The organism is Phreatobacter sp. (genome assembly GCF_027532945.1).
In the GTDB taxonomy this organism is placed as follows: Bacteria; Pseudomonadota; Alphaproteobacteria; order Rhizobiales; family Phreatobacteraceae; genus Phreatobacter.
Genome location: NZ_JAPZTZ010000011.1, coordinates 1 through 50,074 on the forward strand (window position 1 = coordinate 1; position 50,074 = coordinate 50,074).

Below are 50,074 nucleotides of genomic sequence, written 5' to 3' on the forward strand. Positions count from 1 at the left end.
TGACGTTGCCCCCAGTTTCTATCCAGCCTTGAGTTCGTCCCGGCGGTTGGTTTGGCCCTGTCGGGCGGGTTGAGCGGCGTGGGCAGACGCGTAGCTATTCACGTTGCGTAGCGTCTGATCCCGCCGCGGGTGGAACGTCGCCGCGAAGTCGATCGGCGTCTGCCATCCGAGCTTCGAGTGCGGCCTCGTGGTGTTGTAGTCGAGCTGCCACCGCAAGAGCGCGGCTCTGGCCTGGGCCAGGCTGGAGAACAGCGTCTCGTTCAACAGCTCATCCCGCAGGCGGCCGTTGAAGCTCTCGATGAAGCCATTCTGCATCGGCTTGCCGGGCGCGATGTAGTGCCACTCGACCCTCGCCGTGTCAGCCCAGGCCAGGATGGCGTTGGAGGTCAGCTCGCTGCCATTGTCGCTCACGATCATCTTCGGCTTGCCGCGCTCTGCCAGCAGCCTGTCGAGTTCGCGAGCAACCCTCACACCCGACAGCGACGTGTCCGCCACCAGTGCCAGGCACTCGCGGGTGCAGTCGTCGACGATCGCCAGGATCCGGAAGCGCCTGCCGTCCGTCATCTGGTCGGCCACGAAGTCGAGCGACCAGCGCTCGTTCGGCCGCAGCGGGATCATCATCGGCGCCCGTGTCCCGATCGCCCGCTTGCGGCCACCCCGGCGGCGGACCGTCAGCCGCTCCTCGCGGTAAAGCCGGAACAGCCGCTTGTGGTTGACCTCGAAGCCTTCGCGCCGGAGCAGCACATGCAGACGCCTGTAGCCGAACCGTCGCCGTTCCCGGGCGATGGCCTTCATGCGCTCGCGCAGCGAGGCGTCATCCCCGCGCGTGGTTTCGTATCTCATGGTCATGCGGCAGAAGCCGGTGGCTTTACACGCCCGCCGTTCGCTCATCCCATGGGTGTCCATGAGGTGGGCGACAGCTCTCCGCTCGGCAGCGGGCGTCACCACTTCTTTCCCAGAAGGTCCTTCAGCGCGACGTTGTCCAGCATCGCGTCGGCCAGCATGCGCTTCAGCTTGGCATTCTCGTCCTCGAGCGCCTTCAACCGCTTGGCCTCGGATACGTCCATCCCGCCGAAGCGGGCCTTCCACTTGTAGATGCTCGCATCGCTGACCCCGTGCTTGCGGCACAGGTCCGAGACCGGGATCCCGGCCTCGTGCTCCTTCAGGATCCCGATGATCTGCTCTTCCGTGAAGCGGCTGCGCCTCATGTTCTGGTCCTCTCGATGGGCCAGAACGAACTTCAAACTGGATTATCCCCGAGGGGCAACGTCAGTCATTGTCGGGTTAGGTGGGTTTGCCTGGGCGGTTTCCGAATGGGCCTCCGCTAACTTCGGGCCATTGGGTTATGCGGTTCTCATCAGGGGTTTGATCATTTCTCTGACGGCGATCGCGGTTGGCGTGCAACTCGCCTTGACTGCATTTCTTGTCACGATCGTAAGCATCGTTACCCGATGAACGGGGCGGTCATGCTGCAACGGCTGGCTGCTTTCGGGGTTGTGGGGGCTGGTGCTACGGCTGCTTATGTGTCCGGAAGCACGGTTCTCGTTTATCTCGGCGTCAAAGCTTGGGTTGCGGGGCCGGTGGTGTATGCCGCCATCGTTCCGCTGGCCTATCTCGGGCAGCGCAATGTCGTGTTTCGGTCCCGCGCTTCGCACGCCGTGGCGTTCTGGCGGTATGTGGTCGTCCAGGTTGGCGGCTTGACCTTATCTTTCGTTATACCGTGGCTCGTTGGCGACCGTGTCCCGCCCGTGGTCTTGTTCCTGTCAGTTGCAACGGTCGTGTCGCTCGCGAGTTTCATCCTGATGTCTCGATGGACGTTCGGTCATCGTAACGGGGTACCATGATCACGCCAAAGGCGTTGTTGAACGCTGCTCACGCCAAGGCCGTCTTCGGTCGGCGTATCCAGATTTTGTCCGGTCACATTGCTCAAATACTCGGCGATGAACCGGGCACAATTCTTGATGTCGGATGTGGAGACGGAACGCTTGCGGTGGCCGTTTCAAAACTGAAGCCCAAACTGTCCTTCACGGGCATCGATGTGTTTCTCCGCCCGAATGTAGCTATACCAGCCGTTGCATATGATGGCTTAACAATCCCGATGCCAGAGAAGTCTGTGGATTGGGTCACTATCGTTGATGTCCTCCATCACACAGACGACCCCCGAGCGGTCTTGGCAGAATGCATTCGGGTCGCGCGGCGAGGTGTCGTCATTAAAGACCACAGCCTCGAAGGGTCGTTTGCCTATACAACTTTGAGATTCATGGATTGGGTTGGGAACCGAGGGCACGACGTTCGGTTGCCCTACAATTACATGAGCCCGTCGGAGTGGACCGACCTCTTTCAAGGCTTAGGTCTGATGCTAAGCGACTATCGGGGGACGTTAGGCATATACCCGCAGCCCTTCTCGTTGGTGTTCGATAGGGGCTTGCATTTTGTTGCGCGCGTTGAGCCAAAGGATGTGAAGTGACGAGGTCCGACGTGAATTCCTCTGCAGAAGGGCGGCCATGATCCTCGAAGCGTTCCAGCTGATCGTCGCTCGCGCCGAGCACCTCGCCGTCCGCGACCCGGTCGCGGCCCTCGCAGCCCTGCGCGAACTGCCGCTCGACGATTTCGGACTTCTGTTCCTCGACATGCCGCGGGCGGATCTGCCGGCCCTGTCGCGGGTGCTGCCCCGGATGGCCGACCCCGCAGGTCCAGCGCAACTGGACCGGGTCCGACGGCGTTACCCTCTTGGGGCAGAGCCTCAGCTTCGTGCGGATTGTCTCGCGGGCCTATACCGAACTGACCGGCAAGACCTTGAACCAGCGGCGCATCCTCGATTTCGGCGTCGGCTGGGGGCGGCTCGTGCGCCTCATGTACCACTATAGCGATCCCGACCTCATCCACGGCTGCGACCCCTGGGACGCCTCGCTCGACATCTGCCGCAAGGACGGGCTGCTGTGCCACCTGGCGCTGTCGGAATATCTGCCGACATCGCTGCCCTTCGCGGGGCGCTTCGACCTCATCTATGCGTTCTCGGTCTTTACCCACTTGTCGCAGCGCGCGACCGGCAGCGCTCTCGCCGTGCTGGAGCGCCATCTTGCCGATGACGGCGTGCTGGTTGTGACGATCCGCCCGGTCGAGTACTGGACCGTCCACCAGCCCCTCGATCCGTCCGAGCGCGACCGGCTTGTGGCACTGCACCGGTCGTCGCGCTTCGCCTATCGCCCGCACAACCGCGAGGCGATCGACGGCGATGTGACCTATGGCGACACGTCCATGACCTTCGACTGGCTTCAGGAGCAGGTTCCGCGTCTCGTGATCCGCCGCGTCGATCACAGCCTCACCGATCCGTTCCAGCTGATCGTTACGCTGACCCGGCGCTGAGGCCGGGCAGCCCTCTTGCCCCGCCGGGCCCTGTCCATCGGCGCGCAAGCTGCAGACCCGGTCGTTCGATCCCGTGAAACGTCGCCAGCGACAAGGGCACGACCAGCGCTAGGGTGACGGCCACGGCCGCGACATAGCCCAGCCCCGGCGTCGCCGGTGCGAAGTCGTAGAGGGCGCGGTAGACGCCGAGCACATGCAGCATCCCGATCAGCAGCGGGTGCCAGAGGTAGAGGCCGAAGCTTGCCCGGCCGAGGGTCGCGGTCCAGGCCAGCCAGGGCTTGCGAAAGCGGGCGAAGCCCATGCCGACGGTCAGCGCTCCCAGGGCCAAGGCCCACAGGACGATCATTCCGGCGCGTGAATGGTCCCAGCCGAGCAGGCGGCCCGAGGTCATCTGAATGGGCAGGGCGAAGGCGATCAGGCCGGCAATTCCGCCGAGGCCTGCCGTGAGCAGGCCCGCCCGCCAGAGCGCGCTACCGCCAAGGGCGCGCCAAGTGAAGAAGGCGAGCATGCCAGCGGCAAAGAATGGCAATTGTGCCGGCAGCGCGAGGCTCGCGAAGGCCTGCAGGTCGGGGGGCGCTGCCTTGAAGCCCTGGGCCCAGAGCCGCGGCAATGCCCGCGGCCCCGATAAAGGCCACGGTGGCGCTCCGCCAGCTCCTCACCACCACGGTGAGCAGGGGGAAGATGGCGTAGAACAGCATTTCCACGCCGATGCTCCACGAGGCCCAGACGAAGCCCTGGTGATGCTGCGGAAACAGGCCAAATGTGAATGTCGCTGACGTGACGAGGTCGGCCATGCCGATGCCCCGTCCGTAGGCCGCGTAGAAGAAGGCCAGCGACACCGCTCCGACGAGATAGAAGAGCGGCGCGATCCGGAAGAGCCGCCGCAGATAGAAACTGCGCACGGCCTCGGCGGTGTCGAGACGGCCGTGATAGCCATGGCAGAGGACAAAGGCGCTCAGGGCGAAGAACAGCGGCACGCCAAAGCCGCCGAAATTGCGGATGACCCAGAAGGACCCCGGCGGCTCGATCCCGGGGAGCAGCAGCGCGTGGTAGAGGATGATGGACAGGGCTGCCCAGAAGCGCAGGGTATCAGCGCCTTCGAGGTCATGGCGCGACAGCCCGGTCAGGGCGGCTGCAGTCGGCACGGCCCGCCAACCGTCGTGCGGCTCCGTCGGATGATTCATGTTCGGCCCGGGACGGCCAGGTAACGGCAGTCGGCGAAGCTTTGGCGTGGCACCAGCCCGTCAACGAGACGCTGCAAGGGCTCCTGCATCGCACCATAGGCAGCCGAGACCTCGCCGCAGACGATGACACCGGCGAGCGGGTGCGGTCCGAAGGCCTTCTGGGGGTCAGCTAGCAGGGCCGAGACGATGGGCTGCCGCGTCCAGTGCGGCAGCACCAGCCCGCGCCGCTCCGCGTGATAGGGGATCGTCGCGGCCCAGTCGCTGTTGATGACGAGGATCGCCTCGTCCGGCCTGGTCGCGTCCCGCGCCAGTTGCGCGATGCGCAACATCTTGTCGTTGGAGAAGTCCTGCACGACGTGGGGCGCGAAGGCGCGGTGGAAGAACGCGAGTTGCGCCGTGGCGAGCACTGCCACCAGCACGACGGCGATCGGCCGCGTCGGTCCCTCAGCGACGGCCCCGATGGCGATGCCGATGGCCGCGACAAGGAAGATGGCGTTAGCGACCTGATAGTAATTGTGGACGATGTGAAGGTTGGTGAAGAGCAGGAACGGCAGCAGGAAGGCGATGGCCGCCATGGCCGTGTAGCCGAGGCGCCGCCAGCTGGTGAGGCAGGCGCCCAGCACCGCAAGACCCGGCAGCACGACGAAGCCGAGGATGTCCGGCAGCGCCCGCAGCCGCACCGTCGCGAGCCAGAGCTGGGCGCTGGTCCGCTGCTGCCAGTTGCCCCAGTTCCAGCCGGCGAGCGAGGCGGAGGTGAGGCCCCGTCCGATGAGGTTCGCTTCCTTGATCCTGTCGGAATAGGCTACCCACCACAGGCCGAGGCCGAGCGGCACCAATGTCGCCGCGAGGACCATGGCAGCGAGCGGGATGAGGCGAAGGAGCGGGGCGCCGCGCCACCAGGCCCGCGCAAGCAATGCGGCGGCGGCGACGCCGCCGACGAAACCAAAGGCTGGAAAGGTCGTGGATTTCGAAAGACAGGCCGCGGTGCCGGCCGCTAGCGCCACCGCGAACCAGCGCCAGTCGTGGCGCACCAGCAGCCGCACGATGGCCGCGAGCCACAGCGCTGCGAAGAACAGCGCCGTGGTCTCGATCATGAAAGTGCGGGCCCAGTAAACGTGGATCGGCGCGCAGAGGAAGAGGATGGCCGTTGCGAGGAACGTCGTTCGCCCCAGCTTCAGGTCGCGCGTGAGCATGGCCAGCGGCCAGAGCGTTGCAAACAGGAAGGCGACGCTGACCAGCCGGCCCGCGGCATTGAGCGGGATGCCCATCTTGGCCACCGCGGCGACGGTCAGCTGGTAGAGGGGAAACTCGAAGGGGATCGCCCAGGGATGGCCGAGCACCGGCGTTTCGTAGGCAAGCCACGGGCCGCCCTGCAGGATCCAGTAGACGGTGATCGCCGTCTGCGACTGCCGGAAATGGTGCTGGTCCAGCAGCGGCTGGTTCAGGCCGAGCCACAGAACCCACAGCATGTGAGCTGCCGCGAGCAAGAGAATCAGCGTGAGGACACCGTCGACCGAAATTGTCGGCTGCCGAACGTCGGTGGCCGGATCCGCCGGTCCCACGGTCACCACGGCATCGCTGCTCACTCGCCCATCTCCTCCACCAGGGCCTCGGCCGTCAGGCCGAACTGCTCCGCGATGGTGGCACGATAGGCACGCTGGCGGGCGCGCAATAGATCATCTGCGCCGAAGAGCCCCGCAAAAAGCGTGTGGACCTTTGCGATCTCGGCCAGATGGGCCTCGGCCCGCGTCGAATGGGTGACGCTTCCGCCATGGCGTCGGTGAATGTTGAGCGAGGCGGCCACGAAGCCGACAGTTCCCGGCCGCGTGCACAGCGCCAGATAGGTCGCCCAGTCGCCGGCGAAGCGATAGCCCGCCAGTTCCTCCATCTGGCCTGACAGGATGTCGAGGAGCGTGCCCCGATCGAACACGACGCCGCTGACGTTCAGCACGCTGTTGGCGACCGGCAGGAAGCGCCTGGCAAAGACGTCGGCCTTCAGGCGCAGCGAGCGATCGAAGCCACCGGTCTCGAACTGGTTGAGATAGGGCCGATAGGAATCACCCAGCGCCGCCCCGTCCTCATCGATCTGCGCAGAATCGGAGAAGCAGAACAATGTGTCCGCCGCCATGCCGGCCGTGACCTCCTCGAGGAAGCGCGGCTGCGCGAGGTCGTCGGCCTCGCAGATCCACAGCCGATCGCCGCGTGCCATCGCGGCGGCCTTCCCCCATTGGCGCATCACCGAGCCGACATTGCGCGCATTGACCTCGACCAGGATGTCCCGGTTCCACTCCTCCGCCACGCGGCGCGCCACCGCGACACTGTCGTCGGGCGACGCGTCATCAAGGACGATCACCTCGAAGACTGGAGCCGTCTGGTCGAAAATGCTGGTGAGCCGCCCGCGCATGTAGCGGTCGTAGTTGTAGCTGGGAACGGCGACGGAGACCTTGCGCCAGGCAGGATTGAGCGCTTCCAGCAAGGCGAAGGCGTAGTCGTCCCAGCGGTAGTCGGTGTCGATCGCCTCACGCCTCGCTGCGGCTGCGTCAGGGCTGTCGCCCCGCAGAACCTCGCTGATCGCGGAGAGCCCGCCCTCGGCCGAGCGGCGCGGGACTATGGCGCCGTGCTGGCGGATGAGCTCCTCCGATCCGACGCAGCCGGCAAAGCCCACCACCGGCTTTCCGGCGGCAAGCGCCTCCAGCACCGTCGAAGGGAAGGGGTCCTCGCGCGACGTCATGTAGAGGAGATCGGCGGCCGCGAGATGGGCGCTGACGTCCGGCAGAAAGTCCAGGAGCCTGAGGTTGGGGGGCAGGTCCTCGCCGAACAGCCAGGTCCCCACCGCCCGCTCGAGCCGCCCGATCCATACGAAGGCGATGTCCGCGCCGCTCGCATGGGCAAGGCGGGCCGTCTCCAGAAATGTGTCGATCCCCTTGCGCAAGTCGGCATAGCCGAGGCCAAGGACGATGGCAGTCTGCGGGTCCAGTCCAAGCTCGCGGCGGATGCGGATACGGGCATCAGCGTGGTGGCCCAGGGCGGCGTAGAGCCCCTGTGGCCGGACCATGACAGTCCCGCTCACGTCGCCGAACCTCTCGACGAAGGCGTTGCGAACCATGTTGGCGGGAAAGACCGTGGCGTCGCTGCCGAGACGGATCGCGTTGGCGCCGCCCCCCACGTCGTGTTCGGCAATGAGCCTTGGCAATTCATGGACCAGCGATACGACCGTGAAGCCCTCGCGCTTCAGGTGGGGCACGACGATGCCGGTGACGACCGTGTTGGTGATCGCATGGGTCAGGCCTTGCCCACGCAGCGCCTGGACGGCGTCGCTCACGGCCTCGCCCGTGCGCTCGCAGACCACGACGTCGCCGATCGCGCGCATCGCCGGCAGCAGGTTGCCGCCGCCGAGCACAAGGAAGGTGACCCTGACCCCGAATTGGCGTGTCATCACCCGTCCGAGGTTGAGCAATGTCATCTGTGCGCCGTGCTCGTGGGCGTCGTGGCCCACCAGCAGGATGTGGGTCTTTTTCCCTGCCACGCGGGCCTCGCGGCCGACAATCGCCCGGGCGGCCGCATTGAGATAGGCGGCCCCGTGGTGGACGTCGGGCTCGAGATAAGCGCCTTCGGCCCATTCGTTCCAGGCGTTGACGAAGACCAGCCGCTCGCCCGCAAAGGGGGCCTCGGCGGCCTGGCCGATCAGCCCGGATAGCCAGCGTTCGAAGAGGGCGGGGCTTGAGGCCGTGATCGTCGTGCCATTGCCCTGCCGGCGGGCGTCGTTGTCCCAGGACGGAAAGCAGGTTCGCAGCAGCGGAAAGGAAGGCCGCGGGAGATCGAGAGAGATCTGCGCCATGGTCCCGTAGTCGAGGACCGCGCCCCTGAATGCCGGATCGAGCACCTGCAGGTCGTCGATCGTCGGCGTCAGCTGCGACAGCTTGTGCGGCGGAAACTCGACGGCACCATCGAAACCATAGGGCGTCGGGTCATGGTCGTCGAAGGTCTGGGCCATGAACAGCCACGGGCTGACGCCGAGACGGCGTGTGAGCTCCTCCCGCCACCGGTCGACACGCTGGCGCATCTTGGGGATGAGGCCCGGTCGATAGACGAAGAAGATCGGCCGGCCGCCAATCCGCAGGTACCGCGGATCGGCGAGATGGCCGGCCACCGTCTCGATGAAGGCGTCCTCATCCCCCTCATCGTAGGTCTGCTGCAGCAGCACCTCCTGCTCCCGTCCGTCCCACCGGCGGGTCCAGTTCTCGTTCGCCCACATGAGGCAAAAGGGAAAGTCGATACTCTTGTCGGCGAGGTAGAGGTCGAGCGGCCTTTCCAGGATCCGCCGGCGGCCAAACATGTAGAAATAGAAGCAGAAGCCCGCGAGTCCGGCCGCTGCCGCCATCTGCACCTGCCGGCGGATCGCCGCCGGATCGCTCAGATCATAATGGCCGAGATCGCGGGGTATGCGGGGCTGGTAGTGGCCGACGAAGCGCGGCGTTCCACGCGCCACGTTGCGCCATTCGGTGAAGCCTGTGCCCCACCAGGCATCGTTCTCCGGTACGGCGTGGAACTGCGGGAGGTAGAAAGCGATCACCTTGGCGCGGCGCTTGGCATCCGCGGCGATGGTCGGGTCAAACGCCTCGAAGGCGGGTCCGGGTTGCACGGACTTGCGGATTTCGTTGGCAATGGACGGCAGATCTTCGGGACGGGGCACATGGCCCCGCGTCCGGCCTTCGAGAATATAGTGGGAGATCGCCTCGGCCCCGGCCGGCAGCCCATAGTGGCGCCGGTACCAGGGTGCATCGAACACCCGGCTGACATTGCGCTCTTCGGCAAAGCCATTGCGCAGGTAGTGAAGGGTGGCCTCGCGCAGGTCACGCGGCAGATCCTGATGGGCCTCCATATAGTGGCGCGGGTCGAAGATCGCGTTGGGCTGCCGGCCCGTCCTGCTGCCGACCTGCACATAGTGCGAGAGCACGCGCCCGCCCCCGGGCTCGACGGCGTTCGACTCGCCATACCAGCGCGGGTCGAGGAGGCGGCAAGGCCAGCGTCCCTCGGCCTCGCCATTGGTCAGGTAGTGGTCGAGCGGGTCGATGCCCGAGGCTGCCACATCAGGGTTCTGTTCAAGATACCAGGACGGTTCGAAAAACGGATTGGGAGCGTGGCCTGAGCGCCAGCCGACGGCGAGGAAGTGAGCAAGGGCGCCGCTCCTGCCGGCCACGCGATGCAGACTGGCGTACCAATCTCCATCAACGAGGTGTTGGCGAACGACGGTGAGGTAGGGGCGTGTCATGACGGGTCGTGGGCTGCCTCGCCGGAAGCGTACAGGTCGTTACGCACGAACGCCGATGGGGGCCGAAGGACCACCCTCTCTTGGATCTCTAGATGACTCGCAACATCGTCGCCAAGCCACGATTGTGCAAAACGAGCCCGTGCTTCTGCAAAGCAGCCCCGGCCGGGGACGATCCCGTCCCAGGCGGCCAACCCCGCAATCTCCCGTCGCTCGCGCGGCGCCTGTCTCAGGCCAATGCGGCGCGGACGCTCTCGATGATCCGATCCTGCAAGGGCGCATCGAGATAGGGATGCATCGGCAGGCTGATGACCTCGCCGGCGAGGCGGTCGGAGACCGGCAGGCCGTTCCCGGCGACGGGGTAGCGGCGATAGGCGGTCTGCTGGTGCAGGGGGCGCGGATAGTAGATGGCAGTCGGCACGCCTTGCGCCTTCAGCGAGGCGGCGAAAGCCGTCCGGTCGCGGCCGCGCAGGCGGATCGTGTACTGCGCCCAGACCGAGACCAGGCCCTCCTCGACCCGCGGCACGTCGACGAGGTCGGCGAGCGCAGAATTGTAGCGCTCGGCGACGACGTTGCGGGCGGCGATCTCGTCCTCGAAGACCTTCAGCTTCTCGATCAGCACCGCTGCCTGGATCGTGTCCAGGCGGCCGGTCATGCCGATGCGCTGGTTGTCGTATTTGTCCTCGTTGTTCTGGCCGTGGATGCGCAGCGAGCGGATGATGTCGGCAAGGCCCGCATCGTCGGTGAAGACCGCGCCGCCGTCGCCGTAGCAGCCGAGCGGCTTGGCGGGGAAGAACGAGGTGGCGGTGGCCATGCCGATGGTGCCGATCTTGCGGCCCTTGTAGGTGCCGCCGAAGGACTGGGCGGCATCGTCCAGCAGCCAGAGGCCATGCTCGGCGCAGAAGGGCTCGATGGCGTCGTAGTCGGCGGCCTGGCCGAAGAGGTCGACGGCGATGACGCCGACCGGCTTCAGACCCGCCGCCTTCGCCGTGGCGAGACCCTGGGCCAGCGAGACCGGGTCGACGTTGAACGTGTCGGCATGGACGTCGACGAAGATCGGGCTGGCACCCAGCCAGGCCACCACCTCGGCCGTGGCGGCGAAGGTGAAGGCCGGGCAGAGCACCGCATCACCGGGCTTCACGCCCTTGGCCATGAGGATCAGCGCGAGGGCATCCGTGCCGGAGGAGCAGGAGATCACCTGGCTCGCGCCGCAGAAGGCCGCGAGGTCCTTCTCCAGCGCAAAAACCTCGGGGCCCATAATGTAGGCGCCGTGGTTCACCACTTTCAGCACCGCCTCGTCGATGGCCGCGCCGAGCCGCCGGCGCTGGGCGCCGAGGTCGATGAAGGGGATGGGGGCGAGCGGGGCGGCGTCGGTCACGGCATTGTACCTGGTTGTCGGGCCCGTCGAATCAGCGGGGGGCCACGGCGTGTCGTCGCGGCGAGCCATAGGTGCTGCATCGCGGCAATCGAAATCACTTTGTCTTCCAATGCGTGACGGCTTGCAAAGCGGGACGGGCCGCCTCAGCGCGTCATGGCCTCCAGCCGGCGTCGCGCTTCGGTCGCCAGCGGATCGGCGGGATGGCGTGCGATGAAGAGTTCGAGCGCCTCGCGCCGGCCAGCGGCGATGGCCGCGTCGAACTCCTCGCGCACGGCGATGTGACCGGGACGGACCCGGGGCGGGTCGAGCTTGTCGGGTGCGATGGGCGGGCGTTCGGTCACGGGCTGGGCTCCGGCAGGAAAAAGGACCGCCGCCAGCACAAGACACGCGCCAAGCAGGTGGGCGACGGGCGATGCGTTCATCGGGCGGCTCATGGCTCCACGTTTTGTGGTCATTCCAGGGTTGTCAAATCGTCATGCCATGGTGTTCCCTTAAGGCAAGACAGGAATGGTGGCGGCTGCTGTGCCGCCCCTTGAGGGGAAGCACTCATGTGCACCATATGTTCGGGTCCGATGCTGCGCGACTGGTTCGGTACGCCGGTTCACAGCGGCTTGGATAGCGGGTTCACGGCAACGCCGGCTGGTTTCACGGGCGGCCCGTCGAACGGGCCCGTCCTGCCGAACACCGCCAGCGGTTCGCTCAGCCAGGGCGCCACGGGCGACCCGAACATCGACGGCATCCTGTCGGGCTACAAGTGGACCACCACCGCGCTCACGTGGCGCATCCCCACGGCCGCGACGGATTATGACACCAACCCGAGTTTGGCCGGAATCCAGTACAGCGACATGGCCCGCGTCAACAGTTTCCTGTCGCCGACCGCGGCGATGGACACGGCGACGACCGAGATCTTCAGCAAGATGTTCGGTGGCGTCAGCGGACTGACCTTCACCAAGACGACGGCGGGCGACGCGACCGCCGACCTCACCATCGGCCGATCAACAGCCGTGACCGGCGACTTCGAGACCGCCTATGCCTATTACCCGTTTGGTCCCGGCACCGGGCTTTCCGGCGATTCCTGGTATAGCGACAATTATGACGGCTTTGGCAGCGGCTACGCCCTGAACAACCCGGTCAAGGGTGGCTATGCCTGGATCACGTTCATCCATGAATACGGCCACAACATGGGCCTCAAGCACGGCCACGAGACGACAGGCGGTGTCGCAGGCGCCATGGCGTCCGACCGCGACGGCATGGAATTCTCGGTGATGACCTACCGCTCCTATGTGGGCGGACCGACGACCGGATATACGAACGAAGCCTGGGGCTTCGCCCAGACCCTGATGATGTATGACATCGCCGCGCTGCAGGTGATGTATGGGGCGAATTTCACCACCAACAACGGCAATTCCGTCTATACGTTCTCGGCCACGACGGGCGAGATGTTCATCAATGGCGTCGGCCAGGGCGCGCCGGGCGGCAACCGCATCTTCCTGACGATCTGGGACGGTGGCGGCACCGACACCTACGACTTCTCCAACTACACCACCAACCAGTCGATCGACCTGACGCCCGGTGGCTGGTCGCTGATGTCAAGCGTCCAGCAGGCCAATCTCGGTGGCACCAACCTTGCGCGTGCCAATGTCTACAACGCGCTGCAGTACAATGGCGATGTCCGCTCGCTGATCGAGAATGCCATTGGTGGCAGCGGCAACGACACGATCACCGGCAACGCGGCGAATAACGTTTTGGAAGGCGGTCCGGGGGCTGACCAGCTTCGGGGTGGGTTAGGAACCGACACGGCAAGCTACGCTAGAGCGGGATCAGCGGTAGTTGTGTCTTTGCTTACCCCTCTGGTCAACACAGGTGTTGCAGCTGGCGACACTTATGATTCGATTGAGAACATTATAGGCAGTGATTTCAATGATACGATTGACGGTGATCACGGCGCGAACGTCATAACGGGTGGCGACGGCTTAGACGTTATTAGGGGCCGGCAGGGCGACGATCAGATTTACGGAAACAATGGCGATGACAATCTCATTGGCGATATGGGGAATGATTCGCTCTACGGAGGAGATTCAAACGATATACTTACAGGAAATGCTGGGGCCGATCTGTTAGATGGTGGGAGCGGTTTTGATACAGCGACATACAACAACGCTCCAACGGGTGTAAATGCCTCTCTTTTATCTTCTGCTTCGAACACGGGTGTTGCTGCTGGTGACGTGTATATCTCTATAGAAAATTTACTGGGATCGATTTTTGGGGATTTCCTTGAGGGGGATCACGCTAGTAATACTATCGATGGCAGCAATGGAGATGACGTTATTCGCGGCCGGCAGGGTAACGACTTAATCTATGGAGGCGAAGGTCGCGACAGCCTTATTGGCGATATGGGCGCCGACTCCCTATACGGTGGAAACGGTGATGACGTTCTAACTGGAAATGCCGACGCCGATCTGCTTGACGGGGGAATGGGCTCTGATTGGGCTACTTACACAAATGCTTCGGCCGGAGTTGTGGCCTCGTTGGCAAATCCTAGCGTCAACACCGGAGTCGCATTTGGTGATCAGTATGTTTCAATCGAGAATATTCGGGGCGGCGCTTTCGCAGACACTCTTTACGGTAATTCGCAAGCCAATATGATAGAGGGTGGAGCCGGCAACGACACTCTAATCGGAGGCGCAGGCGTGGATACTTTTGTTTTCTCGCCAGGTGGTGGCAACGATGTTATCGAAGATTGGCAAAACGGGTTGGACAAGATGGACTTTACCCAGTTGTCCGCCCGCGTTAGGTCTATTACTGACGTCGTGGTGTCTATTAGTGGTTCCGATACCATTCTCACGTACGATGGTCAAACCGTTACACTAAGGAATTTCTCGCAGCCCATCGATTTTTCTAGTTGGATTTTCGTTTAGTATTTATATGCTTTATAGTAATGGGCTATGCTTGTTAGTGAGTGCTTCTTTATGATGTGCTTGATATGGTCGCGTATCGCGTCCTCTGAGATCTGGCTTTTTTCGGATAGTTTTGGCTTGTGAATTATGTTAGCGTCTGTTGGGTGCGTGCCGATTTTTCGGAAAAATGAACTCGGAGACTGAACTATATCTTCATACTTGATTGTGATTGATCGGTTCCCTAGGTTGTGTATGCGAGCGAATATGCTCTCGCAAATCAAGACTTGACGCTCCAGCAACGAGGCTGTGATTTCTGTTCGGTTGTATATGCTTGGCCAGAATTTTTCTGCTGCCGGCATCTTGCCGTGCGACACCGGTATGTCTGGGATCGACTGCCACGAGCGTATTGCGGAAGCTGGATCTCGCAGCACGCATATTATCTTAAGCGTTGTCTTTGCAAACTCAGTAAGGGCGCTCAAATAAAGCCCATTGTGCTTGGATGCGATGATCGTGTTTTTGTCTACGCTTGGAGCGCGCCATTCTACAAGGTCGTACGAAGCGGGACGGTTCTGGTCGTCTCGGGTCCCCGAAAAATAGTTCGTGACCGCTTTTCCATCAGCGGTCCGACGATCAATAACCGTCCCACCTTGTGAAAGTTTAACGCGAAGGTCGCGGAGGTCCAGCGCAACTTGCTCAGCAAAATGGTCGGCTGATCCCGCCCTTGTATGCAAGTCGACGTGGTGGGGTGGCTCTGATAGGCAGAGTGCGTTTTCACTCGCATCGATTAAGGCCGCGACAAGTGTGGTACCTCCTCTCGGAAGGCCCGTCACGATCATCTCTCGGGTTAGGGTTGCCCTGCTACAAGGTTTCATTCATTCACCTCAATCGGTTGCCCATGCAACCGTCCCACGATGACTGTTGGGCGGTTCGTCGCCCTTCACCTAAGATCGAGTCTGGCGCGTGGCAAATTGCGCACACAGCTGCATTGATGCGAGTGGGCTCCGTGGTAGTGAGTGCTTGGGTGGCTGCAAGTTAGGAAGGTTTAGGGCTATAGTCGTCCCGTTAATTTGGTTCGTTGGCTGATTTAAAAGAGGGCTCAAAATCGAGTCTGGCGGGCCCAATTTCGAGGGCAACTGTGTCATGTTCTACCCTAAACATGATTGCATCCTGAATGCGATGTAAGAATTTAGCGCCATCGCCTGTCGTTGTTACGACGCCGACATTGCAGAAGAAAATGCCCGGGGTTAGATTGCATTTGAACTCAAACGAGAACGCGAATTTTTCCCCTTTTGAGACTTGTGTTAGAGTAAAAGGTGTTGTGAGTGTTGTTGCTCCTGCAACACTTGTTCCGTTGGGAAGACGTATGTGCGTGGCGTATGATACACGTCGGGCGTCGTTTTTGAACAAGACTTCAAATGTGATTATGTATGTATCGTTGGCGTGAAGAATGTTGGTTTCATTTCCGGAAGTATTCAAGATTCGAGGATTTATAATTTGCGCGCCATTCTCGGGGTAGTAAACGGTTGACTGTGGAACTAATGATCTGTCAAAGCTGGGGCGGGCGCGATCATCTAGTGAAAATGCCAATGATTGTGATGTTGTCGCATCGTCAGGTTGTTGTGGCGCGGCATCGGTGTTTGATCTGATGGCGGCTATGAGCCCATTGAGTGCGGGTGTTGGGGCATTGATGATCCGCTGATACTTAGTAATAACAGCCTTCGGCGTCCCCTCCATCAGCTTCTCGCCGCCATCCATCAGCACCGCCCGGTCACAGAGCTGGATGATGGTCTGCGCCGCATGGCTGACGAAGAGGATGGTCGCGCCGCGCTCCTTGATCTGCTCGATCCGCGCGAAGCACTTGCGCTGGAAGGCCTCGTCGCCCACCGCCAGGGCCTCGTCCACCACGAGGATGTCGGGATCGACATTCACCGCCGTGGCGAAGGCGAGGCGCACGAACATGCCGCTCGAATAGGTCTTCACGGGCCGGTCGATGAACTCGCCGATATCGGCGAAGGCGATGATGGCGTCGATGCGCTCGTCCATCTCGGCGCGGGTGCGGCCGTGGAGGGCACCGTTGAGATAGACGTTCTCGCGGCCGGTGAAATTGCCGTCGAAGCCGGCCCCGAGCTCGAGCAGCGCGGCGATGCGGCCCTGCGTCGTCACCGTGCCCGCCGTCGGCTGGAGGATGCCGCAGATCACCTGCAACAGCGTCGATTTCCCGCAGCCGTTGCGGCCGACAATGCCGACCGTCTCGCCGCGCCGGATCTCCAGCGACACGTCCTTCAGCGCGGTGAAGGTGCGGTGCCGCTGGATGCGGCCGAAGCTCACGAGCTCCATGAGCCTGTGCTCCGGCCGCTCGTAGAGCCGGAAGCTCTTGGTCAGGCCCTCGACCCGGATGGCGACATCAGAGGACATCGGCGAAGCCTCCGCGCGTGCGACGGAAGAAGGCAAGGCCCAGCGCTGCGACCCCGAGGCCGATGGCGAGCGCGAGGATGAAGGCGCCGGGGTCGGGCCAAAGGCCGAAGACGAGGGCGCCGCGCACCTGCTCGATGGTCATGGCCAGCGGGCTCAGGGCCGCGAGTGGGCGCAGCCAGTCGGGGAGGGCACTGACCGGATAGAAGATCGGGCTGAGAAACATCAGCATGGTCGTCACCGGTCCCACCACCTGCGCCACGTCGCGCAGATAGACCCCGAGCGCCGCGAGGAACCAGGCAAGGCCCAGGGTGAAGGCCACGAGGGGCAGCATCAGCACGGGTGTGAACAAGACGGTGGCGTGCCAGCCGCTGCCGAGCGTGAGCTGGAAGACGAGAAGCAATACCAGCGCAATGGCGGTGTGGAACAGCGCCGCAGCGGTGATCACCACCGGCAGGATGGCGAGGGGAAAGACCACCTTCTTCACCAGGTTCGGCTGGCCGGTGATGAGCGCCGGCGCCTTGTTTGCGACCTCCGCGAAGAGGTTGAAAACGACGAGGCCTGCGAAGGTGACGAGGGCGAAGTCGAGCGTCGAGCCGCCCTGGCCCCAGCGCGCCTGGAACACGACGCCGAAGACGAAAGTGAAGACGGCGAGCATCATCAGCGGGTTGGCGATGGACCAGACGAGGCCGAAGGTCGAGCCGCGGTAGCGGGCTTCGACCTCGCGCCTTGCAAGTTGCCAGACCAGGAGGAGCCTGCGCCGATGGTCCACGGGTCTCGGTCTCCCTGCCGCTCAACTGAACCGGAACTGCGGCCCGATCTCCCTGAGGAGCGGGGCGGTGCGGTCCTTGTCGGAGAGGGTGGCCTCGGTCTCGGCCACCGGCCAGGCGATGGCGATGCCGGGATCGTTCCAGCGCACGCCGGCATCGTGCTCGCGGCTGTAATGGTCGGTGACCTTGTAGATCACCTCCGTGTCGGGGGCGAGGGTGCAGAAGCCATGGAGAAAGCCGGCGGGCACCCAGAGCTGGCGCCAGTTCTCGGACGACAGCTCCACCGCCACATGCCGGCCATAGGTCGGTGATCCTTCGCGGATGTCCACGGCCACGTCGAGGATGGCGCCGCGGGTGACGCGGACGAGCTTGCCCTGGGCGCGCGGCGCCTTCTGGAAATGCAGGCCGCGGATCGTGCCGCGCGCGGCGGAGAGCGAGTGGTTGTCCTGGACGAAGATGACCGGCCCTGCCGCCTCGGCGAAGCGGTCGGCGCGGAAGGTCTCCGAGAAGAAGCCGCGCGCGTCGCCGATGCGGGTCGGCTCGACCAGCAGCAGGCCCCCGATCTCCAGCGCAGTGATCTTCATGCCCTCGCCCTCGCCCTATGCCGCATCAGCCGCGCTCGTCGACGATGCGTCTGAGGTAGCGCCCATAGGGGCTCTTGCCCAGCGCCTCGGCCAGGGCCGCGAGCTGGGCGGCGTCGATATAGCCCTTCTCGAAGGCGACCTCCTCGGGGCAGCAGATCCGCGTGCCCTGCCGCTTCTCCAGCGTGCGGACGAAATTGGAGGCATCCGTGAGCGAATCCGGCGTGCCGGTATCGAGCCAGGCGAAGCCGCGGCCCATGCGCTGCACATGCAGGTCGCCGCGCTCGAGATAGGCGCGGTTGACGTCGGTGATCTCGTATTCCTGCCGCGCCGAGGGCTTCACCGCCTTGGCGATGGAGACGATGTCGGCGTCATAGACATAGAGACCCGTCACCGCCCAGCTCGACTTGGGCCTTGCCGGTTTCTCTTCGATGGAAAGCGCCTGACCCTGGTGGTCGAACTCGACCACGCCGTACCGTTCCGGATCCTCGACGTGATAGGCGAAGACCGTCGCTCCCGTCGGCCGCGCAATGGCTGCCTCCAGCAGGGTGTCGAGGCCGGCGCCGTAGAAGATATTGTCGCCGAGCACCAGTGTCGCCCGGTCGCCGGCAATGAATTCCTCGCCGATGACGAAGGCCTGGGCGAGGCCGTTCGGTACCGGCTGCTCGGCATAGGTGAAGCTGACGCCCCAGGCCTCGCCCGAGCCAAGCAGGCGGCGGAACATCGGCAGGTCATGCGGCGTCGAGATGATGAGGATGTCGCGGATGCCGGCGAGCATCAGCACCGACAGCGGATAATAGATCATCGGCTTGTCGTAGATCGGCACCAGCTGTTTGGAGACGCCGAGGGTGATCGGGTGAAGCCGCGTGCCGCTCCCCCCGGCGAGGATGATGCCCTTCATGCCGCCTGTCCTCCGCCCGTCAGAACGCTGCCGCGCGCCAGATGATCCATGCAGCGTCCGAGCGCCTCGCGCCAGTCCGGCATGATGATGCCATGGGCCTTGGCCAGCCTGCCGCAGTCGAGGCGGGAATTGGCCGGGCGTGCCGCCGGGGTCGGATAGTCCGCCGTGGCGATCGCGCGGACCCGCGCGTGAGGCCCGCCCAGGGCCGCCGACCGGCTGAAAATCTCCGCGGCGAAGCCGGCCCAGGTCGTCTCGCCGGCGCCGCTCAAGTGGAAGATGCCACGCAGCGTCGGATCGCTTGGGCGGGCGATGAGGTTCCGTGCCACGCCGATCACAGCTTCGGCGATGTCCGGGGCATAGGTGGGCGCGCCGTGCTGGTCGGCGACGACGCCGATCTCGTCGCGGCCTTGCGCGAGGCGCAGCATGGTGCGGACGAAGTTCTTGCCCTCGGCGGCATAGACCCAGGCGGTTCGCAGGATGGCATGATCGGGCTGGGCGAGGGCGACGGCCTGTTCGCCGGCAAGTTTCGAGCGCCCGTAGACGCTGACCGGCCCCGTCGGGTCATCCTCGGTGTAGGGCGTGGCCTTGCTGCCGTCGAAGACATAATCGGTCGACAGGTGGACCACCGGGACGCCGAGCGCGGCTGCGGCCGCGGCGACCGCGCCGGCCCCGTCGCGGTTGGTGGCGAAGGCGATGTCCGGTTCGCTCTCGGCCTGGTCCACGGCCGTATGGGCCGCCGCGCTCACCACGACATCCGGGGCATGGCGGCGAAACAGCGCCGTGACATCGCCGGGCGCGGCCAGATCGAGTTCCGGGCGTCCCACAGGGACGACGACCAGGCGGTCCACCAACCTTGCATGCTCGACCAGCGACCGGGCCACCTGGCCGTTCCTGCCCGTCACGATAAGACGCATGTCATGCTCCGGCGGCGGCGAGGAGGCCGAGCCGCTCGCCGGCATAGACCTTGTCGCGCAGGGGACGCCACCACCATTCATTATCAAGATACCAGCGGACGGTTTTTTCGATGCCGGTATCGAAGGTCTCCATCGCCTGCCAGCCGAGCTCGGTCTCGAGCTTGCTCGCATCGATGGCGTAGCGATGGTCGTGGCCGGGGCGGTCGGTCACGAAGGTGATGAGCTCTTCGTGCGGCACGGCGCGGGGACGAAGACGGTCGAGCAGGCCGCAGATGGTGCGAACCACGTCGATGTTCCGTCGCTCGTTACGCCCGCCGACATTGTATTTCTCGCCGATGCGGCCGCGCGCGGCGATGAGCGCCAGCGCCCGCGCGTGGTCCTCGACATAGAGCCAGTCGCGGACGTTCTCGCCCTTGCCATAGACCGGCAGCGGCTTGCCGTGCAGGGCGTTGAGGATGACCAGCGGGATCAGCTTTTCGGGGAAATGGAAGGGCCCGTAATTGTTGGAGCAGTTCGAGATGAGGCCCGGGAAGCCGTAGGTGCGCGCCCAGGCCGCGACGAGGTGGTCGGCGGCGGCCTTGGAGGCCGAATAGGGCGAGGAGGGGTCATAGGCGGTCTCCTCGGTGAAGAGGCCGTCCTCGCCCAGCGAGCCATAGACCTCGTCGGTGGAGACATGGAGGAAGCGGAAGGCCTCCTGGCGTCCCGCCGGCAGGCACGACCAATGCTGGCGCGCCGCCTCCAGCATCACGAAGGTGCCGACAATGTTCGTGTCGATGAAGGCCCCCGCCGCCCCGATGGACCGGTCGACATGGCTTTCCGCCGCCAGATGGATGACCCGGTCGGGCTGGAAGCTGGCGAAGGCCTCCTCGACGGCGGCCCGATCGCAGATGTCGACCTTCGCGAAGCGATAGCGCGGCGCGCCCTCGACGGCGCGCAGCGAGGCGAGGTTGCCGGCATAGGTGAGCTTGTCGAGGTTCAGGACCTCGTCGCCCGCCGCGACCAGATGGCGGCAGGTGGCGGAACCGATGAAGCCGGCGCCGCCGGTGACGAGAACGCGCACCATGGGTTCGTCTCCCTGCGGTGGTCGGCGCCTACCGCCCTTGCCACGGCCTGTGCGCAACCGGGGGCCGCCAATGGTGACGTCACGGCACGGAATCGTCCGGGCCACGGCATCAACGTCCTGGATCGGTGAAAGCCCTAATTCGGTCTGGCGTCAATGGCTGCCGTTTGCGTCAACCTTGGCTGACACGGCGCCGGCGCCCTCGCGGAGCGCCGCGACTTCCGCCCGGGTCTGGCGCAGGGCCGCCCAGAGCACGGCGACGAGTTGGTCGGGCCGGGTCCACTGGCGGCTGTCCGCATCATCGCGGTCCTCGAGGCCCCAGGCGCCAAAATCGATCCCGGTGGCGTCGAGGGCTGCCTTGAGGTCCTGGGCGAGGAAACCGGCATGGGCGCGGGCCCCGGGCCGGTGGACAGGCACCCCGGTCGCGACGGTCTCGCCGTCGGCGTCGATCTCCGTCTCGTCGGGGGAGGGCTCGATCCGCGTGCCACCGATGCGCCAACGGAAGAGCACCGGGTCGACCGCATCGACCATCGCGGCGGCGAAGGGCAGGGGGCCGATCACCTGCTTGTCGCGGGCATCGGAGGTCTGGATGACGCCGGTGGCGCTCCACACGGCGCTCCAGCGGGCGGAGGCCGTGCCGAGCGTGTAGGCGTTATCGGCGCCGGGCTGGCTGTGGCCGGCTGCTGACACGACAAGGCGCGGCAGCAGCGACTGGCCGGCGCCTTCGGCGATCGTCGACAGTTCGATCTGCGCGCCGCGATTGGTGTCGCTCCAGGCCTCCGTTGCCGTGACCTGCACGGTGGCGCTGTTGCTGCCCCACATGGCTGTCGCGCCATGGCCCCCCGCGCCGAAGCGCATGAGAATGTCGCCCGCGGCCACCGCGGCGGGGGCTGCGAGGCTGCCGCGGGCGCGACGGCCGTTGAAGGCCGGGAAGCTGGTGCCATAGGTGAAGGCCGTGGCCTGGGCCGCCACGCCATCGCCGACGATGGCGAGGCCACCGGCGCCGCTCGCCGCGTTCACCTGGAGGACGTTGCCCGGCATCGCCGTGCCGATGCCGACGCGCCCGGTGGAGGGATCGACAACCAGCGCCTCGCTCCCGGTGGCCCCGTCGGCGCTGACCTTGACATGCAGCTTGTCGTCACCGGTGGTGCCGATCTCGGCGCGGCCGGCATAGCCGGTCTGGAACAGGAGGCTGGCAGTGTCGCCGGCCGCCGCCTTGTTGATCTTGACCCGCACGTCGCTGCCGGCATGGCCGAGCAGGACAGCGGGGCTCGCCACCGCCAGCCTGTTGGTGGCATCCGCCATCGTCCCGATGCCGAGCCGGTCGGCGGAGCGGGGCTTCAGGTCACGCCAGGCGGTGCCGTCGTAGATGACGGAGGCAGCCTCCGCCTCGAGCCAGCAAAGCCAGCCCGGAGCCGGCGCATCGAAGCGCCAGGCGCCGTCCGTGAAGGTGGCCAGCGCCCCGGCATGGCCGGCAAAGGCACCGGTGGCGGCCGGGCCGACGAGATAGGCAGCCCCGTCGGCGGGCGCGACCGGCGGGGCATCGCGCAGGTCGGCCGCGACGAGGTGCACGAGCCGGTCGAGCAGGACGAGCGCCTCGTTGTGGGTGACGTGCTTCTGGGCCTGCGCGGCGGCGAGGAGGGGGAGCGAGAGGCGGGGCGTGGCGTCGGTCATCGGGCGATCTCCAGGCAGCACAGAGTGCCAAGGAGAATCGTCCTTGTCAAGGATATAAATCCTATCTCTCAGGCTGTGGGGTTCGCGGCCTACCCCTCCATCAGCGCCATGATCCGTTCCACCGCCTCCTCCGGCGTGATCGCATCGGTGTGGAGGTGCAGATCGGGGGCCTCCGGCGGCTCATAGGCGGCGCCGACGCCGGTGAAGCGCGGCAGGGTGCCGGCCATGGCCCGGGCATACATGCCCTTGGGGTCGCGGGTCCGGCAGACCTCCAGCGGCGCGTCGACGAAGACCTCGATGAAACGGCCGGCGCCGATGACCTCGCGGGCCTTGGCGCGGTCGGCGCGGAAGGGCGAGATCAGCGACACGACAACGATCAGGCCGGCATCGGCCATGAGGGCGGCGACATGGGCAATGCGGCGGACATTCTCGCTGCGATCGGCGTCGGAGAAGCCGAGATCGGCGGCAAGACCTTGCCGCAGGTTGTCGCCGTCCAGTACCGCGCCGTGGCGGCCGAGGGCGTGGAGCCGTCGGTCGAGGAGGTCGGCGATGGTGCTCTTGCCGGCGCCGGACAGGCCGGTGAGCCAGATGACGCGGGGCGTCTGGCGCAGCGCCCGGGCCCGGTCAGCTGGCGTCACCGCCATGGTCTGCCAGGGCGTGTCGCGGCTCTGGCGCTCCACCGACAGGACGATGCCGGCGGCAACCGTCCGGCGGCTGACCCGGTCGATGAGGATGAACGCGCCGAGACGGCGGTTCTCGGCGAAGGGCAGGGCGGGCAGCGGCGTCGTGAGCTGCAGGCGCGCCACGGCGATGTCGTTGGCGGCAAGGTCCGCGTCGAGCGCAGTGACGGTGAGGGCGTCAAGGTCGAGCCGTCCCTCCAGTCTGGCGATGCCGGCGGCGCCGCGTGCCGTGCCGATCTCGACATCGTAGCCGCGGCGGGTCTCGAGCGGCTCGGACGCTAGCCAGACGAGACGGACGCGCAACTGCGTCGCAGGAGGGACCGGCCGGTCGGCGGCAAGCACCGCGCCGCGGCCGAGGTCGAGTTCGGGCGAGAGTGCCACCGCCACGGCCTCGCCGGTGCCTGCTTCGTCGACGGGCGCGCCGGCCGACCACAGGCCTGTGACGGTTGCCTCGAAGCCGCCGTCGCTGCGCAGCACCTGGCCGCGGGCGATATGGCCGGCCGCCACCTCGCCGAAGGAAACGCGGCCGCCGCCGTCCAGCCGGCCGGTCAGTGCCACGGGGAGGAGGGCACGGGGCTCCTCGGCCGGCGGTTCCGGCACGAAGGCCTCCAGCAGGGCGAGAAGCGGCGGGCCGGCATACCAGGGCATGGCGGGGCTGGAGGTCACGACGTTGTCGCCCTCGCGGGCCGAGACCGGGACGATGCCGCCGATGCGCAGGCCGAGGCCGGTGGCGAGCGCCTTGACCTCGGCGGCGATGGCGGCGAAGGGGGCCTGCGCACGGCCCACCAGGTCCATCTTGTTGACCGCCACGACGATGTCGCGGACGCCGAACAGGGCAGCGATGGCGAGATGCCGGCGGGTCTGCGGCTGGATGCCGTCATTGGCGGAGACCAGCACCACCGCGAGCTGGGTCTGCGATGCGGCGGCGGCCTGGTTGCGGGTGTATTGCTCGTGGCCCGGTGCGTCGGCGATGAGGAAGGCGCGCTTGGCCGTGGCGAAATAGCGATAGGCGACGTCGATGGTGATGCCCTGCTCGCGCTCGGCTTTCAGCCCGTCGACGAGGAAGGACAGGTCGAGTTCGCCGGTGGGCCCGGCACGCAGCGCCTCGGCGAGATGGTCCTCAAAGACGGCACCGGATTCGTAGAGCAGCCGGCCGATCAGCGTGCTCTTGCCGTCATCGACGGCGCCGCAGGTCATGAAGCGCAGGCGCGGCAGGGTCAGCGGAGCCGGCAGGGTTGCGGAAGCGGCCATCAGAAATAGCCCTCGCGCTTCTTGTCCTCCATGGAGGAGCCGACATGGTCGATGATCCGGCCGATGCGCTCGGAACTGCGGGTGGCGAGGAGCTCGGCGATGATGGCGGGGACGTCGGCCGCGTCCGATTCTACCGCCGCGGTGAGCGGGTAGCAGCCGAGGGTGCGGAAGCGGACGGTCGCGGTCTCGGCCGTCTCGCCGGACTGCAGGCGGAAGCGGCCATCATCCAGCGGGATCATCTGGCCGCTGCGGCGCACCACCGGCCGCGGGGCTGCGAAATAGAGCGGAACGACCGGGATCGCCTCGGCGTGGATGTAGCGCCAGATGTCAAGCTCGGTCCAATTGGAGAGCGGAAAGCAGCGCATGGTGGCGCCGGGTTCCAGCAGGGTGTTGTAGAGCCCGAAGAATTCCGGGCGCTGGTTGCGCGGGTCCCAGACATGGCCCGGTTCGCGCAGCGAGAAGATGCGCTCCTTCGCGCGCGAGCGCTCCTCGTCGCGCCGCGCGCCGCCAATGGCGACGTCGAAGCCGTGGCGATCGATGGCCTCGCGCAGCGGCACGGTCTTCATGGCGGCGGTGTAGGTGGAGGCGTCATAGTCGAAGGGGTTCATGCCTGCCGCAATGGCCTGATGGTTGGTGGCGACCAGCAACTCGACGCCTTCGCGGGCCACCAGCGCGTCGCGGAAGGCCACCATCTCCCGGAACTTCCAGGTCGTGTCGATGTGCATGAGCGGCATCGGCAGCCGCGCCGGGGCGAAGGCCTTGCGGGCGAGGTGGTAGAGGACCGAGGAATCCTTGCCGATCGAATAGAGCAGCACCGGTCGCGTGAAGCGGGCCCTCGCCTCCCGCAGGATGGCGATCGCCTCGGATTCAAGGGCTTTGAGATGGGCGTCCATCATGGTCTCGCCTGTCGCTGCCTGGCAGCGGGGCTCGCAGGTTGGCCTCGTGGCATGGCTTACAGGCTCGCTGCGGGGCGACCAAGCCCCTCGCTCGGGGGCAGCAGGATGCCGCCTTCGGTGTCGGCGACGGCATAGCCGCTGGCCGCGGTGGAAATGGCGAACAGCCGCTCCACGGCATGGTGGAGCGTGCCGTCGATCTGCCCAGCCTCCTCCTCGAAGTCGTCGGGCTGAATCGGCAGGGCCGCTATAGCCGCAAGGGCCGTGGGCCGGAACCAGAACATCGACCCGCCGAAGAAGGCGAGGTCCGCGTGGGCCGGCGGCTGGAGCCGTGCAGCCAGCTCCTCGACGCGGCCGCGGTTGGTGTGCCAGTGGCGCGGACGTGTCAGGAACACGCGGCGCCAGCCGACCATACCCACTTTCGGGTCGGCCATGATGGCGAGGATGCGCGTCACCGTCGCCGGATGACCGGCGAGCGCCGTGAACATGGCGCGGCGCAGCAGCCCGCCATGGGACAGGTGGGGGCTGCGCTTGGAATGGATCTTCAGGACGGCGTCGAGCCCGTCCAGCGCGCCAGACCTCAGGATCGCGAGGAAGGGTGCGATATCGCGGCCGCGGTTGGGGACGACGTGAAGATGGACCTCGGGCAGGCCGGCGATTCGCGCCGCCACGGCGTCAGCGATCTCCGCCGGGGCTGTGATATGGCACACGCTGTTCGGGGGCAAATGCGCCCAGCAGGCAATGATCTCGTCAATGAGTTCGGTGTAGTAGATGTGGGCGACCAGGCCGGTCCTTATCGAGGTGTGGGGTATCGCAGTCGGCTCGCCCTGCGCTCGTCTGGTTTCGCGAGCAAGATAGACGAGCAGCGCAAGCCGATTGGCAGCCGACAGCGAGGCCTTGCCGATTCGCAGGATGGCTCGTCCGACCGCCGTGTTCTTCACAATATCGCTCATCACGCCTTGGTCGTGGTCCTCCACCGCGTCCGTCCCTGCATAACGGCTGAGCCGCCGGGCGTGAAGGCATGCTCTTCCCAAAATGCGGAGACTTCCGTCCTGAGCCTAAGGATCGCCGGAGCGAACCCTCACGCCAGCGGGTGCAGGCGCGGCGGAAAGCCGAGCGTCTGATCCTCGCGGGCCAGCGTCAGATTGGGCGAATAGAAGGGATCGTTGAGCAGCTTTTCTCCCCAACGCGCCATCATGGTTGTGGTCTCGCGCTCGAAGCGCGCCCTCTTCTCCGGCGTCGTCTCGGCGCCGCGCGACAGGCTTTCGTGATGCTTCAGGCAGGCGAAGGGAGTCCAGACATTGCGGTATCCGGCCTCCCGCACCTTCAGGCAGAAGTCGACGTCGTTGAAGGCGACGGCGAGGTGCTCGGCGTCGAGGCCACCGACCTCGGCATAGACGGAAGCGCGAACCACGAGGCAGGCCGCCGTCACCGCCGACACGGTGCGACGCAGGCCGAGATGCCAGAAATGGCCTGGCTCGCCGGCAGGCGTATGCTTGAAGGCATGGCCGGCAACACCGCCGATGCCGAGCACCACGCCGCCATGCTGCAGCGACCCGTCGGGGTAGAGCAGTTTCGCGCCGACGCAGCCGATCTCGGGCCTCACCGCCAGCGACACCATCTCGCGCAGCCAGCCAGGCTCGAGGATTTCGACGTCGTCATTGAGCAGGCACAGGAGGTCGCCACGCGCCTTGGCGGCGGCGGCATTGTTCAGCGCGGCGAAATTGAAGGGGCGGTCGTCGCGCAGGACGCGGATGCGCCCGTCGCGGCGCGGCCAGGATTCGAGCAGCGCGAGGGTTTCCCGCGCAGCGGAGCCATTGTCGATGACCACGACCTCGAAGGCCTGATAGTCCGTCCGCGCGACGAGCGAGGTGAGGCACCGGTCGAGGACGGCGCCGCCGTCGCGGGTCGGGATGAGGATCGTGACCAGGGGCAGCGGCTCCGGCACAGGGTGGACGACGCGGTAATAGGGCGCGCCGCCAACGGGCTCGACCCGCGCGCCGGGCAGAGCGGCCGCCACATGGTCCTCCAGTGCCCGCAGGCCGGCGGTGAAGGCATAGGACTTCTCTCCCGTCGCGACGGCGGTCGATCCGGCGGTGGCGCGCCAGTGGTAGAGGATGCGCGGCACGTGGATGACCCGCGCCGCGCCGACCCTCGCAAGGATGCGCAGCGCGAGGTCATAGTCCTGGCTGCCGTCGCGCTCTGGCCGCCAGCCACCTGCGGCAACGACCTCCGCGCGGCGAAACAGCGTGAGGTGGTTCAGGTAGTTCTGGCCGAGGAAGAGCTCGGGCGAGAAATCCGGCTTGAAATAGGGATCGAAGCGACGGCCGGCATCGTCGATCTTGTCCTCGTCGGAATAGAGGATCGCGGCGTCGGGATGCCGGCCGATCGCCTCGGCCATGCAGAACAGCGCATGCGGCCTGAGGACGTCGTCATGGTCGAGCATGGCGACGAAGTCTCCGGTGGCGAGGGCGAGGGCGTCGTTCGAGGCCCGGGCGATGCGGCCGTTCTCCACCCGCCGTGTGACCTTGATGCGTGGATCGGCAGCACTCGCCGCAGCGAGCACGGCGGCGACATGCGACGCGGTCGAGGCGTCATCGCAGATGCACAGTTCCCAGTTGTCATAGGCTTGGGCGCTGACCGAGGCGATGGCCTCCTCGAGCAGCCGTCGGGGCGTCTCGTGGACGGGCATGATCACCGAGATGAGCGGACGGTGCGGCAGGGCAGCGGCGGCGGCGCGCAGGTTAACGAGGTCGACCTCCCCGAGCGTGTCAAAGGCGGCGATCCAGTCGGAATAGCTGCGGCGGCGCTGTTCCAGCAGGATGGCGATGCGCCGGCGGAGGCGACGGGCGAGCGCCACCGGCCCTTCCTCCCGCAGGATGCGCAGCGCCACACGGGTGATGAGGCCGGGACCAAGACCGGCGATCACGGCGTTAAGTCCCGGCCGGCGGGCGACGGAGGCAGCGGGCGATTCATCGCGGCGATTATGGCCGCTTCGCTCCGGCGGGGCCACCCGGCCGGCGGGCGGGCCGGCGCCGCCCGCATGCGGAATCGCGCGGACGACATCGCTTTGGGGATGCGGCCCCGCTGGCGGACGGGCGCATCGTTAAGGCTCCATTGACCATGTCGCGGCACTCTCGGGAGCACGATTACCGGTCGACAGGAGGTCACCGGTCGGCGGGACCAGGGAGCGGATCGCCATGCCGGGGCTGACCCCGCAGGAGACCGAGGCGAATGCGCGCTATCTGAGGGCGACGCTCGCCACGCTGGCGCGGATCGACTGGCGCGACCAGGCGGTGGCGCGGAGCCTCGCCGAGGCCGCCGTGCGGCGTTACCCCGCCGTCGTGGCGCCGCAGGCCGATGACGACCGCAAGCTCGTCCTCGGCCGTGCTTTCCTGGCCGACCTTGTGCCCATCCTGCACCGCCTCGACGAGCCGGGCTTCGACCTCGCTGTCCATCTCGCCGCCGATGGGCCCGCGCCTGCCGCAGCCATCGCCGTTGCTCCGCTGCCCGTGGAGGCCCCGCGGCGTCCCGTAGCCGCGGCGCCGCCGGAACCCGTCAAGCGCGGGGACACAGCATCTGCGCCGTCATTCGGCCGATCGCGCCTCCTCGCCACCGCGGCCGTCCTCGCCCTTGCCGTCATCTCCGGCGCCTGGCTGCTCGGTGGCACCGACAGCCCGCCCGAGCGCACCGGTGCGCTGCCATCCCCCGAGGTCAGGCTCGCCTTTGCCCGGGAGAGCGAGACCGGCCGCTCGCTCGCGCAGGTGCAGCGCGATTTCGCCGCCGTCCTCGCCGCCAACACCATGCGCCCGCCGGTGCTGATGCCGACCGAAGACGGGCTCTTCGCCCACGCGCCCTCCGTGGTGCTGGTGCCGGTCGCCGGCCAGAGCCGCGTGCAGGTCGCCTTCGGCATGCGGACGGGCTCGTGGGACAATGGCAGCCCCACGGACGGGGCCTGTTTCCACATCGAGGCGGAGGGGGCCGGCCGGATCTTTGACCAGTGCCTCGATCCCGGCGCGGTCGCGCCCGACCGCCGCATCCAGATCGGCTTCGCCACCATCCCGCCGGGCACGGCGCAGCTCAAGCTCATCACCTCCTGCAAGGGGCACTGCGCCTCGGACTGGACCTACTGGGGGCGCGTCCGGCTGGAGTGACGGCGCTCAGCGGGCTGCCGCGAGCGGACCGAGGTCCAGCGGCGTGAACGTCACGGTGACGCTGCCGCCATAGGCAAGCCGGCCGAGCCATCCTGACGAGAGCCGGATGGCGGTCGGCCGCGTCCAGCCCGGGCGGTCCATGCGCCCGAGGGCGAGATCGCGAAACTCCTCCGCCGTCGCCACGTGAGGCGCAATCACCATGCCCTCGGAGAGCATGCCGGGGATGGCGCGCCAGGGCGTGCGGCGGCCATCCGCCTCGACCGTGGTCAGCATGACGATGGGTGGGCGGAAGGCGAGGTCCATGACGCGGCCGAGCGGCGTCAGCGGCATGCGGACGGTCATGACGAGGGGGCCGTCCCCGGCGGGAAGCGCCACGTCTGTGTCGAGCCCGGCTTCGATGGTCACAGTGGTGCCCGCGGTAAGCGGAACTGGTGCGGCGCGCCGGCGCATCAGCACCATGCCGCCGACGATGTCCCCTGGTTCGTAGCGCGACAGGATGAGCGGCCAGAGCGCACCTTCGGCTGAGGCGGGATGCCGGCCGTCGATGGAACCGGGCTGCATCAGGAGGTTTGCCGGCCCGTCCGGCCCATCGACATGAGCGCGGTTGCGGGCGATCAGGCCCGGCGCATAGCTTGTATACTCCTGCACGGTCGGGCGCGGGCGGTAGGCGAGGCCGTGGGCGATCAACTGAGCCTGGTTCGAGGGCACGACGTCGATGGTCCCGTCGATTGCCGGCAGCGGGTGGCTCGCCCTGAGGGCTGCGCGGGCGGCGATGAGGCGCGCCCCGGCGTCCCGCTTCCAGGCGGCCGGATCTGCGATGAAACGGAGGAACGTCTCTCCGATGTCCCGGGCGGCCCGGGCGGTCGCCACCGGCTGGGCGGTGTAGTCCGGCAGAAGTGTGCGCTGGACCAGAACCGGGCCCGGCAGCAGGGCGAGGAGCGCGATGGCGAGGGCTGTGGCCGCAGCAGGGCGGTCGCGGCGCGCGGCAGGGCTGGTGCCGACGAGGGCTGCGGCGACGGCGAGGCAGCCCCAGCCGATCAGGGAATGAAGGTCGTGGCGGACGAAGCCGATCTTGAGCGCGAGGAACAGGAAGCCGGCAAGGATGACCACCTCGGCGGCGATGGCGAGGACGCCTTTCTCCCCCCGCTTCCAGTCCGACAGGGCGAGCCGCATCACGACGCCCCCGAGGGTCGCGGTGATAGCGATCCAGGCCGCGAGTTCCAGCGGCCGGCTGGGAAGGCTCATGGCGGCGGAATAGCCGGCGGAGGTCTCCAGGCTGCCGCGCAGCCAGTCGCCGAGGGCCAGGGGATTCTGGCCCGCGAGGCTGAAGGCCAGGGCGATGACGGCTACGGCTGCGAGACTGTGCCAGGGCCATTGCCGCCGCGACAGTGCCAGCAGGTCCGCCAGCAGGCAGGCGAGGACCAGCAGTGGCACCGTCGAGAACTTGGCCAGGGCGAGCACCGCGCCGGCCGCGAGGGCCGCGAGGCGCACCATGGGGCCGGGGCGAGGCTCGCCGGTGACGATGAGGACGAGGAACAGCGCCGGCAAAAGCGCGATCGTGTCGCGCAGGAGGACGCCCGTGCCGAGGATCACGACGAGGGCGAGGGCCGTCGGCCAGCCGCGCTGGGCGATGAAATGTCCTGCGACGATGGTCAGCGCCACGGTGACCAAGAGGCCGAACCCGGCGATGGGCCAGGCCATGGCCGGCTCGAAGAAGCCGGTATAGAGCCCGGAGAGGGGGCCGCCGGTGAAGACGATGTCGCGGCCGAAGGCGGCCCCGCGGGCGGCCGCGTCGGCGAGCGCCGCCATCCAGGAAGGGTCGAGGCCCTCGGAGGTGCCATAGGTTCGCAAGGGGCCGACATGGGCGGCGATGAGCGGCAGCAGCAGGAGCGCGCCGGCGAGCCAGCCGAGGCGGAAGAGCCAGGTGACAGGCCGGGGCGCCGGGTTTTCGCTCATGTCCTGCCGAGGGATCATGGCTTGCCGAAGGAATAGCGCTTGTGGCCGAGATAGCTCGTCAGCACCGGGCTCAGCACGCCGATGACATGGGCGACGGTGTCGGCGTGGAACGTGTAGCCGACAGCCGGGAACAGCCAGCGGGCGAGGCCGACGCTGACCAGCCAGACCTGCACCAGCGCCACGGCATTGACGACGGCGAAGCGCCACAGCTCGCTTCCCGCGGCGCGTCCCGAGGCTTCGAAGACGAAGAGCCGCATCAGCACATAGGCGGTGAGCATCCCAACGAGATAGGCGAGCACCACCGCGATCTCATAGGCCATCACCGGCGAGAACAGGATGCGGGCAAGGACATTGACGCCGGCGGCGATACCGCCCGAGGCGAGGAAGCGCAGGAAGGGAGAGCGGGCGAGATCGCCAACGAGGTCCTTCACGCCACCCGCTCCGCCATCATGCGGCCGAAACGGATGCTCTCGGCAACCCCTCGATCCTCTGGATAATAATAGCAGGTGTCCGCCACCTGCAGACCGCCGATCGGTGTCTCGATGGGAGGCAGCTTGTCGCGAAAGTTCGGCTCGCAGACCGGCTGGGCATGGGTGAGGCGGCCGACCTTGGCGTCGATGAGGTCCTGCGGGCCGATGGCGGGGTTGACGCGGGCGATGGCCGCCATGGCCTCGGCGATGAAGGCCTCGTCGCTCCAGCCCCATTTCGGCTGGGTCACCGGCATGTAGTAGGGCACATAGACGATGGTGTCGCCGGTCGGCCTCAGGTTCGAGAACTCGATGATGCCGGGGATGGGGATGGCATCGTCGACGATGTTCACCCAGAAATGCCGCGTCACCGGCCGCTTGAGTTTGAGGATCAGGCAGACGACGCCGATGTTGCGGATGGCGTCGTAGCGCGCCTTCCAGTCCTCCGGCATGTCCGGCACCAGGCGCGAGACCAGTGGCGTCGGCACGGTGGAGATGACGGCATCGGCGGGGAACAGCCTGCCGCCGGCGGTGACGCCGGTCACGCGGCCCTCCGCCGTCTCGACCCGCGTCGCGGGCGTCGATAGGTGGATGCGGCCGCCCCTGGCGGCGATGGCCTCCACGAGGACGGCGACCAGCGTCTCCGAGCCGCCGTCGACATAGCCGAGCTGTTCCTGGAAGATCGAGCGCCGGGAATTGCCGATCCGCTTGACGCGGGTGGCGATCCACGAGGCCGAGACCTCGTCGGCGAGCTCGTAGAATTTCAGCTCCATCAGCCGCTTCCACAGCCGCTCGTAGACGGTGCGGCCCGAACCGCCCTCGATCCACTGGCGGGCGGTGAGGCTCTCGATGCCGTCCATGGTCGGCCGCTTCGTCGTCCAGAACATCTGCAGGCCGGTGCGGATCTTCGAGACGAGGTCGAGATGGGGGAAGGTGAGGAGCGAGATGGGATCGCCCCAGGGATGGACCTTGCCGCCCATGAAATAGCCCATGGAGGTGGGCACCCAGCGCATCCGGTCGGCAATGCCGAGTTCGTCCATCAGCGCGAAGGTCGGCGCGTCGGTCTTGCAGACGAAATGGTAGAAGCGCTCGATCGAGACGCCGCCGAAGTCGAAATGGGCGGCCATGCCGCCGGCGCGGTCGCCGGCCTCGATGAGATCGACCTCGTGGCCGAGGCTCGCCGCGCGATGGGCGGCGGCAAGGCCCATGGGGCCGGCTCCGATGACGACGATCCGTGACACGCGGGAAGTCCTCTCAGAAGTCCAGAACGATCGACGAATAGGCGGGGTCGCAATAGGTCTCGACGAGGGCCCGGCGCAGCGGCGTCGCCGTCACGCCGAAAATGCGCGGCCAGTCGATGACGGGGAAGGTCTCGGGAATGACGAGCGCCTCCAGCTGGCGCGTCGTGAAGGGTGGATTGCGGTCGACGAGCGCATAGGCCCAGAGCAGCAGCCAGAACAGCCGGTAGGGAATGTGGACGATGCGCGCCCGCGGCCGGACGATTTCGTGGATCATGGCGATCAGATCGCCGTAATCGATCTGTTCGAGCCCCGATATGTCGTGGGTGCCGGTTGCCCTGGTCCTCAGGCAGGCGGTGATGATCGCGGCGAAATCGCCGACATAGAGCGGCTGGCGGATGAAGCGGCCGTCGCCGGGAATCGGGAAGACCGGGGTGCGGTCCATGAAGCGCCGCAGCCAGCCCAGATGCTTGCGGTCGAACCAGCCGAACATCAGCGTCGGCCGCAGCACGACATGGGGGATCTCGACCCTGTCGATGAAGCGCTCCTGCGCCGTCTTCGACCGCGTGTAGAAATCATCGGCGCGCGAGTTCACCACCGAGGACGAGATGTGCACGAAATAGGGCACGCCGTGCCGGCGCATGGCCTCGACGATCCGCTCGGTGGCGGTGACGTTGTTGGCGGTGAACTCCGCCTCGTCGAGGCCGCCGATCTGCGCCTGGTTGAGCAGCACCGCATCGGCGCCGGCGAAGGCCTCGCTCCAGGCGCCGTCGGCGGCCAGGTCCGCCTCGATGACGGTGATCTCCGGGTGGATGCGCCGCAGCAGTGCCGTGTTGGCGGGATGCTTGTCGATGGCGACGATGCTCACGCCCGGCTCGCCCTTGAGCCGCGCGATGACATTCTGGCCGACGAGGCCCGCCGCCCCGGTGACGACGACCCGCATCAGATGTCGAGCCTGTTGAAGATGGGCGCGGGCAGGAAGCGGATGATCAGCATGATGTAGCGCCAGAACCAGGGCGCGTAGACGACCGGCCCGCCCTTGTCGGCGGCGCGCCGCACGACGGCGGCGACATCCTCGGGCTTCGCCCAGGTGAAGCCCTTGCGCTGCATGCCTTCGGTCATCGGCGTGATCGTCGGGCCGGGCTTCACAAGTACGGCGCGCGGCCCCTTGGCGGCGAAGCGGTGGGCGATGCCCTCGACGAGGGCGGCGAGGCCCGCCTTGGCGGCGCCGTAGACGAAGTTCTGGCGGCGGCCGCGATCGCCGGCGACGGAGCCGAGGACGACGAGCGACCCCTGGCCCTGCGCCTCCAGCAGGTTGGCGGCGGCAAGGCACCAGGCACTCGCCGAAGTGAAGTTCACGGCGAGGATGCGCTCGGCGGCAGCGGGATCGCGGGCCGCCTCCGCCTGGTCACCGAGGATGCCATAGGCGACGAGGATGTGGTCGATGCCGCCGAGGGTCCCGGCAAAGCCGGCGAGCGCTACGGCCGCGTCCCCGGGGGCGGCGAGATCGGCAATGGCCACCTCTGCCCGCGCCGCGCCGCGCACCTTCAGGTCGGCGGCAATGGCGGCGAGCCTGTCCTCCTGGCGGCCGACGAGCAGGATCTCGGCGCCCTCGGCGGCGTAGAGCCGTGCGGTGGCCTCGGCGATGCCGGAGGTGCCGCCGAGCACCACGAGGCGGAGACGCCGGCCGGCGGCGGGAGCGATCGTCGTCATGAGCCGACCCTTGTCCAGAAGAGCGATGAGAAGCGCGGATCGACATGGGCGGCGAAGCGCTCCCAGTCGGGATAGCCGGCGCGGAACATGTCGCGGGGCATGCGGCCGTCCTTGGCCGGATAGAGCCTGCCGCCGGCCTCCCGCACGATGGCGTCCAGCCGTGCCAGCAGCGCCATGGTCGAGCCACCGCGATTGGGAAAGTCGAGGGCGAGCGTGGTGCCCAGCCGCGGGAAAGAGAGGAGGCCGGGCGAGGGCCTATCGCCGAAGGTCTTGATCACCGCGAGGAAGGAGCCTTCACCCGCGGCGGCGATGGCGGCCAGCATGGCGGCGGTGGCATCGCGCGCCGCGGCGGGCGGAACCACCGACTGGTACTGGTACATGCCGGGGTGACCGTACATGCGGTTCCACTGACCGATGGCGTCCAGCGGATAGAAGAAGGGCTGGTAGTGCTGCATGGCGCGACCCGCCGTGCGCCGGCCGTTCCAGTCGTAGATCGCGTTGAAGGCGCGGATGCTGAAGCGGTTGAGCGCGATCGAGGGCAGCTCCACCGGAAAGGTCGGGCCGCCGCCCTTGCCGGCCGACAACTCGCCGCCGGTCGCGTGGCGGGCGCGGCTGAAAATGCCCCGTCCGGTCTTGTCGCCGGTGGCAAGGCAGTCGATCCAGGCGACGGTGTAGTCGTGGCTCGCCTCGCTCTCCGCGGAGAGGCGGAAGAAGCCGTCGAGATCATCGAAGGGAATGGTCTCGACATCCATGAGCGCGCCGGAGATCGGCATGAGCTCGATCTCGACCCAGGTGATGATGCCGGTGAGGCCGAGGCCGCCGATGGTGGCGGCGAAGAGCCCGTCCGGGTCACCGGGGGTGAGCTCGTGCTCCACGCCGTCGGATCTCAGCAGGCCGAGACGGCGGATCCACCGACCGATCGTGCCGGCGCCGTGGTGGTTCTTGCCGTGGACGTCGTTGGCCACCGCGCCGCCGAGGGTGACGAAGCGCGTCCCCGGCGAAACCGGTGGAAACAAGCCGCGCGGCACCATGGCCTTCAGCAGCGCGTCGAAGGAGAGGCCCGCATCCGCCTTGAGGATGCGCGTCTCGGGATCGAAGGCGATCATCCGGTCGACGCCGGCCATGTCGACGATGCCGCCGGCCGGATTGAGGATGCTGTCGCCATAGGAGCGGCGCAGTCCCGTGGCGAGCAGCGTCGGCAGGGTGCTCAAGCCCTCGGCCAGCGTCGCCGGCACGTCCTGCCGGAAGACCGGCCGCGCCACGCGATGCTGCAGGCGCAGCGTGCGGCCCCAGGACAGGTGGTCGGCGGTTTCGGTGAATCGCGTCATAGGGCGAGTACGAAGACGAAGGCGACGGCGAAACCAAGGCCGATGCTGACGCGGTCCCGCAAGGCGAAGCTGACGGGGTCGTCCCGCATCTCGCCGCGATGGGCGAGGAGCCAGATGCGGCCGACCCAGATGGCGAGCAGCAGCGGCACGGCGAGGAGCAGCCTGGGATGCGCGTAGGTGCCGCGGTGGAAGAGCTCCTCGACGAGGAACAGCACCATGATCAGCAGCGAGGCGACGCTTGCCGCCGTGCCGAAACCGAGCGTCAGCGGTGCGTCCTCCGGCCGGTAACCGCGGCTCGCGAGGGCATGTTCGCTCGCGCCCGCGGCGCGCACGATTTCCGTGTGGCGCTTGGCGATGGCGAGTGATGTGAAGAAGAAGACCGAGAAGGTCAGCAGCCAGGCGGAGTAGGGATGGGCGAGAAGCGCCATGCCCATGACCAGCCGCGTGGTGAACAGGATGCCGATGACCAGCGTGTCGAGCAGCGGGATGCGCTTCAGCCCGAAGGAATAGGCGAGGGTGAGCAGGAGATAGACGACGAGCGCCAACGCGAAGCCCGGCGCGAGCAGGGCCGCCCCGGCAAGGGCGAGGGTGATGGCCGCCGCGGCCCCGCCGAGGGCGAGGCGGATCGGCAGGCGGCCGGAGGCGATGGCGCGGCGACGCTTCGACCAGTGGCGGCGGTCGGCCTGCAGGTCGGAGACGTCGTTGATGAGATAGGTCGAGGAGGTGACCATCAGCAGGCAGATGAGGCCGGCGATCGCGGCGGCGACCGCCAGTGGGTCGGTGAAGGCATGGGCCAGCACCAGCGGCACCAAGATCAGCCCGTTCTTCGACCAGTGATGCACCCGCACCGCCTTCGCCCATTCGCGGAGCGACAGCGGTACATCCGTGAACTCGGCCTCGACCGGCTTGCCGAGGGCCCGTGCCTCCTCTGCGACCTGTCGGCTCGCCCCGGCGAGGACGACGCCGCCCGCCACCTTCCAGACGGCAAGGTCTGCGGCGGAATCGCCGACATAGACGAAGCCTTCGGGGAAGGTGCGGGCGAGATGGGCAGCCTTGGCGGGGCCCTTTGAGGTTCTCGTCGCCCGAGCCGGTGGCCGAGGCGAAGAAGCCGAGCCGCCGGGCGATGGCCTCGACCACGCTCTGCGTGGCGGCCGAGCACAGATGCACCTGACGGCCCGCCGCGGCCTGGTCGCGCAACCAGACGAGGAGGTCCTCACGGAAGGGCAGGGCGGCCGTGGAGAAATCGACCTCGTCGGCGAGGGCCCGCTTCAGCGCCGCGCGGCCACGGGCCAGTTCAGGCAGGGCGCGGGCGAGATGAAGCGGCCGGCGAAACAGCGCCTCGGCCGCCTGCTCATCCAACGTGTCAGTCAGCAGCAGCGTCCCGTCGAGGTCGACGACGAGGGGGAGCGGGGGATGTTGGGTGGCGGCATGACCCGCGGTCGCATCCAAGGCGCGAAGGATCCCTTGTCCGTGATGGGGCGAGAGCAGAGCCGCGGGCGTTACGGTCCGGCGTCACGCACGACAAGGGACGTTCCGGCGGAAGGGTTTTGGCACAGCGTCGAAGCCCTGTGAACCCCGCGGATCGCTTGCGGATAGGGAAGCGGTCAGCCCGCGGCGGCGCGGAGGGCTCCGATCAGGGAGCGCTCGAGGGTCGCAGCGACCTGCGCCTGCGAGGCCTTCTCGGCGAAGTCATGGATCATTTCAGGCGGAAGGCGCGGGGCGAGCGCCGAGACGAGGTCGACGAGGTCCGACAGAGTCGCCTCGAAATGGCCGCGCAGGGTCGCGTCCGTTGTCGGCGGCAGCTTGCGGTGGATGTCGCGAGCGACCTCGATCGCCGATGCGTCCAGCCGCACGCCAGTGGCGATAACGCCATTGACGCAGAGCCTGATGAAATAGGGGAGGCAACGTTCGACTTCGTCGCTGACCGAGCGCATCGCCTTGGACTTGATTTCCATTCCTTGCCGGGCTCCGATCCGCAGCCCGGCGGAAGTTGTCTCACCGCGGCGGATCGAAGGCAAGGATGGGGATGGTAACGGGGGCTGATGGCCGGGGCGAGCGCACGGCCCCTGGGGATGGCGAGGCGTCGGCTCCGTGCATTCTCTGCGTCATCAACGAGGCCTGGTTCTTCCGCTCGCATTTCCTGCCCTGGGCGCGTGCGGCGCGGGATTCAGGCTTTCGCGTCGCTGTCCTGGCTGCACCGCAGGACGGCGTCGCCTGGGCCGAACCTGGCATTGCGCTGGAGCCTGCCGACGCCCGGCGCGGCGGTCTTGCGCCCCGTGGCCTGTGGACAGCTGCAGGCGAGCTGCGTGACCTCGCCGGTCGCGAAGGCTGCGCGCCGCTCGTCCACGCCTTCGGACTCCACGGCATGGCGATCGCGGCGCTGGCGCGGCTTCGGGGGCTTTCCACGCCGCGGGTGGTCAGCATCACCGGGCTCGGCTTCCTCGCCACCGCCGCCCCGCCGCAGCGGTGGGCGGCACGCCTTGCCGCGGCCGGCCTCGCGCGGCTCTGCGATGGTCCACGGACGGTCTGGCTTGCCGAGAATGGCGCCGACCCGCTCGCCCTCGGCCTGCACCGGGCGCTAGGCGAGGGCCGGGTGGTCACCCTGGCTGGTGCCGGGGTCGATCCGGCCGAGTTCCACGTCCGGCCGCTGCCGGAGGTGCCGCCGCTGCGGCTGATCTTCGTCGCCCGCCTCGTGCGCTCGAAGGGGCTCGATCTCGCCGTCGCCGCGCTGCGACAGGTGCGTGCAGGCGGGCTCGATGCGACGCTCACCGTCGTCGGAGAGGCCGATGCCGCCAATCCTCGCGCCTTGACCCCGGACGACTGTGCCAGCCTTGCCGCCGAACCGGGCGTCACCTGGCTCGGACGGCGTGACGACGTGGCGGCGCTGCTCGCCGATCATCATCTCTTCGTCCTGCCCTCGCGCGGAGGGGAGGGCCTGCCGCGCGCCCTGCTGGAGGCCGCCGCCGCCGGCCGGCCGGCGCTGGTGACGGCCGTTCCCGGCTGCCGCGACTTCGTGGAGGACGGCGTCACCGGCTTCATCGTGCCGCCGGAGGATCCCGGCGCGCTCGCCGCCGCAATCGGCCGTGCCGCCGGCGCCGATCTTGCGGCGATGGGAGCTGCCGCCCGCTTGAGGGTGGAGCGCGAGGCGAGCCTCGGCGAGGTCGCCGGGCGCGTGGTCGAGGTGTATCAGCGCCTTTTCCCGGTCCTGCGGTAAGGTCCCGACTGCACGCCGGCCTTGCATTTTGCCCTCCAGACACGGCATGACCGTTGGGCCGTGCTCCGTTTCCGGGGCACCGTGAGCCGAGACCTTCAGCGAGATGGCCTTCCGCCAAGCGCCACCGACCACGCCGGATCCCATCGCCGAGGCGCTGAGGACATGCCGCGGCGCGCTTGTTGCGGCGGCGGTTTTCTCAGGCGTCCTCAATGTTCTGATGCTCTCCGGCGCCATCTACATGCTGCAGGTCTACGACCGGGTGCTGACCAGCCGGAGCCAGCAGACGCTGATCGGCCTCACCCTGCTGCTCGCTCTGGTGTTCCTGGTCCAGGGCGCGCTCGACATCATCCGCCAGAAAATCCTCACCCGCGTCGGCGCTGCCGTCGACCGGCGGCTGGCGCCCGAGGTTTTCCGGCTCACGGCGACCATGGCGTTGCGGGCCGGGCCTGGCCATGACGCCTTGCAGCCCGGTCGTGACCTCGATGCCGTGCGCGGCTTCGTCTCCAGCCTCGGGCCGACCACGTTTTTCGATATGCCCTGGGTGCCGCTGTTCGTCGTGCTCTGTTTCCTGCTCCATCCGTGGATCGGTGCGGCGGTGCTGGTGGGCTGCCTCGTGCTGTTCGCCATCACGGTGCTGACCGAACGGGCGAGCAAGGCACCGATCACCGAGACGGCGCGCTCGGCTGCGGCACGCTCCGGCATCGCGGAGGCGACCCGACGCAATGCCGAGGCGATCGAGGCGATGGGGATGCGGACCGCGCTTTCCGCCCGCTATGGCGCCGTCAACGACCGTTTCCTTGCCGCCAACGAGCGGGCGACGGATGTCGTCAACACCTATGCGACCGTCTCGCGAATCCTGCGCATGGCCCTGCAGTCAGGCATCCTCGGCCTCGGCGCCTATCTCGTGCTCATGGAGCAGGCGACGCCGGGTGTGATGATCGCCGCTTCCATCCTCATGGGCCGGGCGCTGGCACCGATCGAGGCGGCGGTCGGCTACTGGAAGTCTTTCGTGGCGGCCCGCGAGGCGCGCCGTCGCCTCAGCCACACCATGCATCTGCTGCCTCGTCCAGCCGATCCGATTTCCCTGCCGCCTCCGCGACGGATGCTGACCCTCGAACAGGTCTTCGCTGGTGCACCCGGCCAGACCCAGCCGATCATCCACGGCCTGTCGCTGTCGCTCCTGGCCGGCCAGGCGCTTGGCGTCATCGGTCCTTCCGCTTCGGGAAAATCGACGCTGGCGCGTGTTCTGTCCGGGGTCTGGCATCCGCTGCGCGGCTCCGTGCGGCTGGACGGGTCAGAACTCAGCCAGTGGAACGACGAGGCGCGCGGCGGCTTCATCGGCTACCTGCCGCAGGACATCGCGTTGTTTGACGGAACGGTTGCCGAGAATATTGCGCGGTTCCGTCCCGACGCGACGTCCGAGCAGGTCGTTGCCGCCGCAGTCGCCGCGGGCGCCGACGAGATGATCAGGCGGCTCCATGCGGGTTACGAGACCAGGATCGGCGATGGCGGCGTTACGCTATCGGGTGGCCAGCGGCAGCGCGTGGCGCTCGCGCGGGCGCTGTTCGGCGATCCCTTCCTCGTTGTCCTCGACGAGCCCAACGCCAATCTCGACGCCGAGGGCGAAGCGGCTGTCACCCAGGCGATCCGGCATGTGCGAGAGCGCCAGGGCATTGCCATCGTCATCGCCCATCGTCCGAGCGCGATCGCCGCGGTCGACATGGTGGGTCTCATGAAGGACGGGCGCCTTCAGGCCTTCGGTCCGCGCGACGAGGTGTTGAAGAAGGTGCTCGCCCCGCAACGGAAGCAACCGACATGACGGAGGCGGCGCCACCCATCACGCCCGGCGCCAACGGCGTTGAGGGACTGTACCGGGGGATGCGACGCCTGGTCCTCGTCGGTATGGCGGTGGTGGTTGTCTTCGTGGGCGGGATTGGTGGCTGGGCCGCGACAGTGCCGCTCGCGGGCGCTGTCGTGGCTGGCGGCGTGGTGGTGGTCGATACCAACGTCCGCATGGTCCAGCACCCCACCGGCGGTGTCGTGGGCGAGATCCTGGTGCGCGAGACAGCACGGGTGCAGCAAGGGGATCTGCTGATCCGCCTCGATGCGACGATCACACGCGCCAACCTTCAGGTCATCGTCAAGCAGCTGAACGAGGCTGCGGCACGGCAGGCGCGCCTCGAGGCCGAGCGGGATGGTGCCGCCAACATCGTCCTGCCCGCCTCGCTCGACGGGCGCCTCGGCGATCCGGAGGTGGCGCGGTCCTGGGACAGCGAGGTGACGCTGTTCAACGCCCGCCGGTCGGCGCGGCAGGGCCAACAGCGGCAGCTGCGGGAGAGGATCGACCAGATCCGTGAAGAGATCGTCGGCCTCACCGCCCAGGAACAGGCGCGTCGCCGACAGGTTGAACTGATCGAACGCGAACTCGGCGATATCCGCGACCTCTTCCGCCGCAACCTCGTGCCGCGCCCCCGCGTCGTCGAGCTCGAGCGCGAAGGTGCGCGCCTTGCCGGGGACGTCGGCCAGTTTGTCTCCGAGCGCGCCCGGGCCGAGGGACGCATCACCGAGGCGGAGCTCCAGATCCTGCAGATCGACCAGGATCTGCGGCGCGAGGTGTCGACCGAGCTCCGTGAAATCCAGGCGCGGACGGGCGAGCTCGTCGAGCGCCGCGTGGCAGCCGAGGACGCGCTGAAGCGTATCGACATCCGCTCGCCCGCCTCGGGCTTCGTTCACCAGCTGTCTTACCACACGGTCGGCGGCGTCATTACCGCCGGACAGCCGATCATGATGATCGTGCCCGGTAACGACGTCCTGGTGATCGAGGTCCGGATTGCGCCCCAGGACATCGACAAGGTGGCGATCGGCCAGCAGGCTTTGATCCGGTTTCCGGCGCTTCCGCACAGCACCACGCCGGAGGTGAACGGCACGGTCGTCCGGTTGTCGGCCGACGTGGTGAGGGACCCCCAGACCGGAAGCGCCTTCTTCCTTGCGCGTCTTGCCTTTGCCGATGGCGAACTCGACCGCCTTGGCCGAAACCGCATCGTTCCGGGCATGCCGGCCGAGATCTATGTGAAGACCGGCGAGCGGACGGCGCTGGCCTATCTCACCAGGCCGCTGATGGACCAGGTTAACCGGGCATTCCGCGAACGATGAGCATGACCGAGCAGGGCAGTCCGGGCGAGGCGGCGGGAACGCCCTCGTCCTTCGCGGCGGCGGCGGGCAACGTCAAGCTCGCCTGGTTCCTCGCGGTCAACGACCTGCGCTTCCGCTATTCGCGATCCTTCATCGGCCCGCTGTGGATCGCGCTGCAGATGGCGGTCTTCGTGGCCATGCTGGGCGTGGTCCTGGCCGAGGTCCACGGCGCGCCGATCGGCACCTTCATGCCCTTCTTCGCCGTCAGCCTGATGTTCTGGACCTTCCTCAACACCTCCATCAACGAGAGCATGGAAAGCCTTCACGGCGGTGCCGATCTCATCAAGGATCGCGGCGTGCGGCCCATCGTTCCCGTGCTGCAGGCGGTGCTTCGCAACCTGCTCATCGCCCTCCACTGCCTGCCGGTCCCGGTGGCTGTCATCCTCGTCTTCGGCGCCTCAAGCCCGATGGGGCTTCTGATGGCCTTGCCGGGTATCGTGCTGTTCATCGTCTTCACGGCGCTGGTCTCGATCAGCGTGGCGGGTCTCGGCGTGCGGTTCCGCGACCTCAGGCGCATCGTCGAGACGGCGATGATGCTCGGCTTCCTGGCGACGCCGATCCTCTGGCAGCCGGGCGTCCTGCGCGGCAAGGGCAGCCTCGTCCTGGCCCTCAATCCGTTCGCCCATCTCTTCGCGGTCTGGCGCGACCCGCTGCTCGACGGCCATTGGCCCACGGCGAGCTTTCTCGTCGTCGGCGGCATGATCATCCTTGCCGGGCTCGCCGCCCGCCTCGCGGCCCGCGGCCTCGCCCGCGCCGCGTTCTGGCTGTGAGGGGTCGCGCCATGGTCCATCTCGCCGTTCGCGACCTCGTGGTCGATTTTCCCGCCGTCGAACCGGGCTCCTATTCGCTGAAGATGGCGGCCCTCAGCCTCTTCGGCATCGGCCACGGCCGGGTGCGGCCTCGCACCATCCGGGCGCTCGACCATGTCTCCTTCGACCTGAGGCCCGGCGAGCGGCTGGGCCTCTACGGCCCGAACGGGGCCGGCAAGTCGACGCTGCTGCGCAGCCTTGCCGGGATCTATCCGCCGGCGGGCGGCACGATCGAGCGGCGGGGCAAGGTGTCGACGCTGCTCGGCCTGGCCGCCGGCACGATCTCGGAAATGTCGGCAGAAGCCAATATCCGCCTGCTGCTGCGCATCGACGGCGCGGTGCCCGAGCGCGACCTCGTCGACGAGATCTGGGCCTTTACCGGGATCGACGACGGGTTCCGCCACCTGCCGCTGCGCAGCTTCTCGGCGGGCATGCGCATGCGCCTGCTGTTCTCGGTGGCGACGCGCGTTACCGCCGACATCCTGCTGCTGGACGAATGGCTGTCGGTCGCCGACTCGGCCTTTTCCGACAAGGCCGAGGGCCGCCTTGCCGAATTCGTCGACCAGGCGAAGATCATGGTCTTCGCCTCGCATAACCGGAAGATGCTGGCCGAGCGGGCGACCCGCATCGCCATCCTCGAAGGTGGCAAGATCGTGCGCTACGAGACGCCCGACGACTTCGCGGCGGCGACCGAGGCGGCCCGCAGGGCCAAAGGCTGATCTCCGGGGTGATCAGCCCGCCGCCTCCGGCAGGGCGGCGCCCGGCGGGCGCAGCGGCACGACCTTGGCCGGCACGCGCAGGTCGCTGACGAGTTCGGCGATCGCGGCGCGGACGGCGTCGTCGTCTCCGGCGGCGGCTGACGCCTCGATCCGCGCGAGGATGGGCTGGAGCCGCGCGAGGGGCGGGGCCTGCGCCTCGGCGGCGACGATGCCCTGCACGCCGATATCCACCTGCGGCTCGCGCTCCTCGAAGAGCATTTCGGTGAGGCGCTCGCCGGGCCGGCGGCCGGAATAGACGATGTCGATGCCCTTGCCGGGCTCGAAGCCGGCGAGGCGGATCATCCGGCGGGCGAGGTCATCGATGCGCACGGGCTGGCCCATGTTGAGGACCAGGATCGTCGAGGCAGCAGGCCGCAAATGGTCCGAGACGATCCGGGCGGCGGTCCACAGGAGGTCGGTCGCCTCGCGCTTGGTCATGAAATAGCGGACCATGCCAGGGTCGGTGACGGTCACCGGGCCGCCCGCCTCGATCTGGGCGCGGAAGCGCGGAACCACCGAGCCGGCGGTGCCCAGCACGTTGCCGAAGCGCACTGCGACGAGGCGCGTGCCGGCAGTGGGCGCCGCGCGCACCAGCGAGGCGTCGAGGGCCTGGATGTACATCTCCGCGACCCGCTTGGTGGCGCCGAGGATGGAAACCGGCTGCGTCGCCTTGTCGGTGGAGATCAGCACGAAGGCGCTGGCGCTCGCGGCGACCGCGGCATCGGCGGCATTGACCGTGCCGGCGATATTGGTGCGCGCCGCATCGCACACCTCGCGCTCCAGATGCGGCACGTGCTTGAGGGCGGCGGCGTGGAACACCACGTCGGGCGCGAAGTCGGTCATCAGCCGCTGCAGCCGGGCGCGATCGCGCACGTCACAGAGGCGACCGGTGACGGTGTTGGCGCCCGGCGGGAGTTCGAGGGCGGCGCGGTCGAGGATGGCGTGCAGCACGGCCTCGGAATGATCGAGGACAAGGACCGAGGCGGCGCCGAACTGGGCGCTCCGGATGACGAGTTCCGAGCCGATGGAGCCGCCTCCACCGGTGACGACGACGCGCTTGCCCTGAACGAAGCCGGCGAGGGGCTCGGGATCGACCTCGACCAGCGGGCGGATCAGCAGATCGTCGTCGATGACGGCGTGGAGGCGGGCGGGCCGCATGCCAGCACTGGACTGCGCGGTGACATCGAGGCGGATGGCCGGAATGCCCATGCGGCGGAAGACGCCGATCACCTGTTCCATCAGCGGGGCGGCGTGCAGCGCCTCGGGCGCGATGATGACCCGCTGGATCGTGACGCCGCGCTCGTTGGCGTCGCGGATGACCGCTTCGATCTGGTCCGTGGTGCCCCAGACCGGCACGCCGCGAACCGCCTGGTCGGCCTCATGGGCAAGGGGGGTCACGATGCCATAGACCTTGAGCGGACCACCGAGGCCAGCCTCCACTGCGCGGATGACCGGATCGGCGTCGGAGGCACGGCCGATCACCAGGGCGGCGAGGGGGGCGCGGTTATGGGCGGTCTGGCGTCGCCAGGAGCGATAGGCGCGATAGGCGACGCGCGGGCCACCCAGCATGATGATCTGCACGCACCAGTAGATGACGAGGGTGCGGCCGCCGACGAACTTGATGTCCCCCGTCAGGCGCGGCCCGAGCACATAGTCGAGGGCCAGCAGTGCGAGGGTGAGGATGCAGACGGCCTTGAAGATGCCGAAGAGGTCGAAGAGCGAGGCGAAGCGCCAGCGCGAGGCATAGAGCGAGCAGGCGTGATAGACGCCGAGCGCGAAGACGGAGAAGCCGAGGGCGATCACGACGGGGTCGAGGCCGGCGACGGGGCCCGGCTTGGGCTCGCCGCGCAGGGCGAGCGCCAGCATCAACGCCGCAAAGGTCACGGCGAAGTCGTGCAGCGTCACCCAAACTTTCTTCATGGGGGCGGCGCCCTGCTTGAGGTTCTGCACCGTCCAGTTCCGCCAGTCCAAGGCCGCGTGTCCTCCCGATTCGAGCCCTGCCGGCCCATCCGCGCATCATGCCCGGCGAGCCTCGCCCTTTCACCTCACGATTGGCAACCCTCCGTGTCATTCCGCACGGGGTTGTGGCGCTGATATATCAGGTGTACCAATCATATCAGAGGGGCACGAGATGCTGACGCTGATCGGCGGAGGACGCGACAGGGCAGGGGGACGTGGCCAGACGGCCGCGGCCACGATCCACGCGCTGCTGCGCGAGGAGATCCTGTCGCTGCGCCGCAAGCCCGGCGAGCCGATCACGGAGAAGGACATCGCCGCCGCCCACGGGGTCAGCCGCACGCCGGTGCGCGAGGCGCTCCTCAGGCTCGCCGACGAGGGGCTGGTCGACATCATCGCCAAATCCGGCACCCATGTGTCGCGTATCCCGCTCGCCGACCTGCCGGAGGCCATCACCATCCGCCGGGTGCTCGAGCAGCTTGCGGTGCGGGGGGCCGTCGCCTCCGCGACGCGCAGCCAGATCATCGAGCTGCGCGCCATCCTCGCCCGCACCGCCGAGGCGGCGGAGGCAGGCGACACGGAAGCTTTCCACCGCGCCGACGAGGCTTTCCACGAGGCGGTGGCGACCGCGGGTCGCCATCCCGGCGTCTGGGCGCTCGTCCGTCATGTCAAGCTGCAGGTCGATCGGTTCCGCCGGCTGACCCTGCCGCTGGAGGGGCGGATGACCCGCGTCGTCGCCGAGCACGAGGCGGTTCTCGCCGCCATCGAGGCGCGCGACGCCGATGCTGCCGCGGCCGCCATGGGCGCCCATGTCGACGGGCTGTCGCTCGGGCTCGACGACCTGAAGCGCTTCAACCCCGGCTATTTCCTGGAGGATTCGGCGCGCTCCGACCTGAAACGCGCCTGAGCACATGCCACCGGCGCCCCTGTTGAGGGCACCGGCAAGAAGCGGCGGGATCAACCCGCCCGAAGCACGACAACCACACGGGTAGGGAGGATACCCCCATGACCACCATCTCACGCCGCAACGCGCTCATCGCCGGTGCGGGACTTGCCACCTTCGCCGCCACGCCGCTGCGCGCCCAGCAGACGAAGCTGAAATGGGCCCATGTCTACGAGACGGGCGAGCCCTATCACACCGAGGCGCTCTGGGCCGCGGGCGAGATCGCCAGGCGCACCAACGGCAAGTACCAGATCGACGTCTTCCCGGCCTCGCAGCTCGGCAACGAGAACCAGATCAACGAGGGCCTGTCGCTCGGCACGGTCGACATGATCTATACCGGCGTCGCCTTCGCCGGCTCGATCCACCGGCCGATCTCCATCACCAACGCGCCCTATGTGCTGCGCGACTTCGACCACTGGAAGGCCTATCGCGACTCGCCACTGTTCCGGCAGATCGCCTCCGGCTACGAGGGCCGAACCCGCCACAAGGTCACGGCGCTAACCTATTACGGCGAGCGCCACGTCACCGCCAACAAGGCCATCAACAGACCTGAGGACATGCGCGGCATGAAGCTGCGCGTGCCGCCGGCGCCGCTGTTCCTGATGTTCACCAAGTCGGTCGGCGCCAACGCGACGCCGATCGCCTTCGCCGAGGTCTATCTCGCCCTCCAGCAGGGCACGGTGGACGGCCAGGAGAACCCGCTGCCGACGATCATGGCGAAGAAGTTCTACGAGGTGCAGAGCCACATCATGCTCACCGGCCACATCACGGAATCGCTCCTGTCGATCGTCGGTTCGCATGTCTGGGGCCGCCTCAACGATGCGGAGAAGGCGACCTTCAACGAGGTGCTGCTGGAGGCCGCCTCGCGCGCCTCGAACCAGATCCGCGCCTCCGAACAGACACTGGCAGAGGAGTTCCGCAAGCTCGGCAAGACGGTGATCACGCCGGATCGCGCCGCCTTCCGCGCCGCCGCCATGCCGCTGCACAACGATGCGGCCTCCGGCGCCGGCTGGTCGCGGGCGGAGTACGACGCGCTGCAGGGCCTCGCCCGCTCCAGCTGACGCGAGCCTTCGGGGATGCCGGACCACCGGCGTCCCCATCGCGCCCCTCACATTCCCAAGGCGGCCCCGCGCCGCGAGGACTTCCCATGTCACCGACCCCGCCGCCCGCCGGACCACCGAGCGACGACGTCCATCTCATTGTCGCCACCGACGAGGAGGTGGTGATCGAGAAATATCCCGAGGACTGGATGGCCATCGCCCTGTTCTGGGGCCTCGCCTTCATCGTCTTCCTGCAGTTCTTCACCCGCTACGTGCTGAACAACAGCCTCGCATGGACCGAGGAGATCGCCCGCTACATGCTGATGGTGGTGGTCTTCGTCGGCGGCGCGATGGTGGTCCGGCGCAACACAAACATCGCGGTCGAACTCGTCCAGAATGTCATGCGTGACAGCCTGCCGAAGCGGGCGCTCATCGGCGCGGTCGAGATCATCAAGCTGGCCTTCCTCGCCATGCTCGCCTGGTTCTCGGTGCTCATCACCGAGCGCATGCATAACCTCTACATGACCGTCTTCGACTGGCCGATGTCGCTGGTCTACGGCGGCATCGCCATCGGCTGCTTCATGATGGTCATCCGCCAGGCGCAGATCGTCTGGCGTGGCTTTCGCACCGGCTTCAGCCGACCCGATCCCCTCAGCACTGACACCAAGGCCGGCGGCACGCCATGACCATCGTCATCTTCATCTTCTTCGTGGCGCTGCTCGCGGGCATCCCGGTCTTCATCGCGCTTGCCGGCTCGGCGCTCTACTACACCCATTTCGTTGCCCTGATCCCGGACTTCGTGGTGCTGCACCGCATGGCCGGCGGCCTCGATTCCTTCCCTCTGCTGGCGGTGCCCTTCTTCATCCTCGCCGGCAATCTCATGAACTCCGCCGGCATCACCAACCGGATCTACGATTTCGCGGTGGCGGTGGCGGGCTGGATGCGCGGCGGCCTCGCCCAGGTGAACATCGTGGGATCGGTGATCTTCGCGGGCATGTCGGGCACGGCCATCGCCGATGCGGCGGGCCTCGGCACGATCGAGATCAAGGCGATGAAGGACCACGGCTATTCGACGGAGTTCGCGGTCGGCGTGACCGCGGCGTCGTCGACGCTGGGTCCGATCATCCCGCCCTCGCTGCCCTTCGTGATCTACGGGATGATGGCCAATGTCTCCATTGGCGCGCTGTTCCTCGGCGGCGTCATCCCCGGCCTGTTCATGACCGCCAGCATGATGATCTTCGTCTGGTGGTGCGCGCGGCGCTACAATATGGGCCGCGACCAGGTCTTCCGCTGGAAGGTGCTGGGCCTGACCTTCATCGCCGCGCTGCCGGCGCTGCTGACGCCGATGATCATCATCCTCGGCATGACCCTCGGCTGGTTCACCCCGACCGAGGCGGCGATTGCCGCCTGCACCTGGGCGCTGATCCTCGGCTTCGTGCTCTACCGGTCGCTGACCTGGAAGCAGCTCTACAAGGTGACGCTCGACACGATCGAGACCACCGCAAGCGTGCTGCTCATCGTTGCCGCTGCCTCGCTGTTCGGCTGGGTGCTGACGACGACGCGGCTCACGGAGATGGCAGCGGAGGGGCTGCTGTCGATCACGACGAACCCCTATGTCATCCTCGTTCTGGTCAACATCCTGCTGCTGATCGTCGGCTGCTTCCTCGAGCCGATCGCCTCGATCTCCATCCTGGTGCCGGTGCTCATGCCGATCCTTCTGAAGGTCGGCATCGACCCGATCCATTTCGGGGTGATGATGACGCTGAACTTGATGATCGGCCTTCTGCATCCGCCTCTGGGCATGGTGCTCTTCGTGCTCGCGCGAATATCCGGGATGACGGTCGAGCGAACGACGGTCGCCATCCTGCCCTGGCTGATCCCGCTGCTGTTCTCGCTCGTGGCCATCACCTTTATTCCCGAACTGACGCTCTGGCTGCCGCGCACCATGGGCCTGATCAAATGAGGTGTCGCGGGCCCCCCCCCGGCGGCGGGCCCCCCGCCCCTTACGGCTTTGCCATTCGGCCGGTCTCGCCGAGGCTTGCGGCAATATTTAATACCCCCCCCAGCCGCGGGCCC

At 67.3% G+C, this 50,074-nt stretch carries 42 protein-coding genes and 1 pseudogene; 15 read left to right on the plus strand and 28 right to left on the minus strand.

Translation table 11 applies throughout. The features are described 5' to 3' along the window. Positions 1-18 precede the first annotated feature (18 nt). Positions 19-1,208 (minus strand): IS3 family transposase gene (locus O9344_RS08565; protein WP_298475176.1). Its coding sequence is split into 2 segments (ribosomal slippage): positions 19-959 and positions 959-1,208, totalling 1,191 coding nucleotides; the frame shifts between segments, so codons are not numbered across the junction. A 258-nt stretch (positions 1,209-1,466) separates the two neighbouring features. Here O9344_RS08565 and O9344_RS08570 point away from each other — a divergent pair. The 3 genes from O9344_RS08570 (at position 1,467) to O9344_RS08580 (ending at position 3,366) form a co-directional block, all read left to right on the plus strand. After that, the gene (locus tag O9344_RS08570; RefSeq protein ID WP_298475177.1) at positions 1,467-1,844 is read left to right on the plus strand and encodes a GtrA family protein; all 378 of its coding nucleotides are present in this window, start codon (positions 1,467-1,469) and stop codon (positions 1,842-1,844) included. Then, positions 1,841-2,467 carry a class I SAM-dependent methyltransferase gene (locus tag O9344_RS08575; protein ID WP_298475178.1) on the plus strand — a complete coding sequence of 209 codons (627 nt, stop codon included), beginning with the start codon at positions 1,841-1,843 and terminating at the stop codon, positions 2,465-2,467. The genes O9344_RS08570 and O9344_RS08575 overlap by 4 nt, the downstream gene beginning before the upstream one ends. A 263-nt stretch (positions 2,468-2,730) precedes the next feature. Further along, the gene (locus O9344_RS08580; protein WP_298475179.1) at positions 2,731-3,366 is read left to right on the plus strand and encodes a class I SAM-dependent methyltransferase; all 636 of its coding nucleotides are present in this window, start codon (positions 2,731-2,733) and stop codon (positions 3,364-3,366) included. Here O9344_RS08580 and O9344_RS08585 read toward each other — a convergent pair. From O9344_RS08585 to O9344_RS08610, 6 genes are all read right to left on the minus strand, one after another. Continuing rightward, positions 3,347-3,874 (minus strand): acyltransferase family protein, encoded by a 528-nt coding sequence (locus O9344_RS08585; RefSeq protein ID WP_298475180.1) that lies wholly within the window; start codon positions 3,872-3,874, stop codon positions 3,347-3,349. The two genes, O9344_RS08580 and O9344_RS08585, sit on opposite strands and share 20 nt — an antisense overlap. Further along, positions 3,837-4,511 (minus strand): acyltransferase, encoded by a 675-nt coding sequence (locus O9344_RS08590; protein WP_298475181.1) that lies wholly within the window; start codon positions 4,509-4,511, stop codon positions 3,837-3,839. Before O9344_RS08590 ends, O9344_RS08585 begins: the two co-directional genes overlap by 38 nt. Positions 4,512-4,546: 35 nt before the next feature. Beyond that, positions 4,547-6,019, minus strand: coding sequence for a glycosyltransferase family 39 protein (locus O9344_RS08595; protein ID WP_298475182.1), 1,473 nt, complete (start codon positions 6,017-6,019; stop codon positions 4,547-4,549). A gap of 113 nt (positions 6,020-6,132) precedes the next feature. After that, entirely contained in the window at positions 6,133-9,639 is a 3,507-nt protein-coding gene (locus O9344_RS08600) for a glycoside hydrolase family 99-like domain-containing protein (RefSeq protein ID WP_298475184.1), read from the minus strand. Positions 9,640-10,048: 409 nt separating this feature from the next. Further along, the gene (locus O9344_RS08605; protein ID WP_298475186.1) at positions 10,049-11,197 is read right to left on the minus strand and encodes a DegT/DnrJ/EryC1/StrS family aminotransferase; all 1,149 of its coding nucleotides are present in this window, start codon (positions 11,195-11,197) and stop codon (positions 10,049-10,051) included. A 143-nt stretch (positions 11,198-11,340) separates the two neighbouring features. Then, the gene (locus O9344_RS08610) at positions 11,341-11,538 is read right to left on the minus strand and encodes a hypothetical protein (RefSeq protein ID WP_298475187.1); all 198 of its coding nucleotides are present in this window, start codon (positions 11,536-11,538) and stop codon (positions 11,341-11,343) included. Between the two features lie 231 nt (positions 11,539-11,769). Here O9344_RS08610 and O9344_RS08615 point away from each other — a divergent pair, with 231 nt between their 5' ends. Beyond that, positions 11,770-14,115, plus strand: coding sequence for a M10 family metallopeptidase (locus O9344_RS08615; RefSeq protein WP_298475189.1), 2,346 nt, complete (start codon positions 11,770-11,772; stop codon positions 14,113-14,115). Here the strand turns inward: O9344_RS08615 and O9344_RS20125 are convergent. The 12 genes and pseudogenes from O9344_RS20125 to O9344_RS08670 form a co-directional block, all read right to left on the minus strand. Beyond that, positions 14,112-14,966 (minus strand): sulfotransferase, encoded by an 855-nt coding sequence (locus tag O9344_RS20125; protein WP_363321928.1) that lies wholly within the window; start codon positions 14,964-14,966, stop codon positions 14,112-14,114. The genes O9344_RS08615 and O9344_RS20125 overlap by 4 nt on opposite strands. A gap of 190 nt (positions 14,967-15,156) precedes the next feature. Continuing rightward, positions 15,157-16,509, minus strand: coding sequence for an ABC transporter ATP-binding protein (locus tag O9344_RS08620; RefSeq protein WP_298475191.1), 1,353 nt, complete (start codon positions 16,507-16,509; stop codon positions 15,157-15,159). Next, complete coding sequence (locus tag O9344_RS08625) at positions 16,499-17,278, minus strand: ABC transporter permease (RefSeq protein ID WP_298475193.1); 780 nt, start codon at positions 17,276-17,278, stop codon at positions 16,499-16,501. The genes O9344_RS08620 and O9344_RS08625 overlap by 11 nt, the downstream gene beginning before the upstream one ends. Before the next feature lie 21 nt (positions 17,279-17,299). After that, positions 17,300-17,860 (minus strand): dTDP-4-dehydrorhamnose 3,5-epimerase, encoded by a 561-nt coding sequence (rfbC, locus tag O9344_RS08630; protein WP_298475195.1) that lies wholly within the window; start codon positions 17,858-17,860, stop codon positions 17,300-17,302. A gap of 25 nt (positions 17,861-17,885) precedes the next feature. Continuing rightward, positions 17,886-18,758 carry a glucose-1-phosphate thymidylyltransferase RfbA gene (gene rfbA, locus O9344_RS08635; RefSeq protein WP_298475197.1) on the minus strand — a complete coding sequence of 291 codons (873 nt, stop codon included), beginning with the start codon at positions 18,756-18,758 and terminating at the stop codon, positions 17,886-17,888. After that, entirely contained in the window at positions 18,755-19,672 is a 918-nt protein-coding gene (rfbD, locus tag O9344_RS08640; RefSeq protein WP_298475199.1) for a dTDP-4-dehydrorhamnose reductase, read from the minus strand. Before rfbD ends, rfbA begins: the two co-directional genes overlap by 4 nt. Before the next feature lies 1 nt (position 19,673). After that, positions 19,674-20,732: a dTDP-glucose 4,6-dehydratase gene (rfbB, locus tag O9344_RS08645; protein ID WP_298475278.1), complete on the minus strand. Its 1,059-nt coding sequence runs from the start codon at positions 20,730-20,732 to the stop codon at positions 19,674-19,676. A gap of 153 nt (positions 20,733-20,885) precedes the next feature. After that, positions 20,886-22,406 carry a DUF2793 domain-containing protein gene (locus tag O9344_RS08650; protein WP_298475201.1) on the minus strand — a complete coding sequence of 507 codons (1,521 nt, stop codon included), beginning with the start codon at positions 22,404-22,406 and terminating at the stop codon, positions 20,886-20,888. Positions 22,407-22,495: 89 nt separating this feature from the next. After that, complete coding sequence (cysC, locus tag O9344_RS08655; protein ID WP_298475204.1) at positions 22,496-24,337, minus strand: adenylyl-sulfate kinase; 1,842 nt, start codon at positions 24,335-24,337, stop codon at positions 22,496-22,498. Next, a pseudogene (gene cysD / locus O9344_RS08660) lies at positions 24,337-25,248 on the minus strand (sulfate adenylyltransferase subunit CysD); the annotation flags it as partial. The pseudogene cysD and the gene cysC, both read right to left, overlap by 1 nt. Before the next feature lie 41 nt (positions 25,249-25,289). After that, complete coding sequence (locus tag O9344_RS08665; RefSeq protein WP_298475206.1) at positions 25,290-26,207, minus strand: rhamnan synthesis F family protein; 918 nt, start codon at positions 26,205-26,207, stop codon at positions 25,290-25,292. Between the two features lie 104 nt (positions 26,208-26,311). Next, on the minus strand, positions 26,312-28,159 hold the full coding sequence (locus O9344_RS08670) for a glycosyltransferase (RefSeq protein ID WP_298475210.1): 1,848 nt from the start codon (positions 28,157-28,159) through the stop codon (positions 26,312-26,314). Between the two features lie 271 nt (positions 28,160-28,430). Between O9344_RS08670 and O9344_RS08675 the strand changes: the two genes are divergently transcribed. Next, complete coding sequence (locus O9344_RS08675) at positions 28,431-29,384, plus strand: hypothetical protein (RefSeq protein ID WP_298475213.1); 954 nt, start codon at positions 28,431-28,433, stop codon at positions 29,382-29,384. 6 nt (positions 29,385-29,390) lie between these two features. Here the strand turns inward: O9344_RS08675 and O9344_RS08680 are convergent, their stop codons facing one another. From O9344_RS08680 to O9344_RS08710, 7 genes are read right to left on the minus strand one after another with little or no spacing between them, the layout of a single operon-like run. Next, positions 29,391-31,340, minus strand: a complete 1,950-nt coding sequence (locus O9344_RS08680; protein WP_298475216.1) for a hypothetical protein — start codon at positions 31,338-31,340, stop codon at positions 29,391-29,393. Between the two features lie 14 nt (positions 31,341-31,354). Continuing rightward, the gene (locus tag O9344_RS08685; RefSeq protein ID WP_298475219.1) at positions 31,355-31,771 is read right to left on the minus strand and encodes a GtrA family protein; all 417 of its coding nucleotides are present in this window, start codon (positions 31,769-31,771) and stop codon (positions 31,355-31,357) included. Next, the gene (locus O9344_RS08690; protein ID WP_298475222.1) at positions 31,768-33,048 is read right to left on the minus strand and encodes an NAD(P)/FAD-dependent oxidoreductase; all 1,281 of its coding nucleotides are present in this window, start codon (positions 33,046-33,048) and stop codon (positions 31,768-31,770) included. The genes O9344_RS08685 and O9344_RS08690 overlap by 4 nt, the downstream gene beginning before the upstream one ends. Before the next feature lie 13 nt (positions 33,049-33,061). Continuing rightward, a complete protein-coding gene (locus O9344_RS08695) occupies positions 33,062-33,988 on the minus strand; it encodes an NAD-dependent epimerase/dehydratase family protein (RefSeq protein ID WP_298475225.1) in 927 nt (308 codons plus the stop codon). Then, positions 33,988-34,758, minus strand: a complete 771-nt coding sequence (locus O9344_RS08700; RefSeq protein WP_298475228.1) for an SDR family NAD(P)-dependent oxidoreductase — start codon at positions 34,756-34,758, stop codon at positions 33,988-33,990. The genes O9344_RS08695 and O9344_RS08700 overlap by 1 nt, the downstream gene beginning before the upstream one ends. Continuing rightward, the gene (locus O9344_RS08705) at positions 34,755-36,086 is read right to left on the minus strand and encodes an FAD-binding oxidoreductase (protein ID WP_298475231.1); all 1,332 of its coding nucleotides are present in this window, start codon (positions 36,084-36,086) and stop codon (positions 34,755-34,757) included. The genes O9344_RS08700 and O9344_RS08705 overlap by 4 nt, the downstream gene beginning before the upstream one ends. Further along, a complete protein-coding gene (locus O9344_RS08710) occupies positions 36,083-37,303 on the minus strand; it encodes a UbiA family prenyltransferase (RefSeq protein ID WP_298475234.1) in 1,221 nt (406 codons plus the stop codon). The genes O9344_RS08705 and O9344_RS08710 overlap by 4 nt, the downstream gene beginning before the upstream one ends. Here O9344_RS08710 and O9344_RS08715 point away from each other — a divergent pair. Beyond that, positions 37,248-37,658, plus strand: a complete 411-nt coding sequence (locus tag O9344_RS08715) for a hypothetical protein (protein WP_298475238.1) — start codon at positions 37,248-37,250, stop codon at positions 37,656-37,658. The genes O9344_RS08710 and O9344_RS08715 overlap by 56 nt on opposite strands. 32 nt (positions 37,659-37,690) lie before the next feature. Here O9344_RS08715 and O9344_RS08720 read toward each other — a convergent pair whose 3' ends face one another. Beyond that, positions 37,691-38,041 (minus strand): hypothetical protein, encoded by a 351-nt coding sequence (locus O9344_RS08720; protein WP_298475241.1) that lies wholly within the window; start codon positions 38,039-38,041, stop codon positions 37,691-37,693. A gap of 71 nt (positions 38,042-38,112) precedes the next feature. On the opposite strand from O9344_RS08720, the gene O9344_RS08725 reads away from it, so the two are divergent. The 5 genes from O9344_RS08725 to O9344_RS08745 all read left to right on the plus strand — a co-directional run bounded on the left by O9344_RS08725 (position 38,113) and on the right by O9344_RS08745 (position 44,020). Further along, positions 38,113-39,300: a glycosyltransferase gene (locus O9344_RS08725; RefSeq protein ID WP_298475244.1), complete on the plus strand. Its 1,188-nt coding sequence runs from the start codon at positions 38,113-38,115 to the stop codon at positions 39,298-39,300. 103 nt (positions 39,301-39,403) lie between these two features. Next, the gene (locus O9344_RS08730; RefSeq protein ID WP_298475246.1) at positions 39,404-41,119 is read left to right on the plus strand and encodes a type I secretion system permease/ATPase; all 1,716 of its coding nucleotides are present in this window, start codon (positions 39,404-39,406) and stop codon (positions 41,117-41,119) included. Continuing rightward, positions 41,116-42,453 carry an HlyD family type I secretion periplasmic adaptor subunit gene (locus tag O9344_RS08735; protein ID WP_298475249.1) on the plus strand — a complete coding sequence of 446 codons (1,338 nt, stop codon included), beginning with the start codon at positions 41,116-41,118 and terminating at the stop codon, positions 42,451-42,453. The genes O9344_RS08730 and O9344_RS08735 overlap by 4 nt, the downstream gene beginning before the upstream one ends. 2 nt (positions 42,454-42,455) lie before the next feature. After that, positions 42,456-43,262, plus strand: a complete 807-nt coding sequence (locus O9344_RS08740; protein WP_298475253.1) for a glycosyl hydrolase — start codon at positions 42,456-42,458, stop codon at positions 43,260-43,262. Positions 43,263-43,273: 11 nt separating this feature from the next. Further along, positions 43,274-44,020 carry an ATP-binding cassette domain-containing protein gene (locus O9344_RS08745; RefSeq protein WP_298475256.1) on the plus strand — a complete coding sequence of 249 codons (747 nt, stop codon included), beginning with the start codon at positions 43,274-43,276 and terminating at the stop codon, positions 44,018-44,020. Positions 44,021-44,032: 12 nt separating this feature from the next. Here the strand turns inward: O9344_RS08745 and O9344_RS08750 are convergent, their stop codons facing one another. Further along, positions 44,033-46,030: a polysaccharide biosynthesis protein gene (locus O9344_RS08750; protein ID WP_298475260.1), complete on the minus strand. Its 1,998-nt coding sequence runs from the start codon at positions 46,028-46,030 to the stop codon at positions 44,033-44,035. Positions 46,031-46,190: 160 nt separating this feature from the next. Here O9344_RS08750 and O9344_RS08755 point away from each other — a divergent pair, with 160 nt between their 5' ends. The 4 genes from O9344_RS08755 to O9344_RS08770 all read left to right on the plus strand — a co-directional run bounded on the left by O9344_RS08755 (position 46,191) and on the right by O9344_RS08770 (position 49,961). Further along, positions 46,191-46,922: a GntR family transcriptional regulator gene (locus O9344_RS08755; RefSeq protein WP_298475264.1), complete on the plus strand. Its 732-nt coding sequence runs from the start codon at positions 46,191-46,193 to the stop codon at positions 46,920-46,922. 98 nt (positions 46,923-47,020) lie between these two features. Further along, positions 47,021-48,019 (plus strand): sialic acid TRAP transporter substrate-binding protein SiaP, encoded by a 999-nt coding sequence (locus O9344_RS08760; protein ID WP_298475267.1) that lies wholly within the window; start codon positions 47,021-47,023, stop codon positions 48,017-48,019. Positions 48,020-48,105: 86 nt separating this feature from the next. Next, a complete protein-coding gene (locus O9344_RS08765; protein ID WP_298475270.1) occupies positions 48,106-48,684 on the plus strand; it encodes a TRAP transporter small permease in 579 nt (192 codons plus the stop codon). Next, entirely contained in the window at positions 48,681-49,961 is a 1,281-nt protein-coding gene (locus tag O9344_RS08770; RefSeq protein ID WP_298475273.1) for a TRAP transporter large permease, read from the plus strand. Before O9344_RS08765 ends, O9344_RS08770 begins: the two co-directional genes overlap by 4 nt. Positions 49,962-50,074 lie beyond the last annotated feature (113 nt).

Excerpts from the sequence above, each read along its gene's own strand:
- O9344_RS08570 (WP_298475177.1), top strand. The coding sequence starts at position 1,467 with ATGCTGCAACGGCTGGCTGCTTTCGGGGTTGTGGGGGCTGGTGCTACG.
- O9344_RS08575 (WP_298475178.1), top strand. The coding sequence starts at position 1,841 with ATGATCACGCCAAAGGCGTTGTTGAACGCTGCTCACGCCAAGGCCGTC.
- O9344_RS08585 (WP_298475180.1), bottom strand. The coding sequence starts at position 3,874 with ATGCTCGCCTTCTTCACTTGGCGCGCCCTTGGCGGTAGCGCGCTCTGG.
- O9344_RS08595 (WP_298475182.1), bottom strand. The coding sequence starts at position 6,019 with ATGCTGTGGGTTCTGTGGCTCGGCCTGAACCAGCCGCTGCTGGACCAG.
- O9344_RS08615 (WP_298475189.1), top strand. The coding sequence starts at position 11,770 with ATGCTGCGCGACTGGTTCGGTACGCCGGTTCACAGCGGCTTGGATAGC.
- O9344_RS20125 (WP_363321928.1), bottom strand. The coding sequence starts at position 14,966 with ATGAAACCTTGTAGCAGGGCAACCCTAACCCGAGAGATGATCGTGACG.
- O9344_RS08620 (WP_298475191.1), bottom strand. The coding sequence starts at position 16,509 with ATGTCCTCTGATGTCGCCATCCGGGTCGAGGGCCTGACCAAGAGCTTC.
- rfbC (WP_298475195.1), bottom strand. The coding sequence starts at position 17,860 with ATGAAGATCACTGCGCTGGAGATCGGGGGCCTGCTGCTGGTCGAGCCG.
- rfbA (WP_298475197.1), bottom strand. The coding sequence starts at position 18,758 with ATGAAGGGCATCATCCTCGCCGGGGGGAGCGGCACGCGGCTTCACCCG.
- rfbD (WP_298475199.1), bottom strand. The coding sequence starts at position 19,672 with ATGCGTCTTATCGTGACGGGCAGGAACGGCCAGGTGGCCCGGTCGCTG.
- O9344_RS08650 (WP_298475201.1), bottom strand. The coding sequence starts at position 22,406 with ATGACCGACGCCACGCCCCGCCTCTCGCTCCCCCTCCTCGCCGCCGCG.
- cysC (WP_298475204.1), bottom strand. The coding sequence starts at position 24,337 with ATGGCCGCTTCCGCAACCCTGCCGGCTCCGCTGACCCTGCCGCGCCTG.
- O9344_RS08675 (WP_298475213.1), top strand. The coding sequence starts at position 28,431 with ATGCCGGGGCTGACCCCGCAGGAGACCGAGGCGAATGCGCGCTATCTG.
- O9344_RS08680 (WP_298475216.1), bottom strand. The coding sequence starts at position 31,340 with ATGAGCGAAAACCCGGCGCCCCGGCCTGTCACCTGGCTCTTCCGCCTC.
- O9344_RS08695 (WP_298475225.1), bottom strand. The coding sequence starts at position 33,988 with ATGCGGGTCGTCGTCACCGGGGCGGCGGGCCTCGTCGGCCAGAATGTC.
- O9344_RS08700 (WP_298475228.1), bottom strand. The coding sequence starts at position 34,758 with ATGACGACGATCGCTCCCGCCGCCGGCCGGCGTCTCCGCCTCGTGGTG.
- O9344_RS08705 (WP_298475231.1), bottom strand. The coding sequence starts at position 36,086 with ATGACGCGATTCACCGAAACCGCCGACCACCTGTCCTGGGGCCGCACG.
- O9344_RS08715 (WP_298475238.1), top strand. The coding sequence starts at position 37,248 with ATGCACCTGACGGCCCGCCGCGGCCTGGTCGCGCAACCAGACGAGGAG.
- O9344_RS08720 (WP_298475241.1), bottom strand. The coding sequence starts at position 38,041 with ATGGAAATCAAGTCCAAGGCGATGCGCTCGGTCAGCGACGAAGTCGAA.
- O9344_RS08725 (WP_298475244.1), top strand. The coding sequence starts at position 38,113 with ATGGTAACGGGGGCTGATGGCCGGGGCGAGCGCACGGCCCCTGGGGAT.
- O9344_RS08730 (WP_298475246.1), top strand. The coding sequence starts at position 39,404 with ATGGCCTTCCGCCAAGCGCCACCGACCACGCCGGATCCCATCGCCGAG.
- O9344_RS08735 (WP_298475249.1), top strand. The coding sequence starts at position 41,116 with ATGACGGAGGCGGCGCCACCCATCACGCCCGGCGCCAACGGCGTTGAG.
- O9344_RS08740 (WP_298475253.1), top strand. The coding sequence starts at position 42,456 with ATGACCGAGCAGGGCAGTCCGGGCGAGGCGGCGGGAACGCCCTCGTCC.
- O9344_RS08745 (WP_298475256.1), top strand. The coding sequence starts at position 43,274 with ATGGTCCATCTCGCCGTTCGCGACCTCGTGGTCGATTTTCCCGCCGTC.
- O9344_RS08755 (WP_298475264.1), top strand. The coding sequence starts at position 46,191 with ATGCTGACGCTGATCGGCGGAGGACGCGACAGGGCAGGGGGACGTGGC.
- O9344_RS08760 (WP_298475267.1), top strand. The coding sequence starts at position 47,021 with ATGACCACCATCTCACGCCGCAACGCGCTCATCGCCGGTGCGGGACTT.
- O9344_RS08765 (WP_298475270.1), top strand. The coding sequence starts at position 48,106 with ATGTCACCGACCCCGCCGCCCGCCGGACCACCGAGCGACGACGTCCAT.
- O9344_RS08770 (WP_298475273.1), top strand. The coding sequence starts at position 48,681 with ATGACCATCGTCATCTTCATCTTCTTCGTGGCGCTGCTCGCGGGCATC.